The organism is Vibrio chagasii (assembly GCF_002954585.1).
In the GTDB taxonomy this organism is placed as follows: domain Bacteria; phylum Pseudomonadota; class Gammaproteobacteria; order Enterobacterales; family Vibrionaceae; genus Vibrio; species Vibrio chagasii_A.
The window spans coordinates 474,089-531,169 of the sequence record NZ_MSCI01000002.1 but is presented as its reverse complement, the minus strand read 5'-3'; the positions used below and the strand labels follow the sequence as shown (position 1 = coordinate 531,169).

The 57,081-nt window shown below is 44.6% G+C and carries 58 protein-coding genes and 5 tRNA genes; 42 read left to right on the top strand and 21 right to left on the bottom strand.

The annotated features are described in order from the left end of the window. Nucleotides 1-33: 33 nt before the first annotated feature. The gene (locus BTO10_RS10535; protein WP_004739720.1) at nucleotides 34-861 is read right to left on the bottom strand and encodes a protein-glutamate O-methyltransferase; all 828 of its coding nucleotides are present in this window, start codon (nucleotides 859-861) and stop codon (nucleotides 34-36) included. A gap of 11 nt (nucleotides 862-872) precedes the next feature. Continuing rightward, entirely contained in the window at nucleotides 873-1,799 is a 927-nt protein-coding gene (locus BTO10_RS10530) for a chemotaxis protein CheV (protein ID WP_105024502.1), read from the bottom strand. Nucleotides 1,800-1,876: 77 nt separating this feature from the next. Here BTO10_RS10530 and flgA point away from each other — a divergent pair, with 77 nt between their 5' ends. The 3 genes from flgA to BTO10_RS10510 all read left to right on the top strand — a co-directional run bounded on the left by flgA (nucleotide 1,877) and on the right by BTO10_RS10510 (nucleotide 3,602). Continuing rightward, nucleotides 1,877-2,623 carry a flagellar basal body P-ring formation chaperone FlgA gene (flgA, locus tag BTO10_RS10525; RefSeq protein WP_105024501.1) on the top strand — a complete coding sequence of 249 codons (747 nt, stop codon included), beginning with the start codon at nucleotides 1,877-1,879 and terminating at the stop codon, nucleotides 2,621-2,623. Between the two features lie 176 nt (nucleotides 2,624-2,799). After that, nucleotides 2,800-3,117, top strand: a complete 318-nt coding sequence (gene flgM / locus BTO10_RS10515) for a flagellar biosynthesis anti-sigma factor FlgM (protein WP_105024499.1) — start codon at nucleotides 2,800-2,802, stop codon at nucleotides 3,115-3,117. 59 nt (nucleotides 3,118-3,176) lie between these two features. Beyond that, nucleotides 3,177-3,602: a flagella synthesis protein FlgN gene (locus tag BTO10_RS10510; RefSeq protein WP_004739725.1), complete on the top strand. Its 426-nt coding sequence runs from the start codon at nucleotides 3,177-3,179 to the stop codon at nucleotides 3,600-3,602. Between the two features lie 277 nt (nucleotides 3,603-3,879). Here the strand turns inward: BTO10_RS10510 and flgP are convergent, their stop codons facing one another. Then, the gene (flgP, locus tag BTO10_RS10500) at nucleotides 3,880-4,311 is read right to left on the bottom strand and encodes a flagellar assembly lipoprotein FlgP (protein ID WP_004739728.1); all 432 of its coding nucleotides are present in this window, start codon (nucleotides 4,309-4,311) and stop codon (nucleotides 3,880-3,882) included. A gap of 9 nt (nucleotides 4,312-4,320) precedes the next feature. Continuing rightward, entirely contained in the window at nucleotides 4,321-4,956 is a 636-nt protein-coding gene (locus tag BTO10_RS10495) for a FlgO family outer membrane protein (protein ID WP_004739730.1), read from the bottom strand. 192 nt (nucleotides 4,957-5,148) lie between these two features. On the opposite strand from BTO10_RS10495, the gene BTO10_RS10490 reads away from it, so the two are divergent. Further along, complete coding sequence (locus tag BTO10_RS10490; RefSeq protein WP_105024497.1) at nucleotides 5,149-6,282, top strand: flagellar assembly protein FlgT; 1,134 nt, start codon at nucleotides 5,149-5,151, stop codon at nucleotides 6,280-6,282. 139 nt (nucleotides 6,283-6,421) lie between these two features. Then, nucleotides 6,422-6,928 (top strand): Fe3+-citrate ABC transporter substrate-binding protein, encoded by a 507-nt coding sequence (locus BTO10_RS10485; RefSeq protein ID WP_105024496.1) that lies wholly within the window; start codon nucleotides 6,422-6,424, stop codon nucleotides 6,926-6,928. 129 nt (nucleotides 6,929-7,057) lie between these two features. On the opposite strand, the gene BTO10_RS10480 is transcribed toward BTO10_RS10485, so the two are convergent. Genes BTO10_RS10480 through BTO10_RS10470 form a run of 3 tightly spaced genes read right to left on the bottom strand, consistent with a single transcriptional unit; the run spans nucleotide 7,058 to nucleotide 9,817 of the window. Beyond that, nucleotides 7,058-8,299, bottom strand: coding sequence for an NAD(P)/FAD-dependent oxidoreductase (locus BTO10_RS10480; RefSeq protein WP_105024495.1), 1,242 nt, complete (start codon nucleotides 8,297-8,299; stop codon nucleotides 7,058-7,060). Nucleotides 8,300-8,324: 25 nt separating this feature from the next. Beyond that, nucleotides 8,325-9,398, bottom strand: coding sequence for a methyltransferase (locus BTO10_RS10475; RefSeq protein WP_105024494.1), 1,074 nt, complete (start codon nucleotides 9,396-9,398; stop codon nucleotides 8,325-8,327). Nucleotides 9,399-9,427: 29 nt separating this feature from the next. Beyond that, entirely contained in the window at nucleotides 9,428-9,817 is a 390-nt protein-coding gene (locus BTO10_RS10470; RefSeq protein WP_105024493.1) for a hypothetical protein, read from the bottom strand. A gap of 72 nt (nucleotides 9,818-9,889) precedes the next feature. On the opposite strand from BTO10_RS10470, the gene BTO10_RS10465 reads away from it, so the two are divergent. The 18 genes from BTO10_RS10465 to BTO10_RS10380 all read left to right on the top strand — a co-directional run bounded on the left by BTO10_RS10465 (nucleotide 9,890) and on the right by BTO10_RS10380 (nucleotide 26,027). Further along, nucleotides 9,890-10,636 carry a beta-ketoacyl synthase chain length factor gene (locus BTO10_RS10465; RefSeq protein ID WP_181143975.1) on the top strand — a complete coding sequence of 249 codons (747 nt, stop codon included), beginning with the start codon at nucleotides 9,890-9,892 and terminating at the stop codon, nucleotides 10,634-10,636. Then, nucleotides 10,636-11,406: a lysophospholipid acyltransferase family protein gene (locus BTO10_RS10460; protein ID WP_105024491.1), complete on the top strand. Its 771-nt coding sequence runs from the start codon at nucleotides 10,636-10,638 to the stop codon at nucleotides 11,404-11,406. The genes BTO10_RS10465 and BTO10_RS10460 overlap by 1 nt, the downstream gene beginning before the upstream one ends. Nucleotides 11,407-11,511: 105 nt before the next feature. Then, complete coding sequence (locus BTO10_RS10455; protein ID WP_004739743.1) at nucleotides 11,512-11,772, top strand: phosphopantetheine-binding protein; 261 nt, start codon at nucleotides 11,512-11,514, stop codon at nucleotides 11,770-11,772. 10 nt (nucleotides 11,773-11,782) lie between these two features. Then, on the top strand, nucleotides 11,783-12,040 hold the full coding sequence (locus BTO10_RS10450) for an acyl carrier protein (RefSeq protein WP_004739745.1): 258 nt from the start codon (nucleotides 11,783-11,785) through the stop codon (nucleotides 12,038-12,040). Next, a complete protein-coding gene (locus tag BTO10_RS10445) occupies nucleotides 12,040-12,597 on the top strand; it encodes a COG4648 family protein (protein ID WP_102425105.1) in 558 nt (185 codons plus the stop codon). Before BTO10_RS10450 ends, BTO10_RS10445 begins: the two co-directional genes overlap by 1 nt. A 6-nt stretch (nucleotides 12,598-12,603) precedes the next feature. Then, a complete protein-coding gene (locus BTO10_RS10440; protein ID WP_105024490.1) occupies nucleotides 12,604-13,992 on the top strand; it encodes an AMP-binding protein in 1,389 nt (462 codons plus the stop codon). An 88-nt stretch (nucleotides 13,993-14,080) separates the two neighbouring features. Continuing rightward, the gene (locus BTO10_RS10435; RefSeq protein ID WP_105024489.1) at nucleotides 14,081-14,443 is read left to right on the top strand and encodes an ApeI family dehydratase; all 363 of its coding nucleotides are present in this window, start codon (nucleotides 14,081-14,083) and stop codon (nucleotides 14,441-14,443) included. After that, a complete protein-coding gene (locus BTO10_RS10430; RefSeq protein ID WP_105024488.1) occupies nucleotides 14,436-16,235 on the top strand; it encodes a glycosyltransferase family 2 protein in 1,800 nt (599 codons plus the stop codon). The genes BTO10_RS10435 and BTO10_RS10430 overlap by 8 nt, the downstream gene beginning before the upstream one ends. Next, nucleotides 16,213-17,760, top strand: coding sequence for an HAL/PAL/TAL family ammonia-lyase (locus tag BTO10_RS10425; RefSeq protein WP_004739750.1), 1,548 nt, complete (start codon nucleotides 16,213-16,215; stop codon nucleotides 17,758-17,760). Before BTO10_RS10430 ends, BTO10_RS10425 begins: the two co-directional genes overlap by 23 nt. A 55-nt stretch (nucleotides 17,761-17,815) precedes the next feature. Continuing rightward, on the top strand, nucleotides 17,816-18,319 hold the full coding sequence (locus BTO10_RS10420; RefSeq protein WP_105024487.1) for an acyl-CoA thioesterase: 504 nt from the start codon (nucleotides 17,816-17,818) through the stop codon (nucleotides 18,317-18,319). Beyond that, complete coding sequence (locus BTO10_RS10415) at nucleotides 18,306-18,986, top strand: LolA family protein (protein ID WP_105024486.1); 681 nt, start codon at nucleotides 18,306-18,308, stop codon at nucleotides 18,984-18,986. Before BTO10_RS10420 ends, BTO10_RS10415 begins: the two co-directional genes overlap by 14 nt. Beyond that, nucleotides 18,958-21,330, top strand: coding sequence for an MMPL family transporter (locus BTO10_RS10410; RefSeq protein ID WP_105024485.1), 2,373 nt, complete (start codon nucleotides 18,958-18,960; stop codon nucleotides 21,328-21,330). Before BTO10_RS10415 ends, BTO10_RS10410 begins: the two co-directional genes overlap by 29 nt. Next, nucleotides 21,327-21,950, top strand: a complete 624-nt coding sequence (locus BTO10_RS10405; RefSeq protein WP_105024484.1) for a DUF3261 domain-containing protein — start codon at nucleotides 21,327-21,329, stop codon at nucleotides 21,948-21,950. Before BTO10_RS10410 ends, BTO10_RS10405 begins: the two co-directional genes overlap by 4 nt. Nucleotides 21,951-21,955: 5 nt before the next feature. Next, the gene (locus tag BTO10_RS10400) at nucleotides 21,956-23,155 is read left to right on the top strand and encodes a beta-ketoacyl-[acyl-carrier-protein] synthase family protein (protein WP_105024483.1); all 1,200 of its coding nucleotides are present in this window, start codon (nucleotides 21,956-21,958) and stop codon (nucleotides 23,153-23,155) included. Then, nucleotides 23,148-23,612 (top strand): hotdog family protein, encoded by a 465-nt coding sequence (locus tag BTO10_RS10395; RefSeq protein ID WP_105024482.1) that lies wholly within the window; start codon nucleotides 23,148-23,150, stop codon nucleotides 23,610-23,612. Before BTO10_RS10400 ends, BTO10_RS10395 begins: the two co-directional genes overlap by 8 nt. Then, nucleotides 23,609-24,334: a 3-ketoacyl-ACP reductase FabG2 gene (locus BTO10_RS10390; RefSeq protein ID WP_004739765.1), complete on the top strand. Its 726-nt coding sequence runs from the start codon at nucleotides 23,609-23,611 to the stop codon at nucleotides 24,332-24,334. The genes BTO10_RS10395 and BTO10_RS10390 overlap by 4 nt, the downstream gene beginning before the upstream one ends. Next, on the top strand, nucleotides 24,331-25,554 hold the full coding sequence (locus tag BTO10_RS10385; RefSeq protein ID WP_105024481.1) for a beta-ketoacyl-ACP synthase: 1,224 nt from the start codon (nucleotides 24,331-24,333) through the stop codon (nucleotides 25,552-25,554). The genes BTO10_RS10390 and BTO10_RS10385 overlap by 4 nt, the downstream gene beginning before the upstream one ends. 8 nt (nucleotides 25,555-25,562) lie before the next feature. Further along, entirely contained in the window at nucleotides 25,563-26,027 is a 465-nt protein-coding gene (locus tag BTO10_RS10380) for an Sbal_3080 family lipoprotein (protein WP_105024480.1), read from the top strand. 89 nt (nucleotides 26,028-26,116) lie between these two features. On the opposite strand, the gene gltX is transcribed toward BTO10_RS10380, so the two are convergent. Then, nucleotides 26,117-27,544: a glutamate--tRNA ligase gene (gene gltX, locus BTO10_RS10375; RefSeq protein WP_105024479.1), complete on the bottom strand. Its 1,428-nt coding sequence runs from the start codon at nucleotides 27,542-27,544 to the stop codon at nucleotides 26,117-26,119. A gap of 301 nt (nucleotides 27,545-27,845) precedes the next feature. Here gltX and BTO10_RS10370 point away from each other — a divergent pair, with 301 nt between their 5' ends. Then, on the top strand, nucleotides 27,846-30,659 hold the full coding sequence (locus BTO10_RS10370) for a heavy metal translocating P-type ATPase (RefSeq protein ID WP_105024478.1): 2,814 nt from the start codon (nucleotides 27,846-27,848) through the stop codon (nucleotides 30,657-30,659). Continuing rightward, a complete protein-coding gene (locus tag BTO10_RS10365; protein WP_008218183.1) occupies nucleotides 30,649-31,089 on the top strand; it encodes a DUF411 domain-containing protein in 441 nt (146 codons plus the stop codon). The genes BTO10_RS10370 and BTO10_RS10365 overlap by 11 nt, the downstream gene beginning before the upstream one ends. 107 nt (nucleotides 31,090-31,196) lie before the next feature. Here BTO10_RS10365 and BTO10_RS10360 read toward each other — a convergent pair whose 3' ends face one another. Beyond that, the gene (locus BTO10_RS10360; protein WP_105024477.1) at nucleotides 31,197-33,848 is read right to left on the bottom strand and encodes a beta-N-acetylhexosaminidase; all 2,652 of its coding nucleotides are present in this window, start codon (nucleotides 33,846-33,848) and stop codon (nucleotides 31,197-31,199) included. A gap of 403 nt (nucleotides 33,849-34,251) precedes the next feature. Between BTO10_RS10360 and BTO10_RS10355 the strand changes: the two genes are divergently transcribed. Further along, nucleotides 34,252-35,130, top strand: coding sequence for a TraB/GumN family protein (locus tag BTO10_RS10355; RefSeq protein WP_105024476.1), 879 nt, complete (start codon nucleotides 34,252-34,254; stop codon nucleotides 35,128-35,130). 122 nt (nucleotides 35,131-35,252) lie between these two features. After that, the gene (locus tag BTO10_RS10350) at nucleotides 35,253-35,675 is read left to right on the top strand and encodes a hypothetical protein (RefSeq protein WP_004739778.1); all 423 of its coding nucleotides are present in this window, start codon (nucleotides 35,253-35,255) and stop codon (nucleotides 35,673-35,675) included. 84 nt (nucleotides 35,676-35,759) lie between these two features. On the opposite strand, the gene BTO10_RS10345 is transcribed toward BTO10_RS10350, so the two are convergent. Genes BTO10_RS10345 through BTO10_RS10335 form a run of 3 tightly spaced genes read right to left on the bottom strand, consistent with a single transcriptional unit; the run spans nucleotide 35,760 to nucleotide 37,510 of the window. Continuing rightward, complete coding sequence (locus BTO10_RS10345) at nucleotides 35,760-36,596, bottom strand: CsgG/HfaB family protein (RefSeq protein WP_004739779.1); 837 nt, start codon at nucleotides 36,594-36,596, stop codon at nucleotides 35,760-35,762. 16 nt (nucleotides 36,597-36,612) lie between these two features. Then, nucleotides 36,613-37,023: a curli assembly protein CsgF gene (locus BTO10_RS10340; RefSeq protein WP_004739781.1), complete on the bottom strand. Its 411-nt coding sequence runs from the start codon at nucleotides 37,021-37,023 to the stop codon at nucleotides 36,613-36,615. Between the two features lie 10 nt (nucleotides 37,024-37,033). Continuing rightward, on the bottom strand, nucleotides 37,034-37,510 hold the full coding sequence (locus tag BTO10_RS10335; RefSeq protein WP_258097216.1) for a curli production assembly/transport protein CsgE: 477 nt from the start codon (nucleotides 37,508-37,510) through the stop codon (nucleotides 37,034-37,036). A 320-nt stretch (nucleotides 37,511-37,830) separates the two neighbouring features. Here BTO10_RS10335 and BTO10_RS10330 point away from each other — a divergent pair, with 320 nt between their 5' ends. The 3 genes from BTO10_RS10330 (at nucleotide 37,831) to BTO10_RS10315 (ending at nucleotide 40,539) form a co-directional block, all read left to right on the top strand. Beyond that, complete coding sequence (locus tag BTO10_RS10330; protein WP_105024474.1) at nucleotides 37,831-38,442, top strand: curlin subunit CsgB; 612 nt, start codon at nucleotides 37,831-37,833, stop codon at nucleotides 38,440-38,442. A gap of 83 nt (nucleotides 38,443-38,525) precedes the next feature. Further along, on the top strand, nucleotides 38,526-39,377 hold the full coding sequence (locus tag BTO10_RS10325) for a curlin (protein WP_105024473.1): 852 nt from the start codon (nucleotides 38,526-38,528) through the stop codon (nucleotides 39,375-39,377). A gap of 493 nt (nucleotides 39,378-39,870) precedes the next feature. Further along, nucleotides 39,871-40,539 (top strand): LuxR C-terminal-related transcriptional regulator, encoded by a 669-nt coding sequence (locus BTO10_RS10315; RefSeq protein WP_105024471.1) that lies wholly within the window; start codon nucleotides 39,871-39,873, stop codon nucleotides 40,537-40,539. Nucleotides 40,540-40,767: 228 nt separating this feature from the next. Here the strand turns inward: BTO10_RS10315 and BTO10_RS10310 are convergent. Continuing rightward, nucleotides 40,768-40,844 (bottom strand) — tRNA-Pro (locus BTO10_RS10310). A 255-nt stretch (nucleotides 40,845-41,099) separates the two neighbouring features. Here BTO10_RS10310 and BTO10_RS10305 point away from each other — a divergent pair. From BTO10_RS10305 to rluF, 3 genes are all read left to right on the top strand, one after another. Further along, nucleotides 41,100-41,240: a DUF3149 domain-containing protein gene (locus BTO10_RS10305; RefSeq protein ID WP_004739790.1), complete on the top strand. Its 141-nt coding sequence runs from the start codon at nucleotides 41,100-41,102 to the stop codon at nucleotides 41,238-41,240. A 166-nt stretch (nucleotides 41,241-41,406) separates the two neighbouring features. Further along, on the top strand, nucleotides 41,407-41,988 hold the full coding sequence (gene smrA, locus BTO10_RS10300) for a DNA endonuclease SmrA (protein WP_105024470.1): 582 nt from the start codon (nucleotides 41,407-41,409) through the stop codon (nucleotides 41,986-41,988). Nucleotides 41,989-42,156: 168 nt separating this feature from the next. Continuing rightward, nucleotides 42,157-43,302: a 23S rRNA pseudouridine(2604) synthase RluF gene (rluF, locus tag BTO10_RS10295; RefSeq protein ID WP_105024469.1), complete on the top strand. Its 1,146-nt coding sequence runs from the start codon at nucleotides 42,157-42,159 to the stop codon at nucleotides 43,300-43,302. A gap of 78 nt (nucleotides 43,303-43,380) precedes the next feature. Here rluF and ybaK read toward each other — a convergent pair whose 3' ends face one another. The 8 genes from ybaK to hemA form a co-directional block, all read right to left on the bottom strand. Beyond that, nucleotides 43,381-43,866, bottom strand: coding sequence for a Cys-tRNA(Pro) deacylase (gene ybaK, locus BTO10_RS10290; protein WP_105024468.1), 486 nt, complete (start codon nucleotides 43,864-43,866; stop codon nucleotides 43,381-43,383). A 104-nt stretch (nucleotides 43,867-43,970) separates the two neighbouring features. After that, nucleotides 43,971-45,632, bottom strand: coding sequence for a bifunctional UDP-sugar hydrolase/5'-nucleotidase UshA (gene ushA, locus BTO10_RS10285; protein ID WP_063523319.1), 1,662 nt, complete (start codon nucleotides 45,630-45,632; stop codon nucleotides 43,971-43,973). Between the two features lie 456 nt (nucleotides 45,633-46,088). Continuing rightward, entirely contained in the window at nucleotides 46,089-46,940 is an 852-nt protein-coding gene (kdsA, locus tag BTO10_RS10280; protein ID WP_004739800.1) for a 3-deoxy-8-phosphooctulonate synthase, read from the bottom strand. A gap of 25 nt (nucleotides 46,941-46,965) precedes the next feature. Next, the gene (locus BTO10_RS10275) at nucleotides 46,966-47,775 is read right to left on the bottom strand and encodes a SirB1 family protein (RefSeq protein ID WP_105024467.1); all 810 of its coding nucleotides are present in this window, start codon (nucleotides 47,773-47,775) and stop codon (nucleotides 46,966-46,968) included. Between the two features lie 27 nt (nucleotides 47,776-47,802). After that, complete coding sequence (locus BTO10_RS10270; protein WP_105024466.1) at nucleotides 47,803-48,186, bottom strand: SirB2 family protein; 384 nt, start codon at nucleotides 48,184-48,186, stop codon at nucleotides 47,803-47,805. 194 nt (nucleotides 48,187-48,380) lie between these two features. After that, nucleotides 48,381-49,253, bottom strand: coding sequence for a peptide chain release factor N(5)-glutamine methyltransferase (prmC, locus tag BTO10_RS10265; protein ID WP_004739805.1), 873 nt, complete (start codon nucleotides 49,251-49,253; stop codon nucleotides 48,381-48,383). A gap of 5 nt (nucleotides 49,254-49,258) precedes the next feature. Beyond that, nucleotides 49,259-50,347, bottom strand: coding sequence for a peptide chain release factor 1 (gene prfA, locus BTO10_RS10260; protein ID WP_004739807.1), 1,089 nt, complete (start codon nucleotides 50,345-50,347; stop codon nucleotides 49,259-49,261). Nucleotides 50,348-50,375: 28 nt separating this feature from the next. After that, nucleotides 50,376-51,635, bottom strand: a complete 1,260-nt coding sequence (hemA, locus tag BTO10_RS10255) for a glutamyl-tRNA reductase (protein ID WP_004739808.1) — start codon at nucleotides 51,633-51,635, stop codon at nucleotides 50,376-50,378. A 160-nt stretch (nucleotides 51,636-51,795) separates the two neighbouring features. On the opposite strand from hemA, the gene lolB reads away from it, so the two are divergent. The 9 genes from lolB (at nucleotide 51,796) to BTO10_RS10210 (ending at nucleotide 56,947) form a co-directional block, all read left to right on the top strand. Then, nucleotides 51,796-52,443, top strand: a complete 648-nt coding sequence (lolB, locus tag BTO10_RS10250; RefSeq protein WP_105024465.1) for a lipoprotein insertase outer membrane protein LolB — start codon at nucleotides 51,796-51,798, stop codon at nucleotides 52,441-52,443. Then, entirely contained in the window at nucleotides 52,440-53,315 is an 876-nt protein-coding gene (gene ispE / locus BTO10_RS10245) for a 4-(cytidine 5'-diphospho)-2-C-methyl-D-erythritol kinase (protein WP_181143974.1), read from the top strand. Before lolB ends, ispE begins: the two co-directional genes overlap by 4 nt. Nucleotides 53,316-53,342: 27 nt before the next feature. Beyond that, entirely contained in the window at nucleotides 53,343-54,287 is a 945-nt protein-coding gene (locus tag BTO10_RS10240) for a ribose-phosphate pyrophosphokinase (RefSeq protein ID WP_004739814.1), read from the top strand. A 200-nt stretch (nucleotides 54,288-54,487) separates the two neighbouring features. Further along, nucleotides 54,488-55,078 (top strand): aminoacyl-tRNA hydrolase, encoded by a 591-nt coding sequence (pth, locus tag BTO10_RS10235; RefSeq protein ID WP_004739815.1) that lies wholly within the window; start codon nucleotides 54,488-54,490, stop codon nucleotides 55,076-55,078. A 10-nt stretch (nucleotides 55,079-55,088) separates the two neighbouring features. Next, nucleotides 55,089-56,180 carry a redox-regulated ATPase YchF gene (gene ychF / locus BTO10_RS10230; protein ID WP_063523318.1) on the top strand — a complete coding sequence of 364 codons (1,092 nt, stop codon included), beginning with the start codon at nucleotides 55,089-55,091 and terminating at the stop codon, nucleotides 56,178-56,180. A gap of 281 nt (nucleotides 56,181-56,461) precedes the next feature. Further along, nucleotides 56,462-56,538, top strand: a tRNA-Met gene (locus BTO10_RS10225). A 66-nt stretch (nucleotides 56,539-56,604) separates the two neighbouring features. Then, nucleotides 56,605-56,689: transfer RNA gene (locus tag BTO10_RS10220), tRNA-Leu, on the top strand. Between the two features lie 29 nt (nucleotides 56,690-56,718). After that, nucleotides 56,719-56,793 (top strand) — tRNA-Gln (locus BTO10_RS10215). Between the two features lie 77 nt (nucleotides 56,794-56,870). Continuing rightward, nucleotides 56,871-56,947: transfer RNA gene (locus BTO10_RS10210), tRNA-Met, on the top strand. Nucleotides 56,948-57,081 lie beyond the last annotated feature (134 nt).

Sequence of the window (57,081 nt, the reverse complement as noted above, 5' to 3'; positions counted from 1 at the left end):
TAGTAACGTCACACCTTATTTAGGTGGCGGCAATTACTTCAATTTGTAGATGATACCTGGGTTACAACGAACCATTTCAAAGCGGTCGGTTAAACCAGTTAACGACTCAGACGCACCCAAAAGCAAGTAACCACCCGGGTTGAGGCAGTTCGCCATTTGGTTAAGTACTTTAGATTTCATCTCTGGAGAGAAATAAATCAGTACGTTACGACAGAAAATAATGTCGAATTTACCTAGCAGTGCGTAACTGTCCATCAGGTTTTGAGGACGGAAGTTCACCATGCGCTTAACGTTGTCTTTTACTTTCATGCGACCATCGCCTGCATCCTCAAAGAAAGTACGGCGACGCTCTGGAGAAAGACCACGACCTAAAGCAAGGTTGTCATACGCGCCAGTGCGGCACATATCCAACATGCTTGCAGAGATGTCCGTTGCGGTGATCGATACATTTGGCAGCATACCTGGCTTACGAGCTTGAGTCTCAAGCACCGTCATTGCCATTGAGTATGGTTCTTGGCCTGAAGAACTTGCCGCAGACCAAATCTTAATAGGACGTTTATTTGCCGCTATTTCCGGTAGAAGTTTATCCGCAAGCACTGCAAACGGGTAAGTATCTCGGAACCAAAGTGTCTCGTTGGTCGTCATAGCATCCACTGCTGCCACTCTCAACTCACGGTTTCGGCCCGTCACTACATCTCTCAATAAATCAGACAGCGAAGCTAGATTAAACTTTGCCACTAATGGGCTTAGGCGGCTGCGCACTAAGTACTGTTTGCTGTCACCTAATACAATGCCACATTGAGATTCTAAGAAACGGCTGAAATCGCGATACTCTTGATCACTTATTGTTATAGCAGTCATTAATGTCTCTTTTAGTTAGTTAAAGCAGCTTTAACGGCTGAACCAAGCTCATCAGGGTTGAATTTAGCAATGAAGGAGTTCGCTCCCACACGCTCAACCATGGCTTGGTTAAATACACCACTCAATGATGAGTGTAAAATTACGTATAAATCTTTTAGCTCAGCGTGACGGCGAATCTCAGCAGTCAGCGTATAGCCATCCATCTCTGGCATTTCAATATCCGAGATCACCAATGAGATCTGATCGTAAATGCTGCCCTCTGCTGACATCTGCGTCAGTTTTTCGTAGGCTTCTTTACCATCTTTCACAGCAATCACTTCAAAGCCGATCGACTCAATAGCGCGTTGAACCTGTTTACGTGCAACGGTTGAATCATCAGCAATCAAGATGCGGCGAACGAGTTCTTTTTCTTGTTCTACTTCTGCGATTTCTTCGGCAATCTTGCTGTCCATAGTTTCATCAACAGGCGAAATTTCAGCTAGGATTTTTTCAACATCAAGAATTTCAACTAACTCATTGTCGATGTTAGTTACCGCTGTTAAGTAGTTCGCTTTGCCAGCGCCATCTGGCGGCGGGAGAATCGATTCCCAGTGCATGTTGATAATGCGTTCAACGGAACTGACCAAGAAGCCTTGAATGGTTCGGTTGAACTCAGAGATAACTACAAAACACTTTTCAACATCCGTTGTCGGACGGCCACCAATCGCTAAGCTCAGGTCGATCACAGAGATCGTTTGGCCACGAATGTGTGCGACACCTTTAACCAGTGGGTTCAAGTTTGGCATCTTCGTCAGCTTAGGGCATTGAAGCACTTCTTTTACTTTAAAGACATTAATGCCGTAACGCTGACGCCCCATTAGGCGAAAGGTTAGTAATTCTAATCGGTTTTGACCGACGAGTTGCGTACGCTGATTCACCGAATCAAGAATACCCGTCATGAGCTCATCTCCATATCAAACTTTTTTGTATAAAAAGTGTTAGTCTACTGCAGGCTACGAACCACCAGAGAAACGGAATGACGTATTATAAAACAAATTTGCCACCTCTTTCCATAGCAATGTGTAGAGCTACTTTTAAAACTGTCGCTAAGTTTATCGGCATTTTATCAATATTGTTTAGTTTTTTTGTGCAAGCTGCGACCCCAGAACAAATTGAGAAGATTCAGTCTGCGGCAGAGCAACACATTATTGATACCGTTGAGCAGCCACGAGGCGGCGAACTCTTTGTTAATTCAGCAAATGTTGACTCAAGAATCAAAGCAACAGACTGCCCGGTTCCTCTTGAGGCAAGTGCCTCAACCACCACAAATACCCGCAGCAGCATTACGGTTTTAGTGCAATGTGTTCCTGATGAGTGGCGAGTTTATGTACCGGTACGTCTTTCGATGTCGGTGCCGCTTGTGACGACTACTCGAGCACTCGCGAGAGGCGAGATTGTCGGTCAATACGACGTGACAACCGCGATGATTTCTCTTAACAAATTCCGTCGCCAAGGCTTCACCGCTCCAGAGCAAGTTATCGGCGCCAAGGTAAAAAAGAACCTAAGGCCGGGTGACGTTGTCGAAAGGGGTGACATTTGTGTCGTATGTCGAAACGAGAAGGTTATCATACAGGCGGTAAAAGGTGGCATGACCATTACCACTAAAGGCACAGCGCTCACTGATGGCTCTATGGGTGATCAAGTAAGAGTGAAAAATGATAAATCACAGCGTATAATTGAAGGTATTGTTACCAACATGTCTGAAGTCACGGTTTACTTTTAACTCTCTACTTCTCAATTGGCGGTACCATTAGCATTTTGCTCTCGACTCTAGCACTGAAATACGTAGCTTCAGTGTTTTGTCCCTTTTCGACTAAAGAGCGAAAAATTGCTAAAGTAATCGAACCCTTGGTCGATATTGACTGTACAGGTTCCCATTTTTGAAGAAAAGGCTTAACTATGGCAGGCATTGATAACATTCGTTCAGGGCAAGCCCTAACGACCACCAACCGATCAGCAGTCCGCTCTGATTCTAGTTCTGAGGCATCACGCTCTGATGTATCAACTAAATCACCGGCGAGCAAAGACGCGGTTTCACTTAGCCAACAAGGCAAAGCAATAGGTCAACTTCACCAAGACATGGCAGCAAATCCCAGCTTTGACTCGGTAAAAGTTGCAGCAATCAAAGAAGCGATCGCGAACGGTTCATACACAGTTGACCCAGAAAAGCTGGCCGACAATATGATCAAGTTCGAAAACGAATTAAAAGGTCTTTAAGCACTCTCTTTATTGAGTGGTTAACTTAAAGCACACGAGGTTATTGATAGGTTTACGTTATGGCGGCACTAGCAGATTTAGTTAATTTCCAACTTCAAAATGCCAAAGCCTTATCTGAATTATTGAGTTCAGAGAAAACCGCTATTACGAGCCGACAGTCAACGGATATTGAGCGAATCGCCAAAGAAAAAGTGGTCCTTGTCGAACAACTAAGATCCACCGATCAGCGCATCGCTGCCCATAGCAATATCTCAGAACTGACCGAAAATCCTGAACTCGCTCAGTTAGTCTCAACCATCAAGTCTATTGTGCACGATTGTCATCAAGCGAATCTGGTGAATGGTGAAGCCCTAAATCGAGCACATCTCAGCTTCAAAAAACTCAGCAACATGATGCAACAAAGCCACGGCAAAATTGGCATGACTTACAACGCCGGAGGCCAAACGCACACTATTTCAACGCTGGGAACCAACGTAAAAGCCTAGTTAAGCTGCCTCTTCAACAACACTATTAACCCTTTCCTGCCTGTATCTGTATCTGTATCTGTATCTGTATCTGTATCTGTATCTGTATCTGTATCTCAGCCTATCTAGATTCTGACTCCAATCAAAAGCTACACTCCTGAAAATACTCCCATAATCACGATAAACAAAAAAAGCGGCAAGTATTTTCATAATTGCCGCTTTTGCATTGATATGAGTTATTAATTGCCGATACGCCATCTGGAAAGCGTCTGGCAACCAATGTCATTTATTCATTGGACTAAAACAGTGTTTGCTGTCTTTTCTCTGGTACCGCTTGAACTTCACCGTAGTTACGTAATTGATCCATCTTGCGAATATCCAACTGAAGCTCGGTCACGTAGCTATCGCCTACTGGGTAGCTGCGCACTACTTCTGCACCGCGGATAACACCATCAACTGCTCCTGATGTTCGCTCTGTACCAAGGCGTTGATCTTCAAGTTCAGCACGACCGCTGACTCGCATACCATAAACTTGTTCCGCAAGTTCGCGATAAGCATCAATCTTAGAGGCTCTCATCGCACGGATACGCTTCTCTTCGTCATTGCGACCTTTTTGTTCACTGATACTCGCGTAACCAACAGCAACTAGGAAATCGTCTGGTCTCATGCTCTGCAGAGGCTGACAGCCAACAAGCAGTAAAGCGGCAACCACAAACATTAACTTCTTCATCTCGAACTCCTAAGGGCGAAGAATAACAGTGTAAGGCTGACTGATCGTTGGATCTGAACGAATGATCACACCATCTTGAGTTCGAATACTGTTCAGAGTATCGAGGTCACGACCAATACGGTCTGCCGGTAAGAAGCCTTGTGCTGAAGCTACGACAATACGAGTTTGCATGCCCACTACTCGAGCATTCACAAGCACACCACCCTCTTGGCGCAGCATAGTACCCGTAAGTACATATTGAACGTCTTGCTCTTGAGCTAAGTCTTTCCAGTCACGGCTTATCGCAAAGTCACCTTGCTGAGTTACTTGGATAGAACCCGTGGTTTTAAAATCAACCACCTTGAAGCCACGACGCTGAAACTGATGAATGAAACCTTCTGATACCGAGTTACCGAGCCAGTTTGTTGTGTCCATGTGTTGCAGGTCAACAAACGAGGTGATCGCGATAGGCGTTCTTGCTGAGATACTTGTATTCGACACAATCAAGTCTTCAGTCATGCTTTCTACGAAGAAATCCATGGTGTGGCGAGGGCTGTCCATCAGCATAAACTGACTGCCTGCGTACTCAGTCTTGCCGTTATAGATCGGCGAATAAGCGCATGATGTCAGTAGCATGACACTCATTACTACGAGCCATTTTTTCATTATCTAATCTCCAGATAGTTTTAGTGCTACCTGTTCCAATATGTTCTCACCATTATTCTTTTCAATGGATTACAATGTTGGAACAGTCTTTGCTTTTCATTAATGGTTCAGATTAAGAAAAACGCACTTAAGTCAGCTTCAAGCTTATAGTTATTTGTTAAGCAATATTTATACCCAACTGGTAACGAACAGATGAAAAAAATAATTTCTTACTTATTTTCAATAGGTTCTCTGATAATCACAAGTTTCAGTGCTCATGCCTCATGGTATGAAGTTACCGGTATAGCAACCATCGTATCGTCAGAAGAAACGGCAAGGATCCACGCTCTGGAAGACGCTGTGTACAAGGCTATCCAGTTCTCAGGGGCAGACATCGGCAGTATTGCCAACCTAACGCCTTATTTAGATGGCAAGAAAAAGGAATACCAATTTACTAACCACGAAGTACGCTACATCTTGGTTGATAAAGAGCAGAAGCGCGGTGGCAATTTAATGATCACCGCAAGGATCGACATCTACCCTTCGGCAAATGCTTGCCATGAGAGACAATACAAGAAAACCTTCTTGGTGGGTAATATCGATGTCACCTCTCCACAACAAGCCGTAATGGGCAGAATCTACAACATCGGTGACGACTTCAGCCATGTGGTTGATAGACAGTTAGCCAAAGAGTCTCGCAGCTTCGTGTCTGTTGGCACTACGAACTACGACATCGATAAACGCCGACCAGAAGTGATCAAGATGATCGCACAGGATACCGGCGCACAATACATCATCGGTGGTGAGATTACTGACTTAACGGCAACCATCGAATCCAATCTAATAAAAGATGACATCATCAACCGTCAGTTTGCATTAGAGATGCAAGTATTTGATGGTAAGACAGGACACCAGATCTACACCCGTAGCTATCGTGAAGTGGCAAAGTGGCCATTTGCTAAAACCAGTGAAGTTGACACTCGCAGTGCTCGTTTCTGGGCATCGACCTACGGCAGCATGATGCTTCGTGTTAGCCGTAACATCATGTTGGACTTAGAGTCTGAAATCTCTTGTAAGATCACGCTTCCAGAAGTTGCGGCCGTATTCGGTAATACAGTGACCATTGATTTGGGCCGAATGCATGGCGTACAACAAGGTGACAAACTGCAACTCTGGCATACAGGTTCGTTTATCGACCAACGAGGTTTACCGCGCAATAAAGTCTCGCAAAGCGATATCACACTGACGGTATCTCGCGTCTACGAAAACGAAGCCGAACTTACGATTGATCAGCCAAGCCTAGCGGGAAGCATTCAAATTGGTGATGTGATGCAGAAAATCATGTAGTTAGCTGCACTCTAAACTCATAGATTCTAATAAAGCCTTAGCCCCCCTGCTAAGGCTTTAATTTTTTCATGGGTATTAGTTTCGGTTTTTACGTATTTGTCGTAATCTTACTAATAACATAATCATCACTTAGCAAGCTATGAGTCAGAATAATCTAATTGGTGCTACCGGCTATCGCTTTATTTCGAAAGGTAAGACCGCTTTTAAGATCCACATCCACACACCAGAAGACACGGTAATGCATCGGTCTGTCGGTTTTGTGCGCATGGGTGAAGAAAAAGCGCTTAAAAAAACCATCAAATTAAGAGACGAGCTCGGTAAGGAGCTTTGGGGTAAGTTTTGGAAGAAGGTTCTCAAGGAACCTTACCTAATGACGCGCCTGCCGCATAGTTTAGAGCCTAAGATTGTATTCAAGCCAAACCCAACACAAAGTGACCCTGAACATCGTGATGAGTGTTATATCGCGAAATGGCGCGTGTTCTCCGATGACGGCGATTACAAATACAAAACTAAGGTCTGCTCAATAAGAAAGCACGGTAGGCTGGCCGCTTACAGCCAAACTAAGCGCGCCCTACTTGATGCTCACAAAGATGTGATTGATTTACTCATATTCATGGGACGCTTAAACAGCATCGACCTCAAGTAACCACAGAATAAACAAAGCCAACCCCCTATGAACGAATACAAAAACAGCCGCTCTTGCGGCTGTTTTTATTTCTAGAATCGTCATCTTAGCGCTTTGGTATATTGCCATGCACCAAGTAGATGACCTGACCTAGCTTCGGCAGATCTCTGCCAGCGTCGTTAAGCGACGTTTTGAGTCTTTCACGTAAGGATTGGTTTGATCCCATGCGTAGCCCGCTAAGATCGAGCACACCATTTGTTTAATCTTAGGGTTAGGATCTTGATAGAAAATCACATCCTGCAACGTACCGGAATACCAACCTTCAACATACGTTCTGAAGGTGTTTACACCGACCATCAATGGATCGGCATACTCACGTTCCCAATCGACCCTCTCGCCGTTGAGCTGCTTTTCCACACACTCAACCGCAAACTGTGCTGACTTCATCGCAATCGTAACGCCTGACGAGAACACAGGATCAAGAAACTCACCAGCATTACCCAGTAGTGCGTATTTGTTAGTTGCAAGATGCTTCACGTTAGCAGAATAGCCACCGATTTCACCCGCAGGGTTTGGATACTCAGCGTTTGCCAATATTTCGGCTAGCCCTGGCTCTTCCATTGCTAACTGCTTAATCGCGGTAATCTTATCCTCAGGGTAAGATTCAAAGAACTTTGGTTCGCCTACTACGCCAAATGAAGAGACACCGTTGCTAAAAGGGATCAACCAATACCAAACATCAGGATTGGTTGGGTGCACAGAGATTAGAATTTTGTTTCGGTCATAATCTAGCTCAGTATCCACCTCAGCAATATGATCGTTTATATGTGTGAAAATCGCTTTACGAGGTGGAAGTGATGATTGCTCTTCCAGATCAAGCATCTTCGGCAGTACTCGACCAAAGCCACTACCATCCAAAACGTACTGTGCTTCTAGCTGATAGCTTTCTCCATCAAGCACTTGAACATCTAAAATAGTGCTGTCGTCGGTAAAATTAATGCCCGTCAACTCATGCTGGTAATCAATTGTGACACCTTGCGCCTCAGCTGTATCAGCAAGCACCTTATCAAAAGCACCACGTTGAACCTGAAAAGTGGTTCCCGGCCCTGTAGAGAACTTATCTTCAAAATTAAATGCGGTGTACACACCATTTTTACGAAATGCTGCACCATCTTTGTATTGGAAGTTAGCCTTGGTCACCGCATCCGTCATGCCCGCTTGTTCAATCACTTCCATGCAAGCGGGTAATAGGCTTTCGCCAATTGAGAAGCGAGGGAACACGCTCTTTTCGATTACTCGAACATCGATGCCTTTTTTGTGTAATAAAGACGCGGCAATAGACCCTGATGGCCCAGCTCCGATGATCACTACTTGAGTAGACAGTTTTTTCATTAATTTAAGCCATGTTTGTTATGTGTTATTGCGCGCTAGCTTTCAATTCAAGAAGCGTATGACCAAGGCCGATATCATCGGTACAAGTCACCACTTCAAAGCCAGCTTCTTCAACTATCTCTAAGAAATCTTCACAGCGGTAAAAACGACTGTTGCCGTTTGCCAAGCACGTAAAGTAAAGCGAAGTCGCGTTTAAGCTATAAGAAGCCGCATCGTATTTCTGTGCATCCCAAAACAATTCAAGGATATAAACGGTCGCTTCTTCTGACATATAAGAGCGGACACGCTTTAAGATGCTAAGGATTTCCATTGGCGAGAAGCAATCAAGGAACTGACTCATCCACCAAACATCCGCGCCCGTTGGCAGCGCTTGTTGCTTATCTAGCATGTTTGCTGGGAAAGGCGTCACTCTATTTTGATGGCCATGTTGCTTAGCGTTCGCCATTGCCATTTCTAACTGCTGTGGCAAATCAACAATCGTGACTTCAACATCAGAGTCATGGTTGCAACACTGCATTGCCCACTTGCCTGTATTGCCGCCAATATCCACCAGCGATTTAGGTTTCTTACTGAAAACCTTCTCAAGCAAAACTGGGAATGAGCGATCAGAGTAGAAGTGGTCAAACTTGAACCAGCTCTCTTTCGCTTTTTCAGGTAATTGAGACAAGCCTTGGTAGATCGTCTCCCAATCCCCTAGCTCCTTCAAACCAGCAGGAGTGCCTTTCTCAATCGCTTCAGTGAGATGCATCATCGCGGCGTAACAAACATCGGCTGTAAAATCCATGTTTGCGTTGGTCATGCCGTCATGCAACAGATAGAAACCGAGGTTGGCTATCTTATAGTTAGGTTTTTCCCAAACAACAATATGAGCGCTAAGCGCCATATCAAGTAACACTTTCACACCATATTCAGATACACCTGTTATTTCTGAAATAGTCTCAGCAGGTAAGCCATCGCTCCCCGCATCGTCGAGCGCTTTTAAAATACCTAAATCACGAAGTGTACGAGCAGTATGAAAAACAATAGGAGCAAAAGATAATTTTTGTGCTTCTGTTTTTGCTTCTAATGCACTGAATGGATCTAATTTATATTCCGACACGAAAGACCTAACTTAAAAATAATATAGGGTTACTCAGCTGCCACTTGTGCAAGCTTACGTTTAATATCAACGTTTAAGTTATTAACCCAGCGGTTGTAATTACGGTGTATTTCACCATCGTCATACTTCAAATTCTCTGATTCAACGTAAAGAATAGAGTAAAATTTGTCGTTATAAGGAATATCAACCACTGCGTGATGTGAACGAACATACAATTCAGCACGGATCAAGCCAGGTTTAATTTCAGAAACTAGCCAGCCTCGATTTTCAGCAGATTCATAAATAGCTGATTTCACCTGTTTACTTTGAAGATTATGTGCAACTGGAGTATCCTCAACATTCATTACAGGCTGGACACGTCCACACCCTGCAAGAACAAATATGAATAACATTGAAACGGCTATTTTTAGTAATTTCATTTAAATTCCTTACCTGTGTTTATTTATAAGCGCGCATAGTATTTAGTTAGACCCAAAGCAAATCAATACTCTATGTCAAATCAATCCCAATTAATGTCGTTTAATATTGAGAAATGGTCTGCAAACTCGGCTGGTCTCAATTCTGATGCCGAATGGCAAGCCTGGAGCACTAATTTAGATTGGCCGCAAGATGGCTCAACTGAATCTAAAGCGATCCCACCGATGATGCGCCGCCGAATGAGCCTACAAAGTAAATTGGCCGTTCAAACTGCATTAACACTCTTAAAAGACAACTCGATTGATTATTTGGTTTTTGCCAGTCGACATGGCGAACTGCACCGAACCGCAACCTTGATTCAGTCGATATTGGAAGGTGACGATGCATCACCAATGGCGTTTGCACAGTCCGTGCATAACACAGCTGCAGGGTTAACCACCATCGCAGCGAAAGCACCAATCCCTCTGACCTCTATCTCGGCCGGCCAAGATACTTTCCACAACGCTTTGATTGAAGCCTATCTTTACCTGAATCAATATCCATCGCACCGTGTGTTAGTCATCGATTTTGACCAGCCTTTGCCTGAACTCTATCAAGAGTTCGAAGCTCAAAGTTATGCCGACTATGCGCTGGGTTTAGTGCTCACCTCCGGAAGTGATTACTCAGTATCAAGAGCAATAACTAACGAAAGCTCTACCACTTCATTACCACAAGGCTTGCAGGCGCTACAAAACATCCTTCTAGGTTCACTGAACTGGACCGTGGCAGGTAAGCATCAAGATTGGACTTGGATAAACAACGCAAAAACCGGAGAGCTATAATGAGCAAGGTCGACCAATATTGGCGAGTATTCGCGACAGGCCTCTGCTTTACCATTTTCGGCTTGGGAGGCCTCGTTCTCAGCTTCTTGATCTTGCCATCTATCTCACTCATCACCCCTAACACCATTCAGCGAGAGCTCAGGGCTCAACGATTGATTCGCTTCTCATTCAATGCCTTCTGCCAGATCATGAAATTCACAGGCGCAATTGACTACCGAATTGATGGTGCTGAGTTACTGCGTGAAGACCGAAACTGCATTATTGTTGCGAATCACCCGAGCTTGATAGACTACGTGCTAATCGCCTCACAACTTCCTCAATGTGACTGTTTGGTTAAAGCTGCCATTTGGGAAAACCCATTTATGAAAAGGATCGTCAAAGCCGCGGGTTACATACCAAATCAAACGCCCGACGATCTTTTAGAACGTTGTGAAGAGCGCTTTTCGCGCGGTAATGTCCTACTAGTTTTTCCCGAAGGCACTCGCACTACGCCCGGAATTGAACCATCCTTACAGCGTGGTGCCGCGCAAATTGCCACCCGAACACAAACGGATCTACGTATAATTCATATTACAGTTTCTCCAACATTCTTAACGAAAGAGAAAAAATGGTATCAAGTTCCAGTAACGAAGCCCTTTTTTCATGTCGCGGTGAAAGGTAAAATAGAAGTCGCACCATTTATTGAAAGCTCGAATAATTTAACTTCGGCAGCAAGACGCCTTAATCATCATCTTGCACAAACAATTTTCCCTTCCGAAGAAAATATTTAGTGCATCAATAACATAACTGGCGATATCAGCATTTCGAAAATACTTCACGTCATGTAGAATCGCCCCCTTAAAGCAGCATTTAGACAAAGCATTAAGTAGGCCAAAGTGGAAACATTACACAACGAACTGAAACAACTGATCATCGACGCACTAAATCTTGAAGACATGAGCATTGATGAGATTGAAACGGAAGCTCCACTGTTTGGTGATGGACTAGGGCTAGATTCTATTGATGCACTAGAGCTTGGCCTTGCTATCAAGAAGAAGTACAACATCGTTATTGATGCTGACGATTCAAACACTCGCGAGCATTTTGCGTCGGTTGCAAATCTAGCAAACTACATCTCATCTCAAACGAACAACTAGACAGATCTTTATGACACAAGCTAACCAACAAGAAGTATATAACCAGGTTAAAGATGCGCTGATTGAGCTGTTCGAGCTTGATGCTGAAGATATCACTCCGGAAGCTCATCTCTATCTTGATCTAGACCTAGACAGCATTGATGCGGTTGATTTAGTCGTTCACCTCCAGAACGTAACAGGTAAAAAGATCAAACCTGAAGAGTTCAAAGCAGTACGCACCGTTAATGACGTTGTAGAGTCTGTGGTTGAACTATTGAAGGACGCATAGTGCGTCCTCTGCTGACTTTACTGTCGGCAATCATACTTTTCACTTATCCAATAGCGGTTTACTTTGGACTCAACAAGTTTGGCCTGCAAACCGTAGGTATCGCCTTGGGCGTTATCTTTGCTGTTCGCATTTTTACTGGCGGTCAGGCAAAAATCAAAGAGCTAAAACACCTAGCTTGGATCAGTGGAAGTGCTGGTATTGTTCTGCTGACATTAGGTTTAGCCTTTAAACAGCATGGCTGGCTAACCTATTACCCCGTTATCGTTAATGTTTGTATGCTGGCTGTCTTTGCTTCAAGCCTATGGCAACCACAAACGATCATCGAACGTCTTGCTCGCCTTCAAGAGCCTGAGCTTCCACAAAGTGGCATTGATTACACAAGAAAAGTCACCAAAGTCTGGTGCTTGTTCTTTGTTATTAATGGCTCTATTGCTTTATATACCTGCTTCCAACCGTTAGAAGTATGGACCCTATATAATGGCTTACTCAGCTATGTGTTTGCAGGGGTGCTCTTTGCAGGGGAGTGGATAGTGAGACAACGCATTCGTCAGAGTTAAATTGTTATGACCCAAACCGTATCTTACACCTCGCTGTCTGAGCTCCTCACTCAAAACCGAGTGCCCGAATCTATTGTCTGCTTTGATGACAATAGCGAGATTACGTGGCAAACCTTTAACGACGACTTATCGAAACTCATATGGCAATTGAGCTCATCGACCGTTCAACGAGTCGCGATTTGTACCCAAGATAGCTATCTTTTCTCAGTGGCGTTCGTAGCATCTTCAGCTGCTAACAAACACATTATTTTACCGGGCAACTATCAACCTTGTGCGCTTGCCGAGCTCAGTGAACATTTTGATAGCCTGTTAGTTGATGATTCAATTGGCACAGTTGAGGTGGGTGACGTTCGCAATATTCAAGCCTTATTGGACTCAAGCACTGAAGCAGAAAAATCTCAGTCCGATGGTCTTCCGGCCATTGATTTGGCAGCCACCCATTTGACCCTGTTCACTTCAGGTTCAAGCGGTACACCAAAAGCGATAAATAAAACGCTAGAGCTGCTGGATATTGAGACCGCACAGTTACACAAAAACTGGGGCAAGCTGCTCAAAGGCAACCAAGTTCAAAGCACGGTTTCGCATCAACATATCTATGGTTTACTGTTTAGAGTCTTGTGGCCACTCTGCTCTGGTATTCCGTTTGCTCGTAACAACCTAGAATACCCTGAACAAATTCTGTCTCATGCCAATAAAAACTGTGTGCTGATCAGCAGCCCAGCGCTACTGAAGCGATTAAAACATGAGACCAACCAGGTACAACTTGCAGGAGTCTTCTCTTCGGGTGGTCCACTGCCTACCGAGTCTGCTCATCAGTCGCGAGATTTGCTAGGGCATTTACCAATAGAGGTATTTGGCAGCACAGAAACTGGCGGTATCGCTTTTCGCCAACAAGAGAGCGCTCAAACACCTTGGCAGCTTTTTGATTGTATTGAGGCTAGTCTCAACAGTGAGAATTGCATTAAGTTATTGTCGCCGTATATCGATAATAACAACTGGTATCAAACCGCCGACGAGTGCGAAATGGTCTCAGCTAGTCAATTCATATTGAAAGGTCGAACGGACCGAGTGATCAAGATTGAAGAGAAACGAGTATCACTGGTTGAAGTAGAAAAGCGCCTTGAGCAACTACGTTGGATAAGCGAGTGCGTAGTAATTCCATTTGAAGAACCTGAGCGCCTCATCCTAGCCTCGGTTTTGGTATTATCAGAAGAAGGCCAAGCCACTCTAACGACCATGAGTAAAGGTAAATTCTGGTTGTTGCTACGTACAGAACTCAGAAAGTGGTTAGAGCCAATCGCTATCCCAAGAAAATATCGCATTGTTGATGAGATTCCCCTCAACAGCCAAGGTAAGCGATTAACGTCTCACATAGAACAGCTAATAAAATCATAGTAACCGCTGATCGTATTTTACACTGAGATTATCTTTTTATACTTTTGTCAAAGTAACAATATTTACCCAAGGATTCTAAGCACGCCCTATGGATAAGAGAAAACCAACCGTCATTGCGGTAGACACTGTAGAAAATGAATCGATCCTGACACTTAATGTTAGCAGAGATATCACCGATTTTAAGGGACACTTCAAGAGCTTCCCTATTCTACCGGGCGTCACGCAAATTGATTGGGCACTTCACTACGCAGTCCAAGAATTAGGTGTCCCTGGTTTCTTCAAAGGTATGGAAGTCATCAAGTTTCAAGAGCCTATCTTGCCTGACGCCACAATCCAACTATCACTCAAATGGGATGCTGACAAAAGCAAGTTGAGCTTCAACTACACCTCAAATAATGGTGAGCAAACCCATTCTTCAGGCAAAATGAAGCTGGGAGAGAAAAGTGAATAGCACTCCCATCGAGGCTACTTCTCAGCACCAAACAAAAGAAAGCGGCTACAAGGCTTGTTTCCTTATCCCGTGCTTCAATCATGGCGCAACCATGCCTGCGGTGGTGTCGTCACTTCATCACTTTGAGTTACCGATCATCATCGTTGACGATGGTAGTGAGCTCGCTACAAAGCAATTTCTCACTCCCCTAGCAGAGCACTCACACGTAACCTTGGTGACACTTGAGCAGAACCAAGGCAAAGGCGGAGCGGTAAAAGCCGGTATCAAAAAAGCACAACAACTCGGCTTTAGCCATGCCATTCAAATTGATGCTGACGGACAACACGACCTTGAAGCCTTGCCAACATTGATTCAAGCCTCACAAGCTAATCCACAACGTCTGATATCAGGCCAGCCTGTCTACGATGACAGTGTGCCCAAAGCAAGACTCTACGGACGCTACGCGACACATATTTGGGTGTGGATAGAAACCCTGTCCCTATCGATCAAAGACAGTATGTGTGGCTTTAGAGCGTACCCTGTCGACCACACACAAGCAGTATTAAGTAAATACGATGTTGGGTCTCGAATGGACTTCGATATCGAGATTTTGGTTCGTCTGTACTGGGAAGGCTGCGATATCAACTTCGTTGAAACTCGAGTTATTTATCCTGAAAATGGCATCTCTCATTTCGATGCATTGTGGGATAACGTAAAAATCAGCTGGATGCATACACGTCTATTCTTCGGCATGCTGCCTAGAGCACCTAAGCTGATTGCTCGCCATTTCAAATCTAACGCTACTGAAAATAGCCGAGATTCATCAGCGGGCTCAGAACTAAAAGCTTCAGAGCAGCCGCACTGGTCTCGCACCCAGGAACGCGGCACCGTGTTAGGCATCAAACTGTTATTAACCATTTATACCTTGTTAGGTCGTGGTGTATTCAACCTTATTCTGCGTGGTGTGATGCGTTACTACCACTTAACTGGCAAGCGCGCGCGAAACGCTTCTGAGCAATACTTATTTCAGTTGAAGGCCTATGCGGAACAGCAAAATATTGAGTTACCCGCCGAACTAACCAGCTATAACCACCTGCTTTCGTTTGGGCATACCATGCTCGACAAGCTTGCGGCATGGAAAGGCGATTTCTCAGTGGATAACCTCACCATCCATGGTCAAGACCAATTCGAAAACATGGTGGCAAACCAGCAAGGTGTGCTGATTTTAGGCTCACACCTGGGCAACATTGAATTGTGTCGTGCTTTGGGTCGTAGACACTCAAACATCAAAATCAATGCGCTGGTGTTCACTGAGCACGCTGAGCGTTTTAACTCAGTTATGAAAGCGGTTAATCCGCAGTCTGACTTAAACCTAATCCAAGTAACTTCAATGGGACCTGATACAGCTATCCTTTTACAGCAGAAGTTGGAGCAAGGTGAGTGGATCGTAATTGTTGGTGATAGAACTTCCACCAGCAAGGAGAGCCGCTCAGTATGGGCAGAGTTCTTAGGTAAGGAAGCGCCGTTCCCTCAAGGGCCATTTATGTTAGCCTCTGTACTCAAAGCACCCGTATTTTTGCTATTTGGGTTACGTGACGATTCACAAGTAAAACCGCACTTTAATGTCTATTTCGAGCATTTTAGCGACAGAATCGAACTACCTAGAAAGACACGCGAACAATCTTTAAAGCAAGTCGTTCAACAATACGCAGATCGACTTCAGCACTACACACTGAAAGCACCGCTTCAGTGGTACAACTTTTTTAATTTTTGGACATTGAGCAAGCACCATGACGAAAAAGAATCCAAATAGCATCACCTTTGGTGCCGAACGCCTCACTATCGAGGACGTTGTCGCTATTTCACAAGGCGCAAAAGCCTCGATGAACACCAGCGACGAGTTCACTTCAAAAATCGACCGCGGTGTTGCATTCCTAGAGCGCCTACTGAAAGAAGAAGGCGTGATTTACGGCGTAACGACAGGTTACGGCGACTCTTGTACTGTTGCGATTCCGCCAAACCTTGTCGATGAACTGCCTCTGCATCTGACGCGCTTCCACGGTTGTGGTTTAGGTGAAACACTGTCTCACGAGCAATCTCGTGCCGTATTAGCAACGCGCCTATGCTCTCTATCACAAGGCGTATCAGGAGTGACTCATGATCTACTTAACCAGATCGTCACTCTAATTAATCAAGATATCTCACCACGTATACCTCAAGAAGGGTCAGTGGGTGCCAGTGGCGACTTAACACCTCTTTCTTACCTAGCAGCCGCACTAATTGGTGAGCGTGATGTTATCTACAAAGGTGAAGTACGCCCAACTTGTGACGTATACAAAGAGCTAGGCATTAGCCCTATCAAGCTTAAGCCAAAAGAGGGCTTGGCATTGATGAATGGCACGTCTGTAATGACGGCATTAGCTTGTATCGCTTATAAGCGCGCGGAATACCTAGCGCAACTATCAACTAAGATCACGGCGATGGTATCTGTCGGTATGCACGGCAATGACTTCCATTTCGATGAAGCCTTGTTCGCCGTAAAACCTCATCCAGGTCAACAACAGGTTGCGGCATGGCTGCGTGATGATCTGCAAGCAGATCGCCCGCCACGCAACAGTGATCGCCTACAAGATCGTTACTCTCTGCGCTGTGCGCCACATGTTATCGGTGTGGTTCAGGACTCTCTGCCTTGGCTTCGCCAAATGATCGAGAACGAACTAAACAGTGCCAACGACAACCCAATTATCGATGGTGATAATGAACGCGTACTGCACGGTGGACACTTCTATGGTGGTCATATCGCAATGGCAATGGATACGCTAAAAACTGCCGTAGCCAACCTTGCGGACCTACTTGATCGCCAAATGGCGCAGCTGATGGATTACAAGTTCAACAACGGCTTGCCATTCAACCTAACGGGTGCTGAAGGCGAACGTAAACCAATCAACCACGGCTTCAAAGCGGTACAGATCGGCGTGTCAGCTTGGACAGCAGAAGCATTGAAACACACGATACCTGCAAGCGTGTTCTCTCGTTCGACTGAGTGTCACAACCAAGACAAAGTGAGCATGGGCACCATCGCAGCTCGTGACTGTTTACGCGTTCTAGAGCTAACCGAGCAAGTAGCGGCAGCGTCACTTCTAGCCGGTACACAAGCACTCGAACTTCGTAAACGCCACAATGAGCTTGATGAGCACCATATGAGTGAGAACCTCAAGCACATTCGCGACGAAGTACTGAAAGAGTTTGAGTTTATTGTCGAGGATCGCCCGCTTGAAGGCGATCTGCGCCACTTTATTTCTCGTATTCAAAATCAGCACTGGTCACTTTATTCATAGAGTCATGACCTCATAAAGTAGCCAACCCTTTACGCAATATTGTTGAGAGCGATTTATGTCTGAAATCCTTCATCCATTACAATCTGAGGTGACACTTGTTACCTCATTCCAAGATGCCGACCCGATGGGCGTGATCTATCACGGCAACTACTTCCGATTTTTTGAAGAAGTAAGACGCATCATGATGGATAAGATTGAGTACAACTACCATGAGATGAAGGATTCAGGCTTCATGTGGCCTATCATCGATACCCGCGTAAAATACATCAAAGCGATACCGTTTAATCACAAGATTAAGGTCACGGCGAAGCTCACCGAGTGGGAAAACCGCCTGCGCGTTGATTATGAAATTCATGATGTCCTAACCGGTGCTCGCATGACACGCGCTCACACCATGCAGGTTGCGGTAACCATTGAAGAGCAAGAGATGTGTTTCGCTTCACCGAAAGTGTTTACTGACAAGGTAGAACACTGGCACCAGTATGGCTGCTTACCTCTCACAGCTGAACATCAATCTCAAGCTTCTAGCTCACAGCAGGTGAATCATGAATCTGTTTAAGCGCAACCGCAAATACATCAACATCGTGCTACTTGGGCTTACTGCGATAATGACGAGTGGCCTTGTAAGCGCCAAAGAGAACACTGCTGCTGTCGGTTCTATCTCAGAGCTGCAGACGGTACTCAGCCAAAATAGCATTGTTCGTGGCGAGTTTACTCAAACGCGCAATATGGAGATGTTCGCCCAGCCTCTGACGTCGCAAGGTACATTCCTATTAGACAAATCAAATGGCCTACTCTGGACACAAACTACACCGTTTCCGGTGAACTTAGTGCTCACCGACAACAAGTTGAGCCAAAGGTTTGCCGACCAGCCCGCAAAGCTCATCACTGATAAAGAAAACCCAATGGCGTTTTATTTCAGCCATATTTTCCTATCGGTGTTCCACGGTGATACACAAAAACTTCAAGACCAATTCTCACTGACGTTCCAGCCTACAACGGCGCAAAGCTCAGACCAAAACACAGCATTTTGGAAACTGACTCTTAAGCCCAAAAGCGCACCAATGAATGCAGTATTTGAGGCTATCACGCTGCAAGGTAACAGTGATATTGAGCGTATTGAGTTAAAAGAGATTCGCGGAGATAGCACGGCGATCGAATTCAGTCAGCTAAGCCATCAACCGGAAGTATTGTCAGATGCCGAAGCGCAACAATTTCAGCTCTAAACTCGCCCTTGTCTGGCTAGTGATTGTGGCACTATTCAGCGGACTGTTGATTAAACAGTTCGCTTTTTCTTCTTCAGTGCCTATCGAAAACAACATCATGAAATTGCTGCCTGAAAATCAGCAAGATCCTATGGTTGAACAAGCTTTCCAGCAAATTTCCAACTCGATGAGTGAAGAAGTCGTATTCATCTTAAGTGGATCAGACATCAAGAACACCATCGCAGCAACCAAAGCCTTTGAAAAAGCACTCAATCACGACTCGTTTTCAGGTGGATCAGTACTCTTCAAACACGTGCAAGGTAAAATTAACTCAAGCACACAAAGCCAATGGAGTGACTTCTACTTCCGTCATCGGGCTCAGCTACTAACAGAGCAACAAAAAGAGACTCTGACGCACGCACCTGAGTCACGAGCTCAGTATGTGATTCAATCCTTGTACAACCCTTTTTCAGGCGTGACAGCGACCGAGCTAACCTTAGACCCATTCCTGTTATTTCGTGACTATATAAGTGAGGTTGGCACCCGCTCGAGTAACTTTGGGCTCAAAGATGGCTACCTCACCGCTCAATCTCAAGAACAATCACATATTCTCGTTACCGCAACGCTGGCGGGCTCTCCTTATAGCCTGACAATTCAGGAACAACTACCCGCGCTAGATGCTTTAGAGCGGAAAATCGAGAAGCAGTTTGACGTTAAAGTTCAGCACACTGGCGTGGTTTTCTACGCAAATTACGGCACCCAAAGTGCGAAGTCTGAAATCAGCACTATTGGCTTAGGCTCCTTGGCAGGCGTCATTCTATTAGTGTGGTTAACGTTTCGTAGCGCACTCCCGCTTGCCCTGTCTTTACTCTCAATTAGCACGGGGTTATTGGTCGCACTGGCGAGCACCGTCGCTATCTTTGGCAAGGTCCACCTGTTCAGCTTAGTGTTTGGTGCGAGCTTGATTGGCGTATCCATTGATTACTCGTTCCATTACCTCACTGACCGTTTGGCCGCAGGAAGCCGATGGCAGAGTGATAAAGGGCTAAAGCACATCTTAGTTGCCATCACCCTAGGTTTAATCACTAGCTTAATCGGATATCTCGGGCTTCTGGTTGCGCCCTTCCCTGGCCTACAGCAACTTGCGCTATTCTCGTCTATCGGACTTATCGCCGCCTACGCTAGCGTGGTGTGTTGGTACCCCGTGTTGGCCTCTAAACCGAGCCAAGAGCGAGCGCTTCCTTTGGCTACCCTTTGGCACACATGGTTAAACTTGTGGAGCCATCCCAAATTTAAAATCGGCTTGCCATTGATAGTGACCGTCTTAAGTTTGGCGTCAATCACGCAGGTTCGCTACGACGACGATATCAGGCAGCTTCAAGCAATGCCTGACGAGCTAAAACACCAGGAGCAAGCTATCTCTGAGATATCTGGTTTAGGTAGTGCTCAGAACATGCTGCTAGTTACTGCCGAAAGTAACCAAGCGCTGCTCAATAAGTTAGCATTGATCAGTTCGAATCTTGATAACTTAGTCGCTCAGCAAGTTATCTCAGGCTATCGCAGCGTCAATCAACACCTGCCAAGCGAGCAAGAACAACACTATAACTATCAGCTGGTTAAGCAACTTTATGATAGTCAAAGCGCCACACTACAAACTACGCTTGGCTGGCCGAGCTTCCCAGAGCTTCCTAAATACAGTCCGATCACTCTCGATGAGTTTCTATCGTCGCCTGTATCAGAGCCTATTCGCCCACTTTGGTTAAAACCAATCAATAACCAAGCAGCGTCAGTTATCATGATCAAAGACGTCACTAACACTGAGCTGTTCTCACAGTGGTTAGAGTCCGACTTTGCTCAGCAGCAAGGTGTGAAATACCTCAATAAAGCAGATGAAATCTCCTCTCTTTTTGCTGAGTACCGCGTCAAAATTACCGAGCTGTTATTGATTGCCCTCGCTGCTATTGGCATGGTGCTAGGTTGGCGATATGGCGTTAAACAAAGCCTATTAATGCTTCTACCATCTCTTATTGCAGGTGTAGCGGGGTTAGCGGTGACCGGCGTTTTAGGCTCAACATTGAACCTATTTAATCTGCTTGGTTTGATTTTGATTTTAGGGATCGGTATCGACTACACCCTGTTCTTTGCGGAGCAGAAGAAGTCGCTAAGCACCCTATTAGCGATCACTTTGTCTGGCCTCACGACACTGCTGTCATTCGGCTTACTGTCACTGAGTCAGACTCATGCCATTCACAGCTTCGGGATTACCGTGTTAACCGGAATTTTTGTGGCGTGGCTGCTTTCCCCACTCGCCATCAACAATGAGCAAGCCACAGAAAAGAACAAACCGCGTGAGGCATTTAGATGAACAAGACGATCAAGATAGCATTCGCTGTCATATTTAGCATCCTACTCAATGCCTGTTCACTGGTTTCTCAACAACCGACAGGTGCGAGCGTCACTATCAATAAAGACACAGAGCTCGCCTTGCCTCTACCCGAAGAACTTGGGTACTCATTAACAGCAAGTCAATTGATTAGCGCAACCTGGCAAGAGGATACCCAGCAGTTACCGGTTCAAGTTGAAGTTACGGCCGATAAGGTCGTTTTAGCTGGCTTCTCTTCTTGGGGTACACGCATCTTATCGCTGCAGTATCAAAACCAAGCCATTGAAACACAAGTACTATCTGGCCTCGGTGCTACCCTTCCTCAGCCCGAACAGGTACTGTTTAATTTGATGCTCACCTTGTGGCCTGCAGAAGCATGGGCACAACCGCTACAAGGTATAGGCTGGCATTTGGTCGATACAGATAACAGCCGCACTGTGTTTGATGACAAAAAGCAGGCAATCATACGAATTGAATACCAAGCCGAACCGAATAGACACAAAACGGCAGGCAACATTGTTTTCAAACATTTGCCCCAAGGCTACACCATTACTATACAAACGTTGAATTCAACGATTGTCGATAACCCAAGTAAGAGCTAAACACTATGCCTATTTATATCCAAGACTGTGGTTTCCACTCAGCGCTAGGCTCCAGTATTACTGACATTCATGGCTGCCTAAAAGGCGAACGTGAACCGAACATGGTTGAAGTCAGTGATATGCTGAACGACGGCAAACACACTGTCGTTGGCAAAATCGCAGGTGCGCTACCAGAGGTTCCATCCACTCTCGTGAAGTATGCCACTCGCAACAACCAACTGGCGTTATCAGCTCTCAACCAAATCAAAGATTCTATTGAACTTGCCAAGGCACAATTTGGCGCAGACCGCATTGCTGTTGTTATAGGCACCAGTACCTCTGGTATCTCCGATGGTGAAGCGGCATTCAAACAAAAACTGACAAACGGTGAGTTTCCAGAAGATTACCATTACTCAAAACAAGAGCTTGGGGACACTTCTGAGTTCGTTAGCCAATACTGCGCGTTAACGGGGCCAAACTACGTCATCTCTACGGCTTGCTCATCCAGCGGCCGCGTGTTTCTGACCGCCCAGCGCTTGTTAGATTCAGGCATGGCTGATGCCGTATTAGTAGGTGGTGTGGATACCTTATGTAAGCTGACACTCAATGGCTTCCATGGTCTTGAAGCCCTTTCAACCAAACATTGTAAGCCATTTAGCGCATCTCGAGATGGCATCAATATTGGTGAAGCAGCTGCATTTATGTTGCTCAGTAAAACCAAAAACAAGCGTGTTCACTCTACTCAAAACACACCTCAAATTGCCTTGTTAGGCTGTGGTGATAGCTCTGATGCACACCATATTTCAGCGCCTCATCCTGAAGGAAGTGGAGCTGAACAAGCGATGAAAAAAGCTTTATATTCTGCACAGTTAACCGAAGAAGACATCGGTTACATCAATGCGCATGGTACAGCAACGCCACTCAATGACTCGATGGAAAGCAAAGCCATCCATCGTATTTTTGCAAACAAGGTTCCCGTAAGTTCTACCAAGCCGTTGACCGGGCATACACTAGGCGCAGCAAGTGCGATTGAGGCTGCAATTGCTTGGCATATTTTGAAATATGACTTACCGCTTCCCTTACAAAAATGTCAGGATAAAGCTGAAGATATTGAAGTTGATTTGGTAAACTGTTCCCAGAAACTTAAAGTAAAGAATATCTTAAGCAACTCGTTTGCTTTTGGTGGTAACAATATTAGCCTGATTTTTGGTGTAGTAAATGACTGATATCCCTTCTGTAGACCAACTTCTCCCTCACGATGATCCGATGATATTAATCGATCGTGCTATCAGCGTAGAGGCGTTGTCGATCCACTGTCAGGTCGATATTGGTGACCATAATCTGTTCTTTAATGCCGAATCTCAAACCGTCCCAGCTTATGTTGGCATCGAGTTTATGGCGCAGTCTGTAGCGGCGTGGTCTGGATACCACGCGCTGAAAAACGGCACCACTCCCCCTATTGGTTTCCTGCTTGGTTCTCGTCGCTATAAATCACTGTGTGATGGGTTTACTCAAGGTCAGACCCTTGATATCTACGCCGAACAGCTTATGGAAGACAGTGGTATGGCTGTATTTACCGCAAGAGTCGAAGACCAAGGCGAGTTGGTAGCTCAATGCCAACTCAATGTTTACGTGCCAACCGAACAAAAATTACAAGAAATGAAAACTAGGAGCCCATCATGACCCGTCAGGTTTTAGTCACTGGTGCCAGCAAAGGCATTGGTAAAGCGATCGCTATTCAACTCGCGAAAGACGGATTTGAAATCGCCGTTCATTACATGGGTGACAAGCAAGGTGCTGAAGAGACTCTACAATCGATCACCGAGCAAGGTGGCGCTGGACGTCTTATCCAATTTGATATCAGTAACCGCAGCGAATGTCGTGAAAAGCTAGAGTCTGATATTGCTCAACATGGCGCTTACTACGGCGTAGTAAACAACGCAGGCATTACTCGCGACACGGCATTCCCTGCTATGACAGAAGAAGAGTGGGATGGCGTGATCCATACCAACCTAGACAGCTTCTACAACGTACTTCACCCTTGTGTCATGCCTATGGTGCAAAAGCGTAAAGGTGGCCGTATCGTCACGCTAGCGTCTGTATCAGGCATTATGGGTAACCGTGGTCAAACTAACTATGCGGCGGCAAAAGCGGGTGTGATTGGCGCGACTAAATCTCTTGCTCTAGAGCTAGCAAAACGCAAGATCACCGTAAACTGTGTCGCTCCGGGCTTAATTGACACTGGTATGGTTGACGAGCACGTGAAAGATCATGCTCTTCCTCAAGTACCACTGCGCCGAATGGGTGAGCCAGAAGAAGTGGCCGGTCTAGTCAGCTACCTAATGTCTGATATTGCAGGCTACGTAACTCGCCAAGTGATTTCAGTAAATGGAGGCTTAGTATGACCCGCCGCGTTGTTGTAACCGGAATGTCTGGTGTCACTGCTTTCGGTAACGACTGGCAACAGATAGAGCCAAAACTAAAGGCCTGTGAAAATGCGACTCAATATATGCCAAGCTTCGAGCAATATGATGGTCTCAACACTAAGCTTGCAGCGCCTATTGATGACTTCCAGCTGCCTAAACACTACAAGCGCAAGCAAGTACGCGGCATGGGTCGAGTATCACGCCTAGCAACGGTTGCTACTGAGAATGCATTGGAGCAAGCAGGCTTGATTGGTCACGATGTATTGACCAATGGTGAGACTGGTATCGCTTACGGCTCTTCAACCGGCAGTACCGATGCGGTTGGTGCTTTCGGAGTGATGCTGAACGAGAAGTCGACACGATCAATCACAGCAACCACTTATGTTCAAATGATGCCACACACAGCTGCGGTAAACGTAGGTCTGTTCTTCGGCCTACGAGGCCGTGTGATCCCTACTAGCAGCGCTTGTACTTCAGGGAGCCAAGCCATTGGTTACGCCTATGAAGCGATCAAGCATGGTTACCAAACCGTAATGGTTGCTGGCGGTGGTGAAGAGCTATGCCCAACTGAGTCTGCTGTTTTCGATACCCTTTTCGCTACCAGTTTAAAAAACGACACACCCAAGAAATCTCCTAGCCCATACGACAGCGAGCGTGATGGCTTAGTTATCGGCGAGGGCGCTGGAACCCTTATCCTTGAAGAGTACGAACATGCAGTTGCTCGCGGCGCAAAAATCTATGCCGAAATCATTGGTTTCGCTAGCAACTGCGATGCCGCCCACGTAACCCAACCTCAAATGGAAACCATGCAAATCTGTATGGAAAAAGCATTGAGAGACGCACAACTTCCAGCAGAGAAGATTGGTTATGTTTCTGCTCATGGCACTGCGACTGAAAAAGGCGACATTGCAGAGAGTAATGCAACAGCGAATATCTTTGGAGAAGTGCCAATCAGTTCATTGAAAAGCTACTTTGGTCATACACTTGGCGCATGTGGTGCGATTGAAGCATGGTTAAGCCTTGAGATGATGCACAGCGGTTGGTTCAGCCCAACCCTAAACCTAGAGAATGTCGATGAACAGTGCGGCAAGCTCGACTACATCACGGGCTCAGGTCGCGAACTAGATGTCGAATATCTGATGAGCAACAACTTTGCCTTTGGTGGTATCAACACCTCTATCATCTTCAAGAAAATCTAGGATAGATAATGAAAAACTGGTTAGCCGTTGCTGCTGTCACTTTACTCGCAGGTTGTAGTGCTCCTAAGTATTCAGGAAACGCACTGCCAGAAGCAAACAACATTAAAAACATCACCATCGTAGAAGACACCAAAACACGCACTGTGTTTCTTGATTCGATGCTCGACTGGTGTTTGAACAACCAAGTAAAGTGTAAGGTTGTCGCAGACGGCTCTGAACACAAGCCTGAAGAAGTCACGCTAGATTACGTATCTCGTTGGAGCTGGGATTTCAGAACCTTTGTGGCAGACGCAAAAATCTCGGCTTATCAAGATCAACAGCGCGTTGGTAACGTAGAGTTTAAGGCGCCGAATAGCGGTAACTTTTCCAAGTTTGGTGACGATATGGAACGCATCAAAGCGATGATGGATATCTTGTTCGACAAGAAATCAGCCGCGCAAGCAACTCAAATGATTGCCGACGACCAGCTATAGCAAAGTTATTTAAACAATAAAAGTTGAGACAAATAAAAAGGGTCAGTAACCAAGTTACTGACCCTTTTTTAAATCTAACAACTGCTCAATTAAGCGTTAGCTTCACGCTCTGCGATGAACTCAAGAGCCATCTTGATACGAGCGATTACGCGCTCTTTACCAACAAGCTCCATCACAGCATCAACAGAAGGAGACTGACCACCGCCTGTTACTGCTACGCGAAGTGGCATACCGATTTTACCCATGCCGATCTCTAGCTCTTCACACACTGCTGCAATCACACCGTCTTTGATGTTTGCCGTTGTGAACTCTTCAAGTGCTTCAACCTTAGCAAGAGCAAGCTCTAGTGGGCCTTTAGCTACACCACGTAGGTGCTTCTTCGCTGCGCCCGCTTCAAACTCAGAGAAATCTTCGTAGAAGTAACGAGACTGCTCAGCAAGTTCGATAAGCGTGTTACAACGCTCGCCTACTAGCTTGATCACTTCAGTGATCGCTGGGCCGTTTGTTGTATCGATCTTCTGCGCGTCTAGGTGCCATTGCAGGTACTTTGCAACGTACTCAGGCTCAGAAGTCTTGATGTAGTGGTTGTTCAACCAAAGTAGCTTTTCAGTGTTGAATGCAGACGCAGACTTGCTGATTGCATCTAGGCTGAATAGGTTAATCATCTCTTCTTGAGAGAAGATCTCTTGGTCACCGTGAGACCAACCTAAACGTACTAGGTAGTTGTTTAGTGCGTTTGGCAGGTAACCTTCATCGCGGTATTGCATTACTGATACAGCGCCGTGACGCTTAGACAGTTTCGCGCCGTCATCACCTAGGATCATTGCACAGTGAGCGAACGTTGGAACTGGCGCGCCTAGTGCTTCATAGATGTTGATTTGACGAGGTGTGTTGTTGATGTGATCTTCACCGCGAACAACGTGTGTGATACCCATGTCCCAGTCATCCACTACTACTACGAAGTTGTAAGTAGGAGCACCGTCTGTACGACGAATGATCAGGTCATCAAGTTGGCTGTTAGAAATTTCAATACGACCACGAATTTGGTCATCAAATACTACACTGCCTTCTTTAGGGTTGCGGAAACGGATAACGCACGCATCGCCTTCTTGTGCCGCTTCGTTAGCTGCAATAATTTTAGGGTGGTTCGCATCGTAACGAGCCATCTCTTTGTTTGCTTCTTGTTCTGCACGAATTTCATCAAGCAGCTCTTTAGACGCGTAGCATTTGTATGCTTTGTCTTCAGCTAGAAGCTTATCAACCATTTTGTTGTAACGGTCAAAACGCTTAGATTGGTAGTAAGGACCTTCGTCCCATTCCATACCCATCCATTGCATGCCTTCTAGAATTGCATCAACCGCTTCTTGAGAGTTACGCTCAAGGTCTGTGTCTTCGATACGTAGAACGAATTCACCGCCTTGGTTTTTAGCGAATAGCCAAGAGTAAAGTGCAGTACGTGCACCACCAACGTGAAGATAGCCAGTTGGGCTAGGAGCAAAACGAGTTTTAACCGTCATTTAAATACCTTGATTATGTAGGTGATTCTTTTAGTGGAGCCTATTACAAGGTCTGCAATAGTCAACCATCACTAAATTTTGGGCGCTATTTTATCACCACCGCTTAAATCTACAATCAGTAGTGAATGATTAATGTGCTGTTGTTGTACGAAAGCCGCTATTGAAAGAGCAATTACGCCCTTAAAGATCGTAAATCTATAGCTTTAACTAGTAGATTGTAGTCGTACATTATTAATTTCCTTCTTCCATTCCAGACTAAAACCACCAGCTAGCACTCCACCAAGATCAAATTCTTGAATTTATGTTTGACCTTACCCTTACGGGAAGGTTTATGTTAGGCGTAGATGAGAATTGGAGTATCGATATGAATCACTACACAACCGCGCTCAACGGCCTAAATTGCATGGGTTGTGCGAAGAAAGTCCGCACACTGTTTGGCAATCTCGACAGCACGACGATCAATGACATATCGCCGACCTACATCGATATTTCGACTCCTTCTAGTTACATTGAGCTCAACGAACAGTTAGCAACGCTTGGTTATTCTATGGGTAATCAGCTGCACCTTTCGCTATCCGGCCTTAGTTGCGGTAAGTGCGTGAACAAACTGACTCAAGCGCTTGAACAAACTAAGCAAGTATCAAACCTAGAGGTCAGCAAACAAGAATTAGCACTGGTCACTCTACTTCCAGAATCCGAGGTTATCGAGCTAGTCGAAAGCGTCGGTTATCACGCTACCCCCTACGCTGAATCTCATGACCAGTCATCACGTTCAAATTTAGAAGAAGATAAAAAACCAGCACCTACAAAAACAACGTCAACTGAACCCGTTGCAAGCCAATATACTTATCACCTTGTTCTTGAAGGAATGACGTGCGCGAGTTGCGTTTCTTCAGTCGAAAAAGCACTAAAAAACAACGAATTCATCGATCAAGCTCAGATAAACCTTGCCGAGCAAACTGCCTTGGTTTTCACATCTCAGACACGCGACCTGATAGAAAACAAGCTCATCGAATCGGTGAAAGCCGCAGGGTATGGCGCCGAGTTTGTTGATGATGCGGCAACACAACAACAAAAACAGCAAGAGCAACAACTTCGCACTCAACAGGCCTTCCTGAAAAACTCAGTGAGTGCGCTACTGCTTGGCGGACCATTAATGGCATGGGGCGTCTTTGGTGGCAGCATGACCATCGCAACACAAAATGATCAACTGGCTTGGGGATTCATTGGTGTAATCTGCCTAGTGCTACTAGCCACCTCTGGGCGGAACTTCTTCACTAACGCGTGGCAATCCTTGATGCATAAACGTGCGACCATGGACACGCTAGTAGTTTTGGGTACAGGCGCAGCATGGTTCTACTCAATGTTGGTTGTGCTCATCCCATCATGGTTCCCTGAAGCCTCTCGCCATGTCTACTTTGAGGCGAGCGCGATGATCATTGGCCTTATTTCTTTGGGTCACTACATCGAGGCCAAAGCCAAAGCACGCACTACGAAATCGCTACAAGCACTGATTAATTTACAGCCTCAAAAAGCGATGGTTATCGTCGATGGCAAAGAGCAAGTCATTGCTGTAGAAGCTATCCAAGTGGGTATGCAGATACGTGTCAAACCGGGTGAGAAAGTACCGGTTGATGGAGTTGTGGTATCAGGTGAGTCTTACATCGATGAATCCATGCTAACTGGCGAGCCGCTTCCCAACGTAAAATCAGTTAATGATGGCGTTTCTGCAGGTACCATTAATGGTGATGGCAGCTTAATTATTGAAGCGACAGGAATTGGCTCAAGCACCATGCTGGCTCGAATCATTCAGATGGTTCGCCAAGCACAAAGCAGCAAACCTGCGATAGCGAAACTTGCCGACTCTATCTCTGCCGTTTTCGTTCCAGTTGTGGTTGCGATCGCAGCTGTTGCCGCCCTAGTTTGGTTTTTTGTTGGCCCACAACCAAGTGCCAGTTACATGCTTGTGGTATCGACTACCGTACTGATCATCGCTTGTCCGTGTGCCTTAGGCCTAGCAACTCCACTCTCAATTACTGTCGGCGTAGGTAAAGCCGCTGAGTTTGGCGTTCTGATCAAAGACGCCGATGTGTTGCAATCAGCCAGCCAAATCGATGCTGTCGTGTTTGATAAAACGGGTACCCTAACCCAAGGTAAACCAAGCGTTCAGCAGGCATTTTACTCTAACCTATCAGAACAAGAACTGCTGGCTTACGCCTATTCGGTTGAAGTCGGTTCAGAACACCCACTTGCGAAAGCCGTTTGCCAGTATGCCGAAAACTTAGAAGTTTCAGCACTCCCACACAGCGACTTTGAAAACCGCCGAGGCCTTGGCGTACAAGCCAACATTAACGGCAAATACGTTCAAGTCGGCTCTCTGAAATACCTAACCCAACTCGGTGTTGATACTCAAATAGGTAGTGACTTTATTGAACTTTGCCGCGGACAAGCATGGACGCCAATCTTCGTAGTCATCGACCAAAAACTGGAAGGCATATTAGGCATTTCAGACGCATTAAAAATAGATAGCAAACAAGCGATTGCTCAACTAAAATCCGCCGGAATTCACACTGTGCTACTGACTGGTGACAACGACTCGGTTGCTCAAGCGCTTGGCAAAAGCGTCGGTATCGATGAGGTTATATCTGAAGTACTTCCAGAGCAGAAGGCGCAACATATTGTTCAGCTTCAACAACAATATAAGAGTGTAGCAATGGTTGGAGACGGTATAAACGACGCACCAGCACTGGCTCAAGCCGATATAGGTATCGCAATGGGCAGTGGCAGTGATGTGGCGATCGAGAGTGCACAAATGACACTTCTCAACTCATCACCTCTCTCTGTTAGTAATGCGATAGAACTGTCCCAAGCAACGGTGAGAAACATGAAGCAAAATCTCTTTGGAGCCTTCATCTACAACTCGCTAGGCATTCCTATCGCGGCTGGTGTGCTCTACCCGTTTTTCGGATTTCTACTCAGCCCAGTGGTGGCAGGCGCAGCTATGGCGATGTCATCCATTACTGTGGTAAGTAATGCCAATAGACTGAGACTGTTCAAACCGACCCATTCGAATATCAACAATAATCATATTCATGAGGTTAGCCATGATTCGTAAAATTATGACTCTTACTGCACTCGCTGCAATTTCAGGACAAGCTCTCGCAACTGATGTTCTAAACCATAAATCACCATACTGCGGCTGTTGTACAGAATGGACAGAGCACATGCGTGATGCTGGCTTCGATGTAACAGAGAAACTCCACGATGATATGAACCCAATCAAGCAAAAGCTAGGGGTTACACCTGAGCTTGCATCTTGTCACACGGCAGAGATTGACGGTTACGTATTTGAAGGGCACATCCCAGCAGAAGACGTGAAAGCCTTTTTAGAAAACCCACCACGTAATGCGATTGGTTTGGCGGTTCCGGGGATGCCAATGGGCTCTCCAGGTATGGAGTATGGCGATAAGAAAGACGAGTACTCTGTGTACGCGTTTAATGACAAAGGTCAGGTGTTTGAGTACCGTCATTACAAAGGCAACTAAAGTGGCAACTAAAGTACTGGCGTACGAAGAAAAATAAATCCTGAGAAAGCTCCCGTATTATCTTGAATAGGATAAAACGGGAGCTTTCTGTTTATCGTGCTTATTGATTATTTCAGAGAAATAACTCGACTTACTTTCTCACCACTTTCAGAGATAGAGCGGATATACGTTTCACCAGAAACCGATGGACGTTGCTGCTCATCATACGTTAGCCAGTTTTCACCATCTGCTGAGTATTGAAGCTCTACACCTGGGAATTGAACATTCATCGCTAGCTTACCGTCAACAACCTTCGCACCCGGTACTGGTAGTCGGTAGTCAATGCCTGCTTTTTCTAGCTTAGCCAGCTCACGTTGACCTACGATATTCGCAAAACGATTGAAGTCGCTGTTTAGCGCTTGCTTATTAACTAGGTTAGTTTCTTGAGAGTATTCAACACCAACCTTGTAGTCGTTTTCCCAATCTGCTCTGTGCCATGCGCGCTCTGCGGCTGCTAGTACGCGAGGGAACACCATGTATTCATATTGCTCGTCAGTACGTACTGTTTCTGACCAAAGTTGAGCTGACAGACCGTAGAAAGGTTTCGCTTCAACCTCACCTTTACCAGTAAAGCCATTGCCATCACGGTCTAATGATGTTTCTGCGTTTTGTGGCATGTTTTCTGGTGCGAAGCCAAACATCTTACGAGTATCGGTTGCACGTGTTGCCCAGTAGTAACCGCGCTCAGCTGCATCAACTTCGTATGGCATATCCATGTATACGTAGTCTGGGTTAGAGACAATCACGTCATACCCTTTTGCTGACCAATCGTATACTGATGAAGTTCCGCCCCAGTAAAGAACGTCCCAGAAGTTCACGCGAGTGCTTTCGGTTGCAAATGCTTCTTCACCTTCGCTGTATTTCAGACCATCTTGCCATGCTTGGAAGTGTGGAATACCCTTCTCAGCAACAATCTTAGACACCTGTTCTGCGAAGTGGCTTGGTAGGTGACCAAAATCACTCACGGTACCATTAGCAATCAACGACTGACACTGTGGAGACTGTTGGAATGGCTTATCCTGCTTAGACAAATCGATGTTGCCTTTCCAAGCCACTTTATCTTCCGCATTGATGTCTTGTAGACCTGCACCTAACTTGATGTTTTTCGCTTCATCGCCGCCGAAGTGCCAAGTCGTTAGCGGTACGCCCGCTTCTTGGTGCATTGCCGCCACTTCAGAGATTACTTTATCGACGAAGTGAGTTGATGACTCCATACATGGGTTAATGAAGCTTTGCTTATCGTAGAACTGAACCGTGGTTACGTTCGATGTATCTTGTGGATCCATCAAGCGGTATTCGTTCGCTTCTGCTTCTTTACCTTCCGCCATGAGACGAGTGTAACGCGCTTCCATTGATACCACAGCTGAACGAGCGTGTGCTGGCATATCAATTTCAGGGATAACTTCGATGCTGCGCGCTTTAGCGTAGCTTAAGATTTCGACGTAATCCGCTTTACTAAAGAAACCAGAGCCAAAGTTGTCTGTTGTTGGACCAGAACCTAGCTGAGGCAGTAAGCAGCTTTGTTCATCCAAATCAAAACAACGATTAGACCCTACATCCGTTAGCTCTGGTAAACCTGGGATTTCTAAGCGCCAGCCTTCATCATCCGTTAAGTGAAGGTGCAGTTTATTCATCTTGTATGCCGCCATTTGATCTAGCGTTGCTAGGATGGCATCTTTTGAGTGGAAGTTTCGAGCAACGTCCACCATCACACCACGGTAATCAAAGCGCGGTGCATCTTTAATTGACAGTTGTGGTAATGATTCAGCGTTCTGACTATCTATTAGGCCAAAAATAGACTGAACTGCGTAGAAAGCACCCGTTTTATCAAACGCTTTAATCGCAATCCCCTCTTCCGAGATGCTTAGTTCATAAGCGCCAGATTTTGCTAAATCACCCGTAAACTGAGTAGGAACAACGGCAACACTTACAGGAAGGTCACCACTCACATCTACGTTTACCACATCTGCACGTTCTTCAATTGCTGCGAACTGCTCAGCGTCGAATGCGTCTTTTGGTAAAGCAATACCACCAGCAATACTCACAGAACCTTCACCCGCTTCTACCGACATTGGTGTTGGCAATAGCGTTGTTGATACATCTTGAGTTGCTAGATCAGCATTCTTTTCAAAACGCGTCACCGCTGTCGCCATTACGTTATTGTCATCAGGCGTACGCTTAAGGTTATTACCCTCTAGACCAGTTACGAACGATGCAACATCTTCTGTATTCAGTGATGCAATCATCTTCGGTTCTGCGTTTGGCGCCGTCACGAATGCACCTGGCATAAAGTCAGTTTCAAACAGTTGCCAGTATTCACTCGTTAACGGAAGAACCACTTCTTCACCAGCCGCAAAGCCGTCAAATTTTTCAGTAGGTTCTAGCTTGTGAAGGTCACCAGTAACACGAGTGATCTTAAATTGCTCATTATCAACATCTAGGATAAGACGAATACTGTGGAAGTAGATGCTCCAATCTTTAGAATCAATCGCTTCGCCTTCATTAGTTAGTGTCATGTTTACTTTGTTACATGACGCCCATTCAGCACCTAGGTCCTGACAAGCTAAGCCTTCATTCGCACCGTGGTTAGTTAGAATTTCGTACTGAACATCAAGATTGTCAGCCAGTGCATTCACTACTTTTTGTTCTGGTGCTTGTGTTACTGCACAACCCGTTAGGCCAGCCAATACCGCTACAGATAGTAAGTTTCTCTTCAACATCGTATTCACCCATAAATTAAAAATTGAGTAAGAAGCAAAATGGAGCGCTTCGAAAGTTAGATAAACTATATGGGCTTATTTTTTACCGTGAATTAAATCAAGTTAATAAAGTGATCGGCTTCAAATCTCAAAAATCTTGATAATATTATTTATATTAAAATCAATAAGTTAGAATCAACGGCACTTCCGTCATTTTAATTTTGACGTAAAATTTGAGAAATGAATCACAATCTTTTTTACCGATTTCATAAAATCGTGTCATTGATAGCCAGAAAGGATTTAGAGTTTCAGCGTATTGTTATACTTTTCGTACAAACAACGTGACATTGTTCTCAAAAAAAACCGTTAAAAAACTCCGTCAAAATCATTTTTAACGAGTTACGTCTTCCTCTAGGAGCTCTCTTTGCGCACATTCTTATACTTAACGTTACTCGCTCTTACCTTTACGACTAAGCAGGCTTTAGCAGAACCTCTGTATTGGCAAGCCAAAAAAGATGATCTGACCTTAACAATTTTAGGTTCTGTACACGTTGGGGATGAAAGCATGTATCCACTTCCCAAGCAGATTACCGACACATTAAAAGAGAGCGATGGCCTAATCATCGAAACGGATATCAGGAAATCTGAAGGCGTCGCATACCCGACTACAACCGTCACCACAGCTGATGTGCTCAGCTCAGAACAAAAGCAGTTACTGACAAGCATTTCAAAATCGTTGGGAATGCCGACTCAGCAACTATTGAGCTCTCCACCTTGGGCAACTTCTCTATCGATACAAATGCAACAATTAAAGAACCTTGGCTATGGCTCGGCGGGTGGTGTAGACGCAACATTAGCGTATAAGGCAACCATACAAGACGTTCCAGTTATCAGCTTAGAGCCACTCCAATTTCAAATAGATCTAATCGCCGGGCAAAAAGATTCGGGTAAAGAGTGGTTGTTGACTAGCCTTGAAGAGTTTGACCAAACGGACCGCGTCGTACATTGCCTCATTGAAAGCTGGAAAGCAGGCGATAAGTCCAAACTTGAGGATTTTGCGGAGCTGTCTGAAATGCCAACTGAGCTTGAAAAAGCATTCCTAACGGATCGCAACGTTGACTGGGCAAACAAACTGTCTGCCAATGACTGGAAACTCGACACGAAAGGAAACTACTTGTTAGTCGTTGGCACTTTACACCTGATAGGAGAAGGTAACCTGTTAGAACTGCTAGAAAAGAAAGGCTTTACAGTTGACCAACAATCACAGAGCCAAAAAGCACAGTGTCAGTTTGAAGATCACTAGTTATTTTTGATGCCATGACTTTTTCATTATAAAAGCGTTTCCTTTATAACAGACATTTTACATTTAGCAACGCTATATTAGTGCTATCATCTTTCGCTCTTTTTATAAATGGTGTTGTTCTAATGAAACCAGTACTTTTCGCTTTTCCCCTAGCCTTTGCCATCCTTATGCCGACAGTAGTGTCTGCCAAAGAAACTTGTACAGTAGAACAATTTCAAGCTGTCGATATTCAGCCAGATACAAAGGGTGGCGTGATAGATAAAGAAAGTGGGCAATTTCTGATTACTGAGAAACCGCCAATGCGATGTGCGACGGTAACATTTACAACATCAACAACGAGAAACCGCATCGCTAGCCAAATGAATGGGAATTTTGAAGCCAGCTTTTACGATAACCAAACTGGAAACTCTAGTTCGGCTTCGTTTAATGAAGACGAGGTGAAAGCGGGTTACATTCGAATTGGCCCAAATAACCCAGCGGAAGCTTATGTTTGTTTTGTTACCTCAGAGACACCGATCAAAGACATTACTTGTGACGTCAAATAAACCTGCTGAGTAACAGATAAAAAAACAGGGCTACGGGTAAGATCCATTTTCCGCATAGCCCTATTTTGCTGCTTACTCGGTTATTTAAAGTATGTCCGTACTCGCTTCAGAATAACGAGCAATGATTGGGTTTTGCATCGCATTAGGGTCACCAGGCGACCACATACCACGTTTCATTCCTTTAACGATTAAATGAATCACTGCCGCATCTATCGCTGACATTACGGCAATATTCACTGGTTCATTTTGGCTGTAGCCCATCTCAACTTCTAACAACTCTTTATAGTCAACAAAGCGAAATGCACCGAAGCCGATTTCATGGGAAGAAATGGTTTTGGTCGTCGTGACACTCAAAAGAACTTGGCCACTTCGAACATCGACGGCTCTCAAATTCACCGTGACTTGATCCGTTCTGTATTGCCCGGACCCACCAATACCTAGATACTTGGCGCCAGCTCCTCCGGTAACAATATTTGAGTCATAAGCCACAATCCCACCTTCGATAACAATGTTAGCGGAACTCAAGGATGACAAATCCGCACCATGATTATTCACGACTTTGTCTTTTTTCTGAGCTGCACGAATGATCTTACGTTCCGTCAACAAGTTCTGTAGCCCTTCACGTTCTAGAGGGACAAACCATTGTGAATCAATCAACGCTGTCGTGAGTAGTGATGTTCCTCCCTGTGGTACAGCCGTCGAGAAGTTACTGTTTGGCTGAGGTTTGTATTGCCCTGTTTGGTCTCTAAAGTCATAGACTGACACCAATATCTTACCGCGAGGCTGAGGTAATGAGATGAGATCGGTGTAAGTCGATCCTCTCGGCATCAGCTTAGGTGTTTCAGAAGTCTCTGGAATTTGCATAGAGTAAGTGCATCCCCCTAACACGAAGGTTAGAAAGACGATAATAATCGATTTCATAACACAATCCTTGTGGTTAGAGGTCTGGATTTAATCCCGATACGCTGATTTCAGTTGACTCACCAGTCGCTTTGTCGACGATTTGAACCAATAACGTCCCTGAGTCATCAACGATGTTGAGGAAGAAGTCTTCCGTTTCTAGTTGCCCAGTATTGCCATTGCCTACGTCAGCAAGCAATTGGCTAATCAAGCGAGACTCTAAGCTGGAGGCTAAACGATCTAGTGCTGATTCTTGTTCATCGAAAATATCCCTAGCACTTGGGTCTTCATAATCATTGATCGCATTAGCGTGATTAAATAGATGAGAACTGTTTAAAGCGTTTCCACCGAAACTTGGGTTTACGGGCGTATAAACCAATTCGCTCGCGTAAATCGAAGGGGAAGCTAACAACGCAATAAGCGCTGCCTTTCTGAATAGTATCGACATCCTTGGCTCCTTAAAATTCATCATGGTCTAGGTCGTAAGTATCCTGAAAGAGCCTTTCCGCTTGCCATCTAATGATGTAATTCCCTACAACTCTTGTTGCATCAGCGGCTCGTTCTTTTGCTTGTCTACGACCGGGAGACAACGCTGTACGGAAGATCGGTTTTCTAGAGTGTTGAACCTCTATGATGCTTCCCGATAAAGCTGTTGGCCTCTCTTTTACCGTCAAATTCTCCTTTAGGTCGGGATAACTCTCATTAAGTGATTGCGAGAAGAAGAAATAGAAATCATCACCTAATCGCGTGATTGTTCTATCCACTATTATTCCGTTCACTTCACTAAAGTCGTTAAACTGTTCCTTCAGGTTATTTGTCGAATCCTCAAGTTTTTTTCCATTTTCCAAAGGAGCACCGTTTTCAAGACCATGGCTCTTTTCGCCTGCGTTAACAACACAAGACAACAGAGCAATTGTAAGCAGCTTGATTTTCATAAGGGCTCCCATTCAAAGTCCATTTAAAAAATGAGAATGTGATTCATCGAAACACAATTAAAGACTAATTCATGCCCCCAGTAGCATATATAAACTTTTGGATTAATTTACAAGATAATTTAATTAACTAATGGAGAGATAAAAAAGCCAATTACTAATTAAATTCGTCATATGCAATCAAATATTTTCACCTTTAAGTTTATAGATGATATTCACCTGTGAACCTACTATTTCGACATGCAAGCGAATAACACTGCGTTTAACACGGAATATATTATTTAGTTGAACACACGAGCATCAGACACTTTAAGGTAAAGATAATGATAAGTAGGACAGCATCACTTACCAGCTTAACTTTTTTATATTTATCAATAGGTAGTACAAGCATTTCTGTAGCCTCTGGTGTTGAAGGGGATTTTTTACATAATGTCGACCAGGACATTATTAATGACTACAGCGATTTATATAATATCTCTTCTGGAGATTTAGATAACTACTCAGAAATAGACATAACAAACAGTTCGGATTCAAGTTCAGCCATTATTCAATACAGCCCAGGAATAAAAGCAAATAATAGAGCAAAGATAAAACAAAGCGGACACTCTAATTCTGCGAATATTAACCAGGTGGGACGGAATAATATCGCGTACATAAATCAAGACGGATCTGACAATACCGCTGCAATTGGGCAGATCGGTGGGAATAGCGAAGCGTTAATTTCCCAAGATGGAAACCACAATTTAGCGGTTATAGGACAAGCTAACTTCTCTGGGCAAGGCAGCCAATTAAGCATTAATCAAAAAGGTAATCACAATGTGGCGTTTATGGCTGGCTCAGGAGGAGACAACTTAGGGATTTCTCAAGACGGGCACGACTTTGCGATCGTCAATGCATCGAGCTCAATGAGAATCTTCATCAATCAAGCAAATTAGCGCGCAGTATGGATAGCTTGATTCAAAGTCGCTTCATTTGAGGTGACACATAGTCGACATGGAAATGTATAAGGATACAACCTATGAAACTTACAAAGATCGGAATTATAGTCGGTGCCATTATTGGTTTTAATGCAGCTCACGCAGATCCACTTCCAACTTCTGCATCTGCTCCAGGAGTGGGGGTGAAAGAGGGTGTTACTGATCTAAGAATCTCTAACAAGGCTGAAGCAATTGAGCCTTTAGCGATGGATAATACTGCAATTTGGCAAATGGGTGATGGTGATAATGCTAACGTATTGATTGAGCAAGACACGTCAGGTATCACTGATGGTCACATAGCACTTGTTGACACACAGAACAGTAAGCGCTCAGACGTAGTCGTTGTTCAAGACGGTAACCTCAATGAGGCGCATGTAAAACTACGTTATAAAAGAAACAACGCGCTTATCGATCAAGATGGCTTGAGTAACCAAGCTAGGGTGAAAGTGAAAGGGTCAGGTAAAAACAACGATCTACGTGTTACTCAAGATGGCGACTACAACATTTCCGTAGTGAAAGCGAAAGGTAGCTCAGTACGAAATGAAGCTGACGTATACATCAACGGTGACTCAAATACGACTTACACAGAGTTTAGTAACGGTGGCGTTGAGAGAAACGATGTGGCTATCGATATCTGGGGTGATGGAAACTATGTAGAAACTATCGTTAATACCGATGTTGGTGGTGGTGATAGAAACGATGTAGACATCGACCTAATGAACAGTGACGATAACCGCCTATTTACGTTACAAACTGGTTCATATTCAAACGCAACCATTGATTTAACGAACAGTGACATGAACCAAATCATGATTGAGCAAACGTCTTACGACAATGCCGCTGTGTTAGGTAACGGTGCAAACGGAAACGTTGGTCTTATTTACCAAAACTAATATGACCTATTTTATATATGACAAAGCGGCGTTTATCGCCGCTTTATTTTACCTAACACATTTAAATACCTACGCTAACACGTTGGACACGATTGAATGTTCAATAAAAAATCAAGACATCATATTGAAAATTGAGAACAACTCTCCGTTCTCATTAACGTTAAAAACACATACAAATTCAGAGTATCATCAGAAAGTTAATAACGGTAAGACAACTTTAATATTAGGTTTAGATCAATTCCCTGCAACATTAGAGAATCATAACGACAGCGAAGCATGGAAAATTTCTAAATCCTGTAAAATCACAAAACAGTGAAAACAAACTAAGAGTAAACATACACTTCCAGTTAAGAATAGAATATACCTTCACGTGTTCTATTAATTAGGCTCAAAATAATTCAAATATTTAATGGTCAGATTAGCGGAATACTAGTCCGTGCTATAAACTTTAAAGTCTAATAAGTACGCGGTGATCAGTAAAAGGAGTTTACACATGGCTAGCCCGGGAGTTCATCAAGCCATTTTAATAGCAGAGAACAATTTGCAATCAACGCTGCTCAAAGAATCTATAGAACAAAAGGTAAATTTAGACATAAAACTAGTGTCACCAGAAAGGCTATCGACTAAGTCATTACAAGATCCTAACCTAGATTTAGTGATTATTGATTACCCTACAATGAGTAAACAGTACACCGAAAAATATCAAGAGCTTAGAGATGATATCGAGAGTGATGTTCATGAAATATTACTCAATACGCCCAGCGACTTCCCTCACTCTGAAATGCTCAAATGGCAGTATCTCGTTGGTATTTTTTATGCCTCTGACACGCTTGATAAGCTAGTGACAGGATTTAACTGTATCTTACAGGGTGAAATGTGGATGAGCAGGAAGCTCATTTACCAATACATTAGCTTCTATAGAGAGAGGCAGTGCGCGAAAACCAGCCCTTATTACCTCAAGCTCACTAAACGCGAACAGCAGATCATTAAACTACTCGGTGATGGCGCATCTAACACGCAAATTGCGGACACGCTTTATGTAAGTGAGAATACTGTTAAGGCGCACCTTCACAATACATTTAAAAAGATCAAGGTGAAGAATCGCTTACAAGCTTTGATCTGGGTGAAGAATAACGTCGCGACTAATGAGTTCGTCCAATAGACCTAATTCTCTGCTCTAAACCATAAACAATCAAAGCAGTTAGAACGCAAAAAGCCCAAATACAAAAAAAGCCGTAGCCCTTTCTATTACAAAGAGTGCTACGGCTTTCTTTAATATGGGCGGTGAAGAGCTTATTTTAAACATCAGACGAACCCCGCCTGGGTTTTAATCCTATTTCTTACATCCCGAAATGACGAAAGCCTGCTCATTGAGCAGGCTTTCTATAAGTGGTCGGTGAAGAGGGATTCGAACCCCCGACCCTCTGGTCCCAAACCAGATGCGCTACCAAGCTGCGCTATTCACCGAGATATCCAACTGGCTCATTGCCTGTCGATGGAGCGTATAATACGGATTCTGAGTTTATCCGCAAGGCCTTTTTATCATATTTATTGCGATTTTGAATCGTTCGAGCAAAAGACATACAACAACAAGCTCAATGTGACGAAAAACACACAGTTACCAACAAGTATTTAACTTATGCAACAGGATTGATCCAGATCAGTGAATTGATAATGCTACTTAATACACTAACTCATGTCATATAACTTTGAGGTATACACATGGACTTTTGGCTAGATCTCCTATTTGGTAATGCGGTGGGACTATCTTCAATGATAGTAATCTTCGGGGCTCTGGGTCTCATGATGTTTTATGGAGGCTTCTTCATCTACAAAGTTATGACTGACAAATCTCCTCACTAGAGTCGCTCAGCCTAAATCATTTACCTAAAGCCTTATTACTATAGGTAAACTTGAAAACGCTTTGCACCGGAGCTGACTTCTCTTGTCTCCTCCGGTTTTTTCATTTTTAAACCCTACCCCAACTTAGGTATACTTACTCTATTCTTACCAACTTGAGATGCACACTATGTCTCATGATGACGATTTAGATCTATTCCAACAAATGATGGGCGATGTTAAACGTATCGACCATGACACCGCAGAACACCAGAAAGTACATCACGTTACAGAGTCTCAGCTTGCTAAGCGTGAAGCCGCTATGTGGCTCTCTGATGATGAGAAAGATTACCTATCACTCGATTACTCTCCGATGGTTAAGCCAGACGACGTTATTGCTTATAAGAAGGATGGTGTTCAGGAAGGCGTATACAAAAAACTTCGCCTAGGTAAGTACCCCATTCAGGCCAAACTCGATCTCCATAGAAAGACGCTGAAAGATGCTCGCAACGAAGTGCTGTCATTTTTACGCCAATGCTTAAGAATGGATGTTCGCACTGTCATTATCGTTCATGGGAAAGGAGAACGCTCAAATCCACCAGCGATGATGAAAAGCTACGTCACTAACTGGCTTACTCAGATCAACGATGTGCAATGTGTACACTCAGCACAGCAATTTCACGGTGGTACCGGTGCTGTTTATGTCATGCTTAGAAAAAGCAATGAGAAGAAACTAGAAAATAGAGAGCGTCATCAAAAGCGCACTAGCTGATCATCGAAATTCTAGAGCGGGCTTTCACCCCAAGATCGATATTTAGTGCCTAGACTCAAACCAAGTGCTAAAATTGTTGTCAGTTAACGAATTCAAACGTAAAGCAACTGCTCTGTAGTTGCTTTTTTGTTTCCCTATATTTCCGTTGTGAAACGCTAAGAGAATATCATGTCACAAGAATCCCAAGCTAAACGCCTTAACAAATACATCAGTGAAACTGGTTTTTGCTCACGCCGCGAAGCCGACAAACTGATTGATGCAGGTCGAGTTACTATTAACGGCAAGATCCCAGAAATGGGCACCAAAGTAATGCCAGGTGATGATGTTGAGATCGACAACAAACCAGTTCGCTCAAAAGAGAAGCCAATCTACATCGCTTTAAATAAGCCGACAGGCATTACCTGCACCACCGAACGTGATATTCCTGGAAACATCGTCGATTTCATCGGTCACCATAAGCGTATCTTCCCGATTGGCCGTTTGGATAAACCATCTGATGGTTTGATCTTCCTGACAAACGACGGTGACATCGTAAACAAGATTCTTCGTGCTGGTAACAACCACGAGAAAGAGTATGTGGTTCGTGTCGATAAACCAATCACCGGTGAATTCTTACAGAAAATGGCAGCGGGTGTGCCTATTCTGGATACGGTGACGTTGCCGTGTAAAGTTGAGAAAGAGACTAAGTTCTCATTTCGAATCACATTAACGCAAGGTCTGAACCGCCAGATTCGTCGTATGTGTGAAGCACTTGGCTATGAAGTTTTCAAACTGCGTCGTGTTCGTATCATGAACATCTCTTTGGACGGCATCCCTAATGGAAAATGGCGTTACTTGAGCGAAGAAGAGATCGCAGAAATTCTAGCGATGTGTGAAGGTTCTGTAAGTACTGAAGACGCATCTAAAATTAATGCTAAGGGCCAACGTATACGCAAGGCGACAGACGCTAAGCTGTTTGATAGCCGTGAAGAGAACCAAGCGTCAACGGCTCGTCGAAATCAAAAAGAAAATCGCACTCGTACTTACCGTGGTAACAACGCGGATGAATTCCGTCATGCGCCGAATTCAAAGCGTGGTCGTAATTCATCGAATGGCGAAAACAGAGGCCAAAGTAAAGGCAACACAGAAAATTGGAAATCGAATTCTCGCTCTGAGCGCTCTAACTCAGACAACAAGAGTTCAGATCGCAATCGCGCTGGCCGTGGTAATGCCGACCATCGAGGTGGCAAGCCGACTAATCGCCACCAAGAGTCAAACCGACCAAATAAACCAGCAGCAAAACGTGTTGGTGGTACTCTAGGTCTGAAAAAGTAGAGTAACTCCGTATACAAAAACGCCCACGACTAAGTGGGCGTTTTTATTTGTTACTTGATACATCATACCTTGTGACGACTAGCCATCAGCTTGCAAGCACAAATCAGTAAACTGAGCTCGAGTCAGTTGAGCTAAATCTTTAGGGGCGAGTTCAATTTCCAACCCTCGCTTTCCTGCACTTACGTAGATCGTTTCAAAATCCGTCGCACTGGAATGAACAAAAGTCGGCAGCGCTTTCTTCTGACCAAGCGGGCTAATCCCCCCCACTACATAACCTGTGGTTTTCTGAGCAATATCCGGGTTGGCCATCTCTGCTTTTTTACCTTTTGCCGCTTTAGCCGCAAGTTTTAAATTGAGTTTCTGGTCGACAGGAATCACCGCAACAGCCAAGTCTTTCGCCACACCATTTAGGCAGAATAGAAGAGTTTTGAATACACGTTTAGGATCCTGACCAAGCGCCTCAACGGCTTCTAACCCATAGTTAGTATTGTTGGCGTCATGGTGATATTGATGCACCGTATGAGCGATTTTCTTTTTCTTGGCAAGATTGATTGCAGGGGTCATAACAAATCCAAACGATAGATAAACAAAAAGCGACGCCGGAGCGTCGCTTTAGTTAAATTTATCATAGCGCTAGAGTCAATCGAATTTAGCGCTTAATGATCCAATTACTTGTAAACAATTTGACCAGAAGGAGCGTACTTGTTCACGTCAACTGGGCTATTCGCTTCTAGGTACTCTTTTAGTACTTCAGCGTCAACAAAACCAGTGTTTACGTAACCAGGGTGGTCAGACAGTTTAGGGTAGCCGTCACCACCAGCAGCGTTAAAGCTTGGTACAGTGAAGCGGTACGTTTCTTCTAAGTTAAGTGGCTTACCACCGATAACAACGTCAGACACTTCACCGTTCGCTACTGTCATTGAGATACCAGCGAATTGTGCATAAGCACCTGAATCGATTGGTTTAGTCGCTACTACGTTTAAGTAATCTAGAACTTCTTTACCCGTCATGTCTGTGTAAGTCAGGATATTTGCAAAAGGTTGTACTGTTAGTACATCTTTGTATGTTACTTCACCCGCTTCAATTGAATCACGAACACCACCAGAGTTCATCACAGCGAAGTCTGCTTTTGCACGCTCCATGTGAGAAGTTGCAATCAGACGACCTAGGTTAGTCTGTTGGAAACGAACTACGTTACGGTCACCTTCAAGCTTGCCATTTGTTTCAGCAATCTTAACTTCAAGCTGTGCTTGGCCTTGCTCTTGGAATGGACGTAGGAACTCTAGTAGTTCTGGATCTTGCGCAATCTCGTCTTGGATAAGTACGCGTTGCTTCTTACCGTCGATCTTAACCTTTTTCTTCAGGTTAACTGGGATTAGATCGTAGCTCACCATTTCTAGTTCGCCATTACGGAATTCGTAATCAGCACGGCCTACGTATTTGCCCCATTCGTGAGCTTGAACGATATAAGTACCGTTTTGAAGGTCAGGTTTACACTCATCACCTGGCTTGAAGTTTTTCTTCGCAACGTTAGGGCCTTCCATACATACAGGCTCTTGAGAGTGACCACCAACGATCATGTCTAGATCACCTTCGTCTAGGTAACGTGCTAGTGCAACATCACCTGGTGCGTTAACGCCACGCTGACCATTTTCGTAGTGACCCATGTGAGTCACAGCAAAGATAAGATCTGGTTTTTCTGTTTCTTTGAGTTCAGCGATCAATTTCTTCGCTTCTTCTTTAGGGTCGCGGAAGTCGATACCTGCGATGAACTCAGGGTTACCAATCTTTTGAGTATCTTCAGTTGTTAAACCAATTACCGCAATTTTAATACCTTGCTTTTCAAACATCTCGTAAGCTTGGAACTTACGTTCGCCAGTCGCTTTATCGTAGATGTTTGCAGATAACATTGGGAAGTTAGCCCAATCGATTTGCTTTTGTAGTACGTCTAGTGAGTTATCAAACTCATGGTTACCTAGCGCCATTGCATCGTAACCAATCTTGTTCATACCTTTGAAATCAGGTTCTGCATCCTGAAGATCTGACTCTGGTACACCAGTGTTGATGTCACCACCAGATAGAAGCAACACGCTACCGCCTTCTGCTTCAACTTCTGCACGAAGTTGATCAATCAGCGTTTTACGCGCAGACATGCCGTATTCGCCGTATTTGTTCTGCCAGAAACGGCCATGGTTGTCGTTAGTGTGAAGAATCGTTAGCTTGTAAGTTTCGTCTTGGTTCCAATCATGAGCAGATTGAGACGCACAACCAGCTAAAGTCGCTAGAATTGCAGCACTTAGTGCTGTCTTTAGAATAAGGCGTTGCTTCATTGTCATACCTTTGAACTTTTTAGGGGAATCCACTGCTTATGCCACTCCCTTAGAGCCCATGCACACTTAAGAAACATGGTTAGAGAATGGTAAAACTTGAAGTAGTTTAAATTAAGACGGTAAACCTAACAGAGTGATTTCATATTTATGTAGGATGGATCACCTTAATCCCCTATCGAGTGTGTAACAAAGCGACAAAGTTGCAGTTGAGCAAATAAGTGATCACAGGCAAACGTTTTCATCATTTTTAGATTATTTGTGATTTACTCAATTCAGCTTCCCCATAAAGTGATTCTCGTTAAATTTATTCGATTTATCAAAGCTTAAAGTGATATGCTATAACATTACAAAACCATACTGACGCTAGCTTGAGGAGCTCAAGCTAGTCGCCATTCACTTAGCTATAGGTACAAAAAAGCCGGCAATTACTCCGGCTTTGAATTCTATACTGTTCGACTATTTAATATCGATGTGGTCAAAACCTTTGATAAGGTCATCAAGTGCTTTCATCTGCTTCAAGAACGGCTCTAGCTTGTCTAGAGGCAGTGCAGATGGACCATCACAGCGTGCTTGATCTGGATTCGGGTGAGCTTCAATGAACAGACCAGCAATACCTGTCGCAAGGCCCGCTTTTGCAAGTTCAACCGTTTGCTCACGACGACCGCCAGATGCAGCACCTGAAGGGTCACGCATCTGTAGAGAGTGCGTCACGTCAAAGATGATTGGGCTGCCGTTTGAGGCTTTCTTCATTACGCCAAAACCAAGCATATCAACAACTAGGTTGTCATAACCCATGCAAGACCCACGCTCACAAAGGATAATCTTGTCGTTGCCACATTCTGCGAATTTATCAACGATGTTACCAACTTGGTTAGGGCTCATGAACTGAGGCTTCTTCACGTTGATAACTGCACCAGTCTTCGCCATCGCCTCAACAAGGTCCGTTTGACGAGCTAGGAATGCTGGAAGTTGAATAACATCAACCACATCAGCAACCGGCTGAGCTTGTGCTTCAGTGTGAACATCAGTGATGATTTTAACGCCGAATGTGTCTTTCAATTCTTGGAAGATCTTTAGACCTTCTTCCATACCAGGGCCACGGTATGAGTGAACTGAGCTACGGTTTGCCTTATCGAAAGACGCCTTAAATACATAAGGAATACCCAGCTTTTCAGTTACTTTCACGTAGTGCTCACAGATCTGCATTGCTAGATCGCGAGATTCAAGAACGTTCATGCCTGCAAATAGCGTGAATGGCTTGTCGTTAGCAATTGGCATATCGCCAATATGAACTGTTTTCTGTTCCATTATATTCTCTCTGAATAGTTAGTAATTAGTGAACAACCACGGTCTTTTCGTTCATGACGTTCACTTGAGATTTCAGTAACTCAGACGCCGGGTCATCTGGGCATTGGTCGATAAAATATTGGTAATCCGTCGCTGCCACTTGGTGGCAATCCAACTGCTGATAGATAAAGCCACGGTCGCGGATTTCATACGGGTCGTCAGGTACAAACGTTAATGCAAGGTCTGTACATTTCAATGCTAGCGTATAGCGCTCTTCTCTCAGTAACGCACTCTTTAATAGCGCTAACCACTTGCCAATAATTGTTGGATGATCAGCCACTTCTAAATGCTCAGATTTAAGCTCAGCTAACGGACCATCATGGCCAATCAGCCACGCTCGTAGCGTTTGCTCACCAACGTATTCACCATTGTATGGGTTGATATACACTGCTGCTTGGCCATACCAAGTCACTTTAAGTAGAAACTGAGTCGGGAAAGAGACACCCTCTACAGGAAAGCCTAGCTTGCGACCTAGAAAAAGAAAGATCGCGCCGAGACTGACAGGAATGCCTTTCTTACGCTCTAGCACTTTATCGATGAAAGCGTTCTCTGAAGAGAAGTAAGCGTCTTTATCACCCGCAAAGCCCCATTCATAGAAGAATAGTCGAATAAAGGACTCAAACTTCTGGTGCTCATCGGTTTCATGAACCAAGGCAAACTCAGCTTCTTTAAACAGTCTTGCCAGCTCTTGCTCAGCCCAACTGTCTTGAGTGTCTGGGTTAATCGCTTTATTTAAGATCAATGCACCTTCAGCTAATTCTAGCTGGTCAAAGTCTTCGTCAAAAAATTCGTACATAGGTAGTTAACCGAAATAAGGAGATCATTAACCGAAAAATGTTGGCGTCTTCGTCATCGCAATTTTGCCTGCCATAGCTAACCAGCCAAGCGCACCGAAGAATGAGAATACTCTCAATAGTTTATTTTTACCCAGTTTAAGTGCAAAGAAACACAATGCGATGTAAGCCATTACACACGTTAGCTTTTCTGTTAGCCATGGCGCAGCTGGAGTAAATGGAATAAAACCAGTGATAAAAATCAAGCCAATACCCGATAGCAATAGCAACGAGTCGTTGATATGAGGGAAACGCTGCAAGAAAGGGTGCTTAAGCTTTGGTGAGTTCGCCATCATAAGAACGAATCGAATTGAAAGAAGTGACACGCTTATTGCAATCGTTAGTAGGTGAAAATGTTTTAAACCTTCGTACATGGTATTCCTTTATATTTTTATATGTGCTTTCGTTAACACGAGCGACATTGGACTCGTTGGTGCTCTGTATTTCTGCGTTAAATGCATGACCGAGTCAAATGCCATTTCGCGTTAAAGGTATCAATTTCGTAAGTTCGCCTTCTAGGATTACATGAGTGGCTAGCAACTACTAGCCCTAAGCAAACAACAACGAACTATGAGCAATAACGGCCTAATGTCACTCGGTCATTGCCACCGTAATCTTTCTCAGTGACTACATCGAGATAACCTAGCGCTTGCATTATCTCACGTACAGCCAAGCCTTGGTCGTAACCGTGTTCAAATGCCAACCAGCCTTCATTTTCTAAAAAGCCACGTGCGTTTTCAGAAATGTAGCGAATATCAGCAAGCCCTTTCTCTTCAGCAACAAGCGCAGTAATCGGCTCAAAACGCACATCGCCCTGAGATAGATGAGGATCATCTTTCTCTATGTAAGGTGGGTTTGAGACAATCAGAGAGAACTTAACCTCACCGCCATCAGAAGCCAGATCGCTAAGCGGGTCAAACCAACTACCATGCAAGAACGTAGCATTGGGTATGTTTAAGCGTTTCGCATTCTCTGTTGCAAGCACTTGAGCTTCTGGGCGAAGGTCAATGCCTGTCACTGGGCGATTTGGCATCTCAGACGCTAGCGCCAAGGCAATAGCACCAGTACCTGTTCCTAAATCCAGAATCGCCCCTTGTTTGCCATAGGTCTTATCCAGCGCGACTTCAACCAAACGCTCAGTATCCGGGCGAGGAATTAAAGTAGACGGCGAAACTTTTAACGGCAGCGACCAAAACTCACGTTCACCGACAATGTAAGCCACAGGCTCACCGGTTAAACGACGGTTTAAAAGGGCTTGAAATTCAGATTCTTGTTCTGAGGTAAGGTGTTTCTCTGGCCAAGTTAACAGGTAAGATCTTGGTTTATCTAAGGCGTGACAAAGCAGTACCGCAGCATCAATTGAGGGTGATGTATTGTCACCCTCTTGAAGCGCTACGATTGCTGCTTTTAATGCACTTTCAACCGTATAGGCAGATTGCATAGGGTTTAGTTGTTCTCAGCTAACGCAGCAAGTTGGTCTGCTTGGTGCTCTTGTAGAACCGGATCAATCAGGCTTTGCATGTCACCTTCTAACACTTCGTTCAGACGGTAAAGTGTTAGGTTGATGCGGTGATCAGAAACACGACCTTGTGGGTAGTTGTAAGTACGGATACGGTCACTACGGTCACCCGAACCTAGCAGGTTACGACGCGTATCTGATACTTCAGCAGCACGACGCTCTTCTTCAGCTTGTACAATACGCGCCGCAAGAACAGCCATCGCCTTCGCTTTGTTTTTGTGCTGAGAACGCTCGTCCTGACACTCTACTACTGTACCTGTTGGCAAGTGAGTAATACGGATAGCTGAATCTGTAGTGTTAACGTGCTGACCACCCGCGCCAGATGCACGGAAGGTATCGATCTTCAGGTCTGCAGCCTTAATTTCTGGAAGATCCGCTTCTGGGATTTCAGGCATAACAGCAACAGTACATGCAGAAGTATGAACACGACCTTGAGATTCAGTCTCTGGTACACGTTGAACACGGTGACCGCCTGATTCAAACTTCATTACGCCGTAAACGCCTTCACCGCTTACTTTAGCGATCATCTCTTTGTAGCCGCCTTGCTCAGAGTCATTACTGCTCATGACTTCAACGCGCCAGCCTTTTTTCTCTGCAAACTTAGAGTACATACGGAAAAGGTTACCCGCGAAGATACCCGCTTCATCACCGCCCGCACCGGCACGGATCTCTAGGAAACAGTTACGCTCATCGTTTGGATCTTTAGGTAGAAGAAGAATCTGAAGCTCATCAGTTAGACGCTCAATCGCCTCTTTCGCTTCTTTAATTTCTTCCTGCGCCATTTCGCGCATCTCTTCATCGTCTTCCTGCGCCATATCTTCGGCAGCTTCTAGATCGTCTTGAGCTTGCTGGTAAGCTTGGAAGCACTTAGTCACTTCTTCTAACTGAGAGTACTCTTTAGATAGTGCACGGAATTTGTTTTGATCACCGATCACATCTGGATCGCCAAGCAGGTGTTGAACTTCTTCGTAGCGTTCAACAAGTGTTTCAAGCTTTACTAGAATCGAGGCTTTCATAATGTCTTATCTTGTTGGAGGTCTAATATTATTGAGGGTCTTCTAAGCCCAAACTCTGTCTAATGACCGTTAATTTCGCAGGTTCTCCTTGCTCAGCAGCACTTTGTAGTGCGCGGGTTGGAGCATGGATCAATTTGTTTGTGAGCTTATTACTAAGCTCTAGTAAAACTTTCTCAGGGTCACCGCCAGCGGCAAGTGATTGTAAACTTTTACTCAATAATTCTTCGCGGATTTCATTCGCTGATTTTCGGTACTCACGAATACTGTCGACCGCTTGCAGTGAGCGCATCCAACTCATGAACGCGGCACTTTCTTCACTGACGATCGCTTCAGCTTGGATTGCTTCCACTTTACGTTGCTCGATGTTGCCATCAATAATCGACTGCAAATCATCAACTGAATAAAGATAAGCATCGTTCAGTTCGCCAACCTGTGATTCCACATCACGAGGCACAGCAATATCAACCAATAACATAGGTTGATGTTTTCTTTTCTTCAGAGCGGTCTCAACCATGCCTTTACCAATAATTGGCAGCGGGCTTGCGGTTGAACTGATCACGATATCTGCTCTGTGCAGGTGTTCTGGAATTTCATTTAAGCTGATCACTTCTGCACCGAACTCTTCGGCTAGCCCTAAAGCACGCTCACGAGTTCGGTTAGCCACAATCATTTTAGTACAGCCATTTGCTGAAAGGTGCTTAGCCACGAGTTCAATCGTTTCACCAGCACCAACTAACAGCACAGTAGAATCAGCAATCGACTCAAAAATATGTTTAGCTAGAGTGCAAGCTGCGTAAGCCACAGACACCGCACTTCCGCCGATTTCTGTTTCAGTTCGAACGCGCTTCGCCACAGAAAATGATTTCTGGAACAGCTTTTCCATTGAAGCATCAACAGACTTGCTACCACGAGAGTCTGTATAAGCTTGCTTAACCTGACCTAAGATTTGCGGCTCACCCAAAACCAAAGAGTCCAAACCACAAGCAACGCGCATTAAATGTTTAATTGCGGCCTGCTCTTCATGGATATAAAGACTTGGCTTTAGCTCTTCAGGACTAACTTGATGGAAAGCCGACAACCAATCGATAAGCTTGTTTTTTGCTCCGCTTTTAACTTCACAATACACTTCAGTTCGGTTACAGGTAGAAAGTATAACACTTCCATTTACGTGTGCATTTGCGTTAAGTTGCTTGAGTGCCTCAGACAGTTTGTCTGGACCAAAAGCGACTTTTTCTCGCAATTCAACCGACGCTGTATTGTGATTGATACCTACGGCAAGCAAAGACATGTATCAGAAGTTCTCGATCAGGGAATGGAAACAAGGGGCGAATTTTACTTGATGCATGGCTCTATTTAAAGAGCAAGCGGGATTTGTTTTCCTGACTTCGTGAATTCAATGCTATAGTTGAAGCGTTTTTTAGATGAATTTGAACAAGTTGTGAGCAAATATGGGCAAGCTTCGTAAAATCGCGTCTCTTATTTTTATTACCATAATCATGGTGGGTTGCTCGTCTATCCCGGAACAACCGACAAGTGTTGAATGGCAAGCACACCAAAGCCGCCTATTGCAGATAGAAAACTATCAAGCTTCCGGTAAGCTTGCGTACATATCTCCCGAGCAGCGCCAAAGCCTCAATTTTGTTTGGAAGCACTCTCCAAACCAAAGCCAATTAAGACTCACCACTTTCCTTGGTCAGACCGCATTAAACCTGACCATTGATCCATCTGGCGCCAAAGTCGTCACTTATGATGACCAAGTATTCACCCACGCAAGCGCCTCTATTTTGGTTGAACAGCTTACAGGCTTGAAGATCCCAGTTGATCACCTGCCACAATGGTTCCTTGGCATTCCAGACCAAGCGGATAGCTATCAACTAAATACAACGAACACCCTTGAGTCACTGACTAAGCAAGTCAGCAACCAACTATGGACTCTGAATTTTGCAAACTATCGCAACACAGAGTTACCTAATGCGCAGCAATCCGATGAAGACAAGGTCAAAGTAGGGGCTATTCCGCTCCCTACTCGACTCTCTTTCAAGCAAGACCAAAACAAAATCAACATCGTAGTTTCGAAGTGGACACTGAAAAAATGATTACAACACCAACACACTGGCCTTCTCCAGCAAAGCTGAATCTATTTCTTTATATCACTGGCCGACGTGATAATGGTTACCACGAACTTCAAACACTATTTCAGTTCGTTGACTTTGGTGATGAACTAACGGTTACTGCAAACTCAGAAACAAGTTCGATAACCATCACGCCAGAAATACCTGGAGTAGCGCTTGAAGACAACCTAATTTGGAAAGCCGCGACTGCACTTCAGCAATACACCTCAACCTCTTTCGGTGCGGATATTGAGCTAAAGAAAGTGCTACCAATGGGTGGTGGTATTGGCGGAGGCTCTTCAAATGCTGCAACTGTGTTGGTTGCACTTAATTACTTGTGGCAACTGAATCTTTCTGATGATCAACTTGCAGAGATCGGTCTGAAGCTTGGTGCAGATGTTCCAGTGTTTGTACGAGGCTATGCCGCCTTTGCTGAAGGCGTCGGTGAGCAGCTGTTGCCAGCTAATCCGGATGAAAAATGGTATCTCGTGGTTAAGCCACAAGTGAGCATAGCAACTGTGGACATATTTACACATCCAGAATTAACCAGAAATACGCCAAAGCGAGCGCTATCAACGCTTCTAGAGCAAGAAGACGTAAACGATTGCGAAAAAATTGTTCGAATGCTGTACCCAGAGGTTGATAAGCAACTTTCATGGCTGCTACAATACGCGCCGTCGAGATTGACTGGCACAGGTTCGTGCGTTTTTGCTGAATTTAGCAGCAGAAAAGAAGCCGAATTGGTGCTAGAAAAACTACCTGACACCGTTTCCGCATTTGTAGCGAAAGGACGAAACATTTCTCCTTTGAAAGAAACGTTGGCTGAATACCACTCAGCTCACCCACAATCTATTTAAAACTGGACGCAACCCGAGGTTTCCACCGTGCCTGATATGAAGCTATTTGCTGGTAACGCAACACCTGAACTAGCCCAACGTATTGCTGATCGTCTATACATCTCTCTTGGCGATGCTACTGTAGACCGTTTTTCTGATGGCGAAGTCGCTGTTCAAATCAATGAAAACGTTCGTGGTAGCGATGTATTCCTGATTCAATCAACTTGTGCACCAACCAATGACAACCTAATGGAATTGGTGGTAATGATTGACGCAATGCGCCGCGCTTCTGCTGGCCGTATTACTGCTGTAATCCCTTACTTCGGTTATGCCCGTCAAGATCGTCGTGTACGTTCTGCACGTGTGCCAATTACTGCAAAAGTTGTTGCAGATTTCCTTTCTAACGTTGGCGTAGACCGCGTTCTTACTATCGACCTACACGCAGAGCAAATCCAAGGCTTCTTCGATGTACCAGTTGATAACATCTTCGGTACTCCAGTTCTTCTAGAAGACATGGCTAACCGTGGCCTAGAGAACCCAGTTGTGGTTTCTCCAGACCTTGGTGGTGTTGTACGTGCTCGTGCAACGGCTAAAGCGCTAGGTGACGTTGATATCGCTATCGTTGATAAGCGTCGTCCACGTGCTAACGTTTCTGAAGTAATGAACCTAATCGGTGATGTTGAAGGCCGCGACTGTGTTATCGTTGATGACATGATCGATACAGGTGGCACGCTATGTAAAGCAGCTGAAGCGCTTAAAGAGCGCGGTGCTAAGCGTGTATTCGCTTACGCAACTCACGCTGTTTTCTCTGGTACTGCTGCGAACAACATCAAAAACTCTGTTCTAGACCAAGTTATCGTAACGGATTCTATCTCTCTATCTCCAGAGATGGCTGCGACAGGTAAAGTAACAACACTTAGCCTTTCTCGCATGCTTGCTGAAGCGATTCGTCGTATCAGCAACGAAGAATCAATCTCAGCGATGTTCAACTAATCAAGGCTATTTAGCTTTGTTTTAGAAACTCGTTAGAGAAAGACATTAAGCACTTCATTTGATGAAGTGCTTTTTTTATACCTGGTGACTGTTGTTTATCACAGCTCGGAATAATCATGGTGCCATCAGCTAGCTCGCACCTTTTTCATAAACTGTGATATCATACGGCGCTTTTTGAAATCCCAAGAGAGATCCATACCTTGAGCCAACAAATAAAACTTCTCGTTGGACTGGCTAATCCAGGTCCAGAATACGCCAAAACTCGCCACAATGCGGGTGCTTGGGTAGTTGAAGAATTAGCACGTGTACACAACGTAACACTGAAGAACGAACCAAAGTTCTTTGGCCTAACGGGTCGTATCATGGTTCATGGTGAAGATCTTCGTTTGCTGATCCCAACGACTTTTATGAACTTGTCAGGCAAAGCAGTTGCAGCTTTGGCAAAGTTCTACCAAATTAAACCAGAAGAGATCATGGTAGCTCATGATGAGTTAGACCTTCCTCCTGGCATTGGAAAGTTCAAAAAAGGTGGTGGCCATGGTGGACACAACGGTCTAAAAGACATCATCAGCAAACAGGGTAACAATAAAGAATTCTATCGTCTGAGATTAGGCATCGGCCATCCTGGACACAAAGATAAAGTTGCAGGTTATGTATTAGGCAAAGCTCCACAAAAAGAGCAAGAGTGTATCGAGGCCGTCGTTGACGAATCGGTTCGCAGCCTAGACATCTTATTAAAAGATGGCCTACCAAAAGCACAAAATCGCTTACATACGTTCAAAGCAGAATAAGGTTTATATCATGGGTTTTAAATGTGGCATCGTTGGTCTACCAAACGTTGGTAAGTCAACTCTGTTTAACGCACTGACTAAAGCAGGCATCGAAGCAGCAAACTTTCCATTTTGTACGATCGAACCAAACACAGGTATCGTTCCGGTTCCAGATCTACGCTTAGATGCATTAGCAAAAATTGTTAATCCACAAAAGATCCTTCCAACAACGATGGAATTCGTTGATATCGCTGGCCTAGTGGCTGGTGCATCTAAAGGTGAAGGTCTTGGTAACAAATTCCTAGCGAACATCCGTGAAACTGACGCGATCGGTCACGTTGTACGCTGCTTTGAAAACGAAAACATCGTTCACGTTTCTGGCAAAGTATCTCCAATCGAAGATATCGAAGTGATCAACCTTGAACTTGCACTGGCTGACTTAGACAGCTGTGAGCGTGCAATTCAACGTAACGCTAAGAAAGCAAAAGGCGGCGACAAAGACGCTAAATTCGAAATCACTGTACTAGAAAAGCTACTACCAGTTCTTACTGAAGGTGGTATGGCGCGTACTGTTGAACTAGCGAAAGAAGAAGCGGCAGCAATCGGCTACCTAAACTTCCTAACACTTAAGCCAACAATGTACATCGCAAACGTTGCTGAAGATGGTTTTGAAAACAACCCTTACCTAGATGCTGTTCGTGAATACGCTGCAAAAGAGAACAACGTTGTTGTTGCAGTATGTGCTGCTATCGAATCTGAGCTTTCTGAGCTTGACGATGAAGATCGTGAAGAGTTCCTAGCGGACATGGGTATCGAAGAACCAGGTCTAAACCGAGTGATCCGCTCTGGTTACGAACTACTGACTCTTCAAACTTACTTCACTGCGGGTGTTAAAGAAGTTCGCGCTTGGACAATTCCTGTAGGCGCAACAGCTCCACAAGCGGCTGGTAAGATCCACACTGACTTCGAAAAAGGCTTCATCCGAGCTGAAGTTGTTGGTTTTGATCACTTCATCGAATTTAACGGTGAGAGCGGTGCAAAAGACGCAGGTAAATGGCGTCTAGAAGGCAAAGAATACATCGTAAAAGATGGCGACGTTGTTCACTTCCGCTTCAACGTATAATTGCTGATTAAATATCGGTTAAAAGGCCAGTGAATTTCACTGGCCTTTTTGTTTTTACTCTTTAGCAAGAGCTCGACATCAGAAAGTTAACTTCCTATATATATCGCCTTTTTGACCTATTTTTTGCCGACAAATACGCCTCTTTGACTAAAAAGAAACCGAACAGATGTTTATTCGTGATTTATTCAAAAAAAAAGTTGACGGGTTTCACTCAACTACGCATAATGCGCCCCGTTCACAGCGAAGCGGCAACGCTTCAAAATGAGCAACAATTTGGAAATGGCTACTTAGCTCAGTTGGTTAGAGCACATCACTCATAATGATGGGGTCGCAGGTTCAAATCCCGCAGTAGCCACCATTTCCTAAGCACTCTATTCGTTATTAAACACTTGTTTTTAAGCATACAGAGTTTTTAGGAAATAAAGCGGACGTGGCGGAATTGGTAGACGCACCAGATTTAGGTTCTGGCGCCGAAAGGTGTGAGAGTTCAAGTCTCTCCGTCCGCACCATATTGAGATATCTTAATTGATATCATTGTTGGGCTATCGCCAAGCGGTAAGGCACCGGCTTTTGATGCCGGCATTCCCTGGTTCGAATCCAGGTAGCCCAGCCACTATTTAAAGTGTAATTATCTTTAAAAAGATAATGGCATTGAAAGCAAGATTATATTATATTGTCTCGCTCTCAGATGGCTACTTAGCTCAGTTGGTTAGAGCACATCACTCATAATGATGGGGTCGCAGGTTCAAATCCCGCAGTAGCCACCACTATTTCTTTGAAATAGAAAGACAACGTCTTATTGAATCACCAATATTCAGTATGACTACAAAGATTTGCTGCGGTCGTGGCGGAATTGGTAGACGCACCAGATTTAGGTTCTGGCGCCGAGAGGTGTGAGAGT

Coding starts and splice junctions, on each gene's coding strand:
- BTO10_RS10490 (WP_105024497.1), top strand. CDS start 5,149: ATGAAAAAAATAATTTCTTACTTATTTTCAATAGGTTCTCTGATAATC.
- BTO10_RS10415 (WP_105024486.1), top strand. CDS start 18,306: ATGAATCTGTTTAAGCGCAACCGCAAATACATCAACATCGTGCTACTT.
- smrA (WP_105024470.1), top strand. CDS start 41,407: ATGTCTCATGATGACGATTTAGATCTATTCCAACAAATGATGGGCGAT.
- BTO10_RS10350 (WP_004739778.1), top strand. CDS start 35,253: ATGAAACCAGTACTTTTCGCTTTTCCCCTAGCCTTTGCCATCCTTATG.
- BTO10_RS10395 (WP_105024482.1), top strand. CDS start 23,148: ATGACTGATATCCCTTCTGTAGACCAACTTCTCCCTCACGATGATCCG.
- BTO10_RS10495 (WP_004739730.1), bottom strand. CDS start 4,956: ATGAAAAAATGGCTCGTAGTAATGAGTGTCATGCTACTGACATCATGC.
- BTO10_RS10435 (WP_105024489.1), top strand. CDS start 14,081: ATGGATAAGAGAAAACCAACCGTCATTGCGGTAGACACTGTAGAAAAT.
- hemA (WP_004739808.1), bottom strand. CDS start 51,635: ATGTCTTTGCTTGCCGTAGGTATCAATCACAATACAGCGTCGGTTGAA.
- ybaK (WP_105024468.1), bottom strand. CDS start 43,866: ATGACCCCTGCAATCAATCTTGCCAAGAAAAAGAAAATCGCTCATACG.
- BTO10_RS10420 (WP_105024487.1), top strand. CDS start 17,816: ATGTCTGAAATCCTTCATCCATTACAATCTGAGGTGACACTTGTTACC.
- BTO10_RS10470 (WP_105024493.1), bottom strand. CDS start 9,817: ATGAAATTACTAAAAATAGCCGTTTCAATGTTATTCATATTTGTTCTT.
- ushA (WP_063523319.1), bottom strand. CDS start 45,632: ATGAAGCAACGCCTTATTCTAAAGACAGCACTAAGTGCTGCAATTCTA.
- ispE (WP_181143974.1), top strand. CDS start 52,440: ATGATTACAACACCAACACACTGGCCTTCTCCAGCAAAGCTGAATCTA.
- BTO10_RS10530 (WP_105024502.1), bottom strand. CDS start 1,799: ATGACGGGTATTCTTGATTCGGTGAATCAGCGTACGCAACTCGTCGGT.
- BTO10_RS10360 (WP_105024477.1), bottom strand. CDS start 33,848: ATGTTGAAGAGAAACTTACTATCTGTAGCGGTATTGGCTGGCCTAACG.
- BTO10_RS10450 (WP_004739745.1), top strand. CDS start 11,783: ATGACACAAGCTAACCAACAAGAAGTATATAACCAGGTTAAAGATGCG.
- BTO10_RS10535 (WP_004739720.1), bottom strand. CDS start 861: ATGACTGCTATAACAATAAGTGATCAAGAGTATCGCGATTTCAGCCGT.
- BTO10_RS10400 (WP_105024483.1), top strand. CDS start 21,956: ATGCCTATTTATATCCAAGACTGTGGTTTCCACTCAGCGCTAGGCTCC.
- BTO10_RS10385 (WP_105024481.1), top strand. CDS start 24,331: ATGACCCGCCGCGTTGTTGTAACCGGAATGTCTGGTGTCACTGCTTTC.
- BTO10_RS10370 (WP_105024478.1), top strand. CDS start 27,846: ATGTTTGACCTTACCCTTACGGGAAGGTTTATGTTAGGCGTAGATGAG.
- BTO10_RS10485 (WP_105024496.1), top strand. CDS start 6,422: ATGAGTCAGAATAATCTAATTGGTGCTACCGGCTATCGCTTTATTTCG.
- BTO10_RS10410 (WP_105024485.1), top strand. CDS start 18,958: ATGCCGAAGCGCAACAATTTCAGCTCTAAACTCGCCCTTGTCTGGCTA.
- BTO10_RS10405 (WP_105024484.1), top strand. CDS start 21,327: ATGAACAAGACGATCAAGATAGCATTCGCTGTCATATTTAGCATCCTA.
- lolB (WP_105024465.1), top strand. CDS start 51,796: ATGGGCAAGCTTCGTAAAATCGCGTCTCTTATTTTTATTACCATAATC.
- BTO10_RS10330 (WP_105024474.1), top strand. CDS start 37,831: ATGATAAGTAGGACAGCATCACTTACCAGCTTAACTTTTTTATATTTA.
- BTO10_RS10315 (WP_105024471.1), top strand. CDS start 39,871: ATGGCTAGCCCGGGAGTTCATCAAGCCATTTTAATAGCAGAGAACAAT.
- kdsA (WP_004739800.1), bottom strand. CDS start 46,940: ATGGAACAGAAAACAGTTCATATTGGCGATATGCCAATTGCTAACGAC.
- prmC (WP_004739805.1), bottom strand. CDS start 49,253: ATGCAATCTGCCTATACGGTTGAAAGTGCATTAAAAGCAGCAATCGTA.
- flgA (WP_105024501.1), top strand. CDS start 1,877: ATGACGTATTATAAAACAAATTTGCCACCTCTTTCCATAGCAATGTGT.
- BTO10_RS10465 (WP_181143975.1), top strand. CDS start 9,890: ATGTCAAATCAATCCCAATTAATGTCGTTTAATATTGAGAAATGGTCT.
- BTO10_RS10335 (WP_258097216.1), bottom strand. CDS start 37,510: ATGAAAATCAAGCTGCTTACAATTGCTCTGTTGTCTTGTGTTGTTAAC.
- ychF (WP_063523318.1), top strand. CDS start 55,089: ATGGGTTTTAAATGTGGCATCGTTGGTCTACCAAACGTTGGTAAGTCA.
- rluF (WP_105024469.1), top strand. CDS start 42,157: ATGTCACAAGAATCCCAAGCTAAACGCCTTAACAAATACATCAGTGAA.
- BTO10_RS10365 (WP_008218183.1), top strand. CDS start 30,649: ATGATTCGTAAAATTATGACTCTTACTGCACTCGCTGCAATTTCAGGA.
- BTO10_RS10380 (WP_105024480.1), top strand. CDS start 25,563: ATGAAAAACTGGTTAGCCGTTGCTGCTGTCACTTTACTCGCAGGTTGT.
- BTO10_RS10440 (WP_105024490.1), top strand. CDS start 12,604: ATGACCCAAACCGTATCTTACACCTCGCTGTCTGAGCTCCTCACTCAA.
- flgM (WP_105024499.1), top strand. CDS start 2,800: ATGGCAGGCATTGATAACATTCGTTCAGGGCAAGCCCTAACGACCACC.
- BTO10_RS10390 (WP_004739765.1), top strand. CDS start 23,609: ATGACCCGTCAGGTTTTAGTCACTGGTGCCAGCAAAGGCATTGGTAAA.
- BTO10_RS10345 (WP_004739779.1), bottom strand. CDS start 36,596: ATGAAATCGATTATTATCGTCTTTCTAACCTTCGTGTTAGGGGGATGC.
- BTO10_RS10325 (WP_105024473.1), top strand. CDS start 38,526: ATGAAACTTACAAAGATCGGAATTATAGTCGGTGCCATTATTGGTTTT.
- BTO10_RS10275 (WP_105024467.1), bottom strand. CDS start 47,775: ATGTACGAATTTTTTGACGAAGACTTTGACCAGCTAGAATTAGCTGAA.
- BTO10_RS10305 (WP_004739790.1), top strand. CDS start 41,100: ATGGACTTTTGGCTAGATCTCCTATTTGGTAATGCGGTGGGACTATCT.
- prfA (WP_004739807.1), bottom strand. CDS start 50,347: ATGAAAGCCTCGATTCTAGTAAAGCTTGAAACACTTGTTGAACGCTAC.
- BTO10_RS10340 (WP_004739781.1), bottom strand. CDS start 37,023: ATGTCGATACTATTCAGAAAGGCAGCGCTTATTGCGTTGTTAGCTTCC.
- gltX (WP_105024479.1), bottom strand. CDS start 27,544: ATGACGGTTAAAACTCGTTTTGCTCCTAGCCCAACTGGCTATCTTCAC.
- BTO10_RS10425 (WP_004739750.1), top strand. CDS start 16,213: ATGACGAAAAAGAATCCAAATAGCATCACCTTTGGTGCCGAACGCCTC.
- BTO10_RS10480 (WP_105024495.1), bottom strand. CDS start 8,299: ATGAAAAAACTGTCTACTCAAGTAGTGATCATCGGAGCTGGGCCATCA.
- BTO10_RS10510 (WP_004739725.1), top strand. CDS start 3,177: ATGGCGGCACTAGCAGATTTAGTTAATTTCCAACTTCAAAATGCCAAA.
- flgP (WP_004739728.1), bottom strand. CDS start 4,311: ATGAAGAAGTTAATGTTTGTGGTTGCCGCTTTACTGCTTGTTGGCTGT.
- BTO10_RS10460 (WP_105024491.1), top strand. CDS start 10,636: ATGAGCAAGGTCGACCAATATTGGCGAGTATTCGCGACAGGCCTCTGC.
- BTO10_RS10270 (WP_105024466.1), bottom strand. CDS start 48,186: ATGTACGAAGGTTTAAAACATTTTCACCTACTAACGATTGCAATAAGC.